This is a genomic window from Pseudomonas sp. LAIL14HWK12:I1, from assembly GCF_003202095.1.
GTDB lineage: Bacteria > Pseudomonadota > Gammaproteobacteria > Pseudomonadales > Pseudomonadaceae > Aquipseudomonas > Aquipseudomonas monteilii.
This window is the reverse complement of record NZ_QJKG01000014.1, coordinates 1-56375: the sequence shown is the minus strand read 5'-3', so window position 1 is coordinate 56375 and position 56375 is coordinate 1. Positions and strand designations below refer to the sequence as shown.

Sequence of the window (56375 nt, the reverse complement as noted above, 5' to 3'; positions counted from 1 at the left end):
CCTGAAACGCGAATTCGTGCTGATCGAGCAGGGCGGCCAACTGCTGGGCGTGTTCGCCGACCCCTTCGACCCCGCCCGCCTGGCCTGGATCGACGATGTGCTGCAAGGCGCGCCACTCTACCTGGCCCACGCCGCCGAACTGGCCACCTTTCTGGCCCGCCACGAAGAAAGCTTCCACGCCGTCGATGCCCTCGACCATGACGCCGAGGCCAGCAGCGAAGGCGACCCGCTGCAACGCCTGTCGCTGGCCAGCATCAGCGAAGACCAGAGCCGCGTGGTCAAGCTGGTCAACTCCACCCTGTACGACGCCCTGAAGCTGCACGCCAGCGACATCCACCTGAGCATGACCGGCCAGGGCCTGACCATCAAGTACCGCATCGACGGTGTGCTCAACGGCGCTGGCAAGGCCAGTGGCAGCGCGTTTGCCGACCAGGTGATCTCGCGCATCAAGGTCATGGCCGAACTGGACATCGGTGAAAAGCGCGTCCCCCAGGACGGCCGCTTCAAGGTCGCCGTGGGTGACCGGCAAATCGACTTCCGCGTATCGATCATGCCCAGCATCTTTGGCGAAGACGCCGTGCTGCGGGTGCTCGACAAGCAGGACTTGTCCGACCGGGTCAGTGGCGTGCAGTTGCAGGCCCTGGGCTTTGCCGACGAGACCCTGCGCGCCCTGCGCCGGCTGGCCGCCGAACCCTACGGCATGATCCTGGTCACCGGCCCCACCGGCAGCGGCAAGACCACCACCCTGTACGCCATGATCAGCGAGATCAACCACGGTGTGGACAAGATCATCACCATCGAAGACCCGGTCGAGTACCAGTTGCCCGGCGTGTTGCAGATTCCGGTGAACGAAAAGAAGGGCCTGACCTTCGCCCGTGGCCTGCGCTCGATCCTGCGCCACGACCCGGACAAGATACTGGTGGGTGAAATCCGCGACCCGGACACTGCCCAGATCGCTGTGCAGTCGGCACTCACCGGCCACCTGGTTTTCACCACCATCCACGCCAACAACGTGTTCGATGTGATTGGCCGCTTCAGCCAGATGCAGGTCGACCCCTACAGCTTCGTTTCCGCGCTGAACGCCGTGCTGGCCCAGCGCCTGATCCGCCTGGCCTGCCCGCACTGCGCCACGCCCTGCGAACACGATGACGATACCCTGTATGGCTCGGGCCTGACCCGCGAAGGCGTGGCCGGCTGGAAGTTCGTCCGCGTGCAGGGCTGTGGCCAGTGCCGTGGCAGTGGCTACCGCGGCCGCAGCGCCATCGCCGAACTGCTGCACCTGGACGACGACCTGCGCCAGATGATCGTCGAGCGCCGCCCCCTGTCGCAAATCAAGACACTCGCCTGCCAGCGCGGCCTGCGCCTGCTGCGCGCTTCGGCCCTGGACCTGGTCCGCGATGGCCGCACCACCCTCGAGGAGATCAACCGTGTCACATTCATCTGATCGTTTCTGCGCCGTGCTCGGCGCCGAGGGTGTCGGCTTGGGTTGCTGGCACAAACACCAACACCAGTGGCTGGGCAGCCGCGAGTTCAGCTGCGACGGCGCCCAACCGGCCTGGGAAGCTGCCGTCGACGCATTGGCCGCGCTGCTGGCCGAGCATGCTGTACGTGGCGCTCAACTGCGGGTGCTGCTGTCGGCCCGCTACAGCCGCTTCTGCTTAGTGCCCTGGAGTGACGCCATCGGCCATCCACGCGAGCTGGACGCCTATGCCCGGGCCTGCTTCGAAAACCTCTACGGGCAGCCGCTGGACGACTGGCGCATCGTGTTGTCGCCCGAGCCTGCCGGTGCCGCCCGCATCGCCACGGCGCTGCCTGATGCCCTGCTGCAACGGTTGCAGGGGCTGGGCCGGGAAAGTCGCCTGAGCCTGCGCTCGGTGCAACCGTACCTGATGGCCGCCTACAACCGCTGCTCGTCACAACTGGCGCAGGGTGACTTCCTGTTCGTGCTGGCCGAGCCGCGCCGCAGCGTGCTGCTGCTGGCTGCGGGTGGCGCCTGGCAGCAAGTGCTGGCGCAAGGTTGCGCTGACAGTGACCAAGCCCTGCAAGCGCTGATCGAGCGCACCTGCGAGCTGTATGGCGAGCACCTGCCCCGGGTGTACCTGCATGCCCCAGGCCGGGGCGACGTGCCGCAACTGGCGGCGGTGCAGCTGTGCCAGCCGGCCAGCGAAGCCGACCCGTTGTGCGCCATGTGGCGGGCGGTGGCCTGACATGCGCCGCCTCGAACTGGAATTCCAACCCCGGCGCAGCGGCCCGTTGGCCTGGTCGCTGCTGGCCTTGGGCAGTGCCCTGGTCGCAGGCCTGGTACTGCTTCAGTACACCTTGCAGAACGAGCAGGTCGAGCTGGAAGACAGCGTGCACAGTCTGGAGCTGCAACTGGGGCGCCGCCCGGCCACTGCCGCTGCGCAAAGCACGGCTGCCAGCCGTGAGCAGGCCGAGCGCCTGGCGCAGATGCGCAGTGTGTCGCAGCAATTGCAACGCCCGTGGCAGCAGTTGTTCGCCATGCTCGAAGCCATGCCGCAGGACGATGTCGCACTACTGGGCCTGACCCCGGACGCGCGCAAGGGCCAGGTCCGCATTGCCGCCGAGGCACGCAACCTTGAGGCGATGCTGCAGTACCACCAGCGCCTGGAAGCCAGCGACGAGCTCAGCGATGTGTCGCTGCTCAACCACGAGGTGTTGGCCGCGCAGCCTGAGCACCCGGTGCGCTTCACCCTCACCGCCACCTGGGAGACCGGCCATGCGCGCCCTTGAGCTGAACAGCCTGATCCTCCAGGAGCGTCTGCGTCGCGTTGGCCCGGTCGGCTTGGCGGCGGTGGCGGTAGGCCTGCTGGCCTTGGGCGTGGGGTGCGCCGGGGTGCTGCCGCAGTGGCAGAACGTGCGCGAGCTGCGTGCAACCGAGGCGGATGCCAGCGTACAGGTGGAGCGGGTCAAGCGTGGCGAGCTGAAAATCGCCGTCAAGCCCGAGCAGCAGGCGCTCGACAGCCTGCGCCAGCAGCTGCCGGGCCAGCCCCAGGCCAGCGAGCTGATCGAGCGCCTCTACCACCTGGCCAGTGCCGAGCACATCAGCCTGGCCCGTGGCGAGTATGCCTTGGGCATCGACCCCAAGACCCAGCTGGCGCGCTACCAGATCGTGCTGCCGGTGCGTGGTAGCTACCCGCAGATTCGTGGTTTTCTCAAGGGCCTGCTCAAGCAACTGCCGACCCTGGTGCTGGAAGACCTCGAGCTGCAACGCAAACGTATCGGCGATAGCGAGCTGAATGCCCGCCTGCGCATGACCCTTTATCTGTCGAGGTCGTGATGAACACACTACGTGCAGTCATCTGGGCCGGCTTCCTCGGGGTGAGCGCGGCGTTGGCCTGGGCACCGGGACACTGGTTTGGCCAGGACGACGGCGTCGCGGCCTTCTCGGGTAAACCCGTTCCCACAGGGACTGTGGGCGCCGCCGAACCTGTGGGCGCGGCTTTAGCCGCGAAAGGGCCGGAACAGGCCTCCAGAGACCTGTTCCCCAAGCAGCAGTGGACCAAACCCCAGGCCGTGGCCACCGTCACCGAACAACCTGTGGTCGCCGCGCCGGTCGTGGCGGCAGCCCCGACCGCCCCTGAGCTGCCGTTCCAGTTCATCGGCCGCATGGGGACCAACGACGACCTGCAAATCTTTTTGCAGAGCGGCGAAAAACTCTACGTCGTGCGCCAGGGCGACGTGATCGAAGACACCTACCGCCTCGATCGGGTATCGGCCGAAGAGCTGAGCCTGGTCTACCTGCCTTTGCATCAGTCGCAGACTTTGTCTGTAGGGAGCGTACCATGAAGTCGTCAAAGCTGTGCAAGCCTGCTCCGTTCCTGCTTTTGGCGTTGTGTGTGGCCATAGCCGGTTGCGGTTCCAGTGCGGTACGCAAGGGCAGCGACCAGTTGATGAAGGAGGGCCAGTACGAAGCCGGCATCGCCCGCCTGGAAGAGGCCTTGCGCGATGACCCGCGCGACACCGAGCTGAACATCGCCTTGGCCCATAGCCGGCAGGCCGCAGTCGAGGCGCTGATCACCCAGGCCGATGCCGACCGTATCCGCCATGACTTTGCCAATGCCCGCATGGGCTACGGTCGGGTGCTGACCCTGGAACCGAACAACCGCCGCGCCCTGGAAGGCATCCGCCAGCTGGAGCTGATCCGCACCCTCGACGAGCGCGTGGCCTTGGGCCAGGCGGCGTTGCGCCAGGGCGACCTGTTCGGCGCCGAGCGCTACATGCGTGAAGTGCTGCGCCTGGACCCGCAAAACCAGAAGGGCATTACCCTGCGCAGCGACATCGAGAACGTCCAGGCGCGCACCGCACAGCCCTACCCGCAGCTGCGCAGCAAGCTGGAGCGGCCGGTCACCCTGGAATTTCGCGATGCCAACCTGAAGACCATCTTCGAAGTGCTGTCCCAGGTCGCCGGCATCAACTTCATTTTCGACAAGGACATGCGCCCGGACATGAAGGCCACCATCTTCGTGCGTGAGGTGCGCATCGAGGATGCCGTGGCGCTGCTGCTGGAGCAGAACCAGCTGCGCCAGAAGATCGTCAACGACAACACCGTGATGGTGTACCCCGACTCGCCGCAAAAGACCAAGGACTACCAGGAACTGGTCATGCGCACCTTCTACCTGACCAGTATCGATGCCAACACCGCGCTGAACATGGTCAAGACCATGCTCAAGACCCGCGACGTGTTCGTTGACGAGCGCCTCAACACCCTGACCATGCGCGACACCCCGGACGCCGTGCGCATGGCCGAGAAGCTGCTGCAGTCGCAGGACCAGTCCAACCCCGAGGTTGTGCTGGAAGTGGAGGTGATGGAGGTGGCCACCTCGCGCATCCTCGACCTCGGCCTGCAATGGCCCAATACCTTCGGCGTGTTGAGCAACGATGGCAAGCCGGTGAGCGTGCTCGACCAGTTGCGTGGCATCGATTCCAGCCGCATCAGCATTTCGCCGGCGCCGCAGGCCAAGATCAACGCCCAGGACAAGGACATCAACACCCTGGCCAGCCCGGTGATCCGCGTCAGCAACCGCGAGCAGGCACGTATCCACATTGGCCAGCGCGTACCGATCATCAGCGCCACCTCGGTACCGTCCACTCAGGGCCCGGTGATCACCGAAAGCGTCACCTACCTGGACGTCGGCCTGAAGCTCGAAGTACAGCCCACCGTGCACCTGAACAACGAGGTGGCGATCAAGGTGGCGCTGGAAGTGAGCAACGCTACCCCGCTGGAGGCCACCCGCCAAGGCACCATCCCGGTCCAGGTCGACACCCGTAACGCCCAGACCAGCCTGCGCCTGCACGATGGCGAGACCCAGGTACTGGCCGGCCTGGTGCGCAACGACCACAACGCCAGCGGCAACAAGATCCCGGGGCTCGGCGATATCCCGGGCCTGGGCCGGCTGTTCGGCAGCAACAAGGACGACATGAGCAAAAGCGAGCTGGTGCTGGCCATTACCCCCCGCATCGTGCGCAACCTGCCCTACCAGAGCCCGTCGGACATGGAATTTTCCACCGGTACCGAGTCGGCCATGCAGGTACGCCAGATGGCACCGCTGCCACCCATGGACGTACCCGGCAATGCGCCGACCACCGACGCGCCAGTGGTGGACAGCCAGATGGCGGTCGTCCCGGCCAACGGGAGCCCACGCCCATGAAAGCGCAGCGCCGCATGCAGGGTTTCAGCCTGATCGAGGTGGTGCTGACCCTGGCACTGCTCGGGCTGCTGGCCAGCATGGCCGCGCCGCTGACCGAAACCGTGGTGCGCCGCGGCAAGGAGCAGCAACTGCGTGAAGCGCTGTACCAGATTCGCGATGCCATCGACGCGTACAAGCGGGCTTTTGACGCGGGCTACATCGAGAAGCGCCTGGACGCCAGTGGTTACCCGCCAAACCTGCAGGTGCTGGTTGACGGCGTGCGTGACGTGCGCAGTGCCAAGGGCGCGAAGTTCTACTTCCTGCGGCGCATCCCGCACGACCCGCTGGTGGCGGCCAAGGACAGGGACGAAGGCGCTTGGGGGCTGCGCGCATACGACAGCAGCCCCGACAACCCCCGCGAAGGCGAAGATGTGTTCGATGTGTACTCCAAGGCCCGCGGCAAAGGCCTCAACAACATCCCTTACGGGCAATGGTGACAGCCATGAAACGCAGCAAAGGCTTCACCCTGATCGAGCTGCTGGTGGTGATGGCAATCATCGCCACGCTGCTGACCATCGCCATGCCGCGCTACTTCAACAGCCTGGAAAGCTCCCGCGAGGCCACCCTGCGCCAGAGCCTGGCGGTGCTGCGCGAGGCGCTGGACCACTACTACGGCGACACCGGCCATTACCCGGATTCGCTGGAGCAGTTGGTAGAACAGCGCTACCTGCGCAACACCCCGGTCGACCCGATCACCGAGCGCAGCGACGCCTGGCAGCTGGTGCCACCGCCTGAAGGCGTGGCTGGCGGCGTGGGCGATATCAAGAGCGGTGCCACAGGGAGGGCGCGCGATGGCAGCCTCTTCGCTGAATGGTAAGGCCAACGGCGGCTTTACCTACCTGGGCGTGCTCTTGCTGATTGCAGTCAGCAGTGTGGCCTTGGCCGCCACCGGCACGCTCTGGGCCAGCGCCGCCCAGCGCGACCGTGAACGCCAACTGCTGTGGGTGGGCAGCCAGTACGCCCAGGCCCTGCGCAGCTACTACCGCGCCTCGCCGGGCCTGGCCCAGTACCCGCAAGACCTGGTCGACTTGCTGCAGGACAACCGCTTTCCGCAGGCCAAGCGGCACATTCGCAGGCTGTACCCCGACCCCATTACCAACAGCGACGAGTGGGGCCTGCTGCGCTCGATCGACGGCCGCATCACGGGAGTGCACAGCCGCTCGGACGCCACCCCGTTCAAGCGCAGTGGCTTCAGCGCCGAGTGGACCGGTTTCGAAGGGCTGGAACACTACAGCGACTGGCAGTTCGTCGCCGAGCAGGCCTTCAGCGAAGGCGCCGATGGTGTGCAAACCCACAGCGGCCCGGGAGACACGCCATGAATACCCTGGCCGCACTCTGCCTGAGCATGCTGCTGGTGTTGGCCACTTCGGCCAAGGCCTCGAGCGAGGACGAGATGCAGGGCTTCATCGTCGACAACACCATCTCGCACATCGGCCACGACTTTTACTACTACTTCGCCGACCGCCTGCGGGCCACCAGCCGCCTGGACTTCAACCTGGTGGTACGCGAACGCCCGGATGCGCGCTGGGGCAGCCTGGTCACCGTGGAGTTCGAACGTGAGGTCATGTACCGCCGCTTCCTGCCCCCGAACACCACCGAGCTCAAAGACGAGGCCGTTGCAGCCGCCGACCTGGTCAAGCAGCAGATCATTCAACGCAAGCTGCAACGCCTGCTACAGGACACCACCGACTTGGAGAGGGACGAGCTATGAACCACCGCATACCCCGCTGCATCGCCGCCTGCCTGCTGGCCAGCGCCTGTGCTGCCCAGGCCACCGAGCTGGTGTACACCCCGGTCAACCCGGCCTTTGGCGGCAACCCGCTCAACGGCACCTGGCTGCTGAACAACGCCCAGGCGCAGAACGACTACGACGACCCCGACCTCAAGGACCGTGCCTCGGCCTTTACCGGCACCACGGCCCTGGAGCGTTTCAGCAACCAGCTGGAGTCGCGGATGTTGTCGCAGTTGCTGGACAACATCAGCAATGGCAGCACCGGCAGCATGGCGACCGATGCGTTTCTCATCGACGTCATCGACGATTCCGGGGCCTTGAGTATCAAGGTCACCGATCGCGCCACAGGAGAAATTTCGATCATTGAGGTCAGCGGCCTGAACCCCTGAGAGGGAAGGGCTTTTATGTTGGGGAGAGAACACCATGAAACGTCTGCTGAGCACGCTGCTGATCCTCACCGCCCTGGGCCTGCAAAGTGGTTGCAGCCTGCGCGAACCCATGTCGGCTGAACAGGACTCGGAAACCCCGACCCTGACCCCGCGCGCCTCGACCTACTACGACCTGATCAACATGCCACGGCCCAAAGGCCGGCTGATGGCCGTGGTGTACGGCTTCCGCGACCAGACCGGCCAGTACAAGCCCACCCCGGCCAGCTCGTTCTCCACCAGTGTCACCCAGGGCGCAGCCAGCATGCTGATGGACGCCCTGAGCGCCAGCGGCTGGTTCGTGGTGCTGGAGCGTGAAGGGCTGCAGAACCTGCTGACCGAGCGCAAGATCATCCGTGCTTCGCAGAAAAAACCGGATGTACCGGAAAACATCATGGGCGAGCTGCCACCGCTGCAGGCCGCCAACCTGATGCTGGAGGGCGGCATCATCGCCTACGACACCAACGTGCGCAGCGGCGGCGAGGGCGCCCGCTACCTGGGGATAGACATCTCACGCGAATACCGGGTGGACCAGGTAACCGTCAACCTGCGTGCGGTGGACGTGCGCACCGGGCAGGTGCTGGCCAATGTGATGACCAGCAAGACCATCTACTCGGTTGGCCGCAGTGCCGGGGTGTTCAAGTTCATCGAGTTCAAGAAGCTGCTGGAGGCCGAGGTGGGGTACACCACCAACGAACCGGCGCAGCTGTGCGTGCTGTCGGCGATCGAGGCGGCGGTGGGGCATTTGCTGGCACAGGGGATCGAGCGGCGGTTGTGGCAGGTGGCGGGGGATGTGGGGGAGGGTAAGGCGACGGTGGACAAGTACCTGAGCCAGAATCAGCAGCCGTGATCGGGTTTGGAGGCCTCTTCGCGGGTAAACCCGCTCCTACTGAGCGGGTTTACCCGCGAAGAGGCCGGTGCAGGCAACGTAATAGCCCACGCGGCTTCATCCCTTTACGTAAACGTCACCATATGCCACCTTCTACCGCAGCCTGATGACGGCCAGGGATTTCTCCCGCACACTGCGGAAAATTCCCAAGCCCGTTCCCCGCCACCTTCGCGGGGTACAGCCGGAGTAGAAAATGGCGCGACAACTCATAACAAACGCCCAAGACCCGCTGCACGAATCCCGACAGGCACGCCTGAAGCTGGCCAGCGAGGGCGAGCTGCCGCTGGGCATGCTGCGCGACGAGATTGACGCGTCCTGGCGCCGCAGCCTGGGCCATGGCCTGGATTGCCTGCAAGGCGAGCAAGTCGGCCTGGGCCTGGAGCGGGGCCATGACCTGCGCATGCTGCTGGAGCGCAACCGGTTGCTGGTCGACGCCGTTACCCCCGAACTGGACTACCTGGTCGCACGCCAGGGCAAGTCTGGCATCGTCATCCTTGGCGATGCCAAGGCCAATGTGCTGGCCATCGAAGGCCAGACCCACGTGCTCGGCCGCGAGGGCCTGCGTGATCTGCACCCGGGCAGCTGCTGGAGCGAATCGCTGCGTGGCACCAATGCCATCGGAACGGCCGTGGTTGAAGGCCGGCCAACGCTGATCAACTGCGGCGAGCACTACCTTGACCGCCTGAGCCCGTTCTCCTGCACATCGGTGCCCCTGCGCGACCCGCGTGGCGAGGTGATCGGTGTGCTCGACATCACCCGCGAAGGGGTAATGGCGCAGCCACAGGACAGCCTGACAACGCTGATGCTGGCCGCCGGCAACATCGAAAGCCGCATGTTCGGTCTGTGCCACCCCGAGCAACTGGTGCTGGCCTTCCACAGTCGCCCGCAATACCTCAACAGCGCCTGGCACGGCCTGCTGGCACTGAGCCTGGACGGTGAAGTACTGGCAGCCAACGACAGTGCCTGCCAGCTGTTGCAGGTGCCACGCCATGAACTGATCGGGCGGCGCAGCACAGACCTGCTGGGCGAGCGTTCACCTGCGTTTATTGCACGCCTGTGGCAGGGCGGGGTGAGCAGTGTGCAGACGGCCAAGGGCGAGTTCTACTTCCGCGCCTTGCAGCTGCCACGGCATGGCCGGGTCAATGGCAGCGCGCCGGCAAGCAAACCGACGCTGGGCAAGCAGTCGCCCGCACTCGACGCATTGGCGGGTGGCGACCCGCGCCTGGCGCGCAACCTGCGCATGGCCCGACAGGGGCTGGGCAATGGCCTGCCAGTGCTGCTGCTGGGCGAGACCGGTACCGGCAAGGAAGTGGTCGCCCGGGCCTTGCACCAGGCCAGCCCGCGCGCCGACAAACCGTTTGTGGCCGTCAACTGCGCAGCCATCCCCGAAGGCTTGATCGAGTCAGAACTGTTCGGCTACCGCGAGGGCGCCTTCACCGGTTCCCGCCGGGGCGGCATGGTCGGGCGGTTGATGCAGGCCCATGGCGGCACGCTGTTCCTGGACGAAATCGGCGACATGCCGCTGGCCTTGCAAGCGCGCCTGTTACGGGTATTGCAGGAGCGCCGGGTGGCGCCGTTGGGGGCGGGCGACGAACAGGACATCGATGTAGCGCTGATCTGCGCCACTCACCGTGATCTCAAGCGCCTGGTACAAGAGCAACACTTCCGCGAAGACCTGTACTACCGGGTTAACGGCGTGTCGCTGCGCTTACCGGCCCTGCGCGAGCGGGATGACCTGGCCGCGATCATTCAGGGGTTGCTGGACAAGTCCGATGCCCGTGGCGTTACGCTGGACCCGGCATTGGCTGCCTTGCTGGAAGGCTTCGACTGGCCGGGCAACATCCGCCAGCTGGAGATGGTGGTGCGCACGGCGTTGGCCATGCGCGAGAACGGCGAGCAGGTACTGACCCTGGATCACCTTACCGATTGCCTGCTGGACGAACTGGCCAGCAGCACCGCGCCCTCTGGTAGCCTCAAGGACAACGAGCTGGAGCAGATCCGCAGCGCGCTGGCGCGCCACCAAGGCAACGTTTCGGCTGCGGCCGAGGCGCTGGGGATCAGCCGGGCGACGCTGTACCGCAAGCTCAAACAGTTGCGCGGCTGAACCATGGGCCCCCTGTTCGCAAGGCTGGTGGAGTCCAGCGACCCTGTACTCATGCGCCAGGCATTGGCCTGGCTGTATGGTTTCGTGCGCCCGCACCGGCGCGCCATCGGCCTGTTGCTGGGCCTGTCGCTGGGCGCCTCGCTGCTGGCGTTGGCGCAGCCCTGGCTGGTCAAGACGCTGATCGACGAGGGGCTGCTGGCCAAGAATTACCAGACCCTCTGGCACATGGCGGCGATCATGATCGGCGCAGGCCTGCTGGGCACGGTGCTGGCCGGGGTCAACCGCTACCTGCACACGCGCCTGTCGGGGCGCATTCTGTTCGCCCTGCGCGATGACCTTTACCGCCACCTGCAACAATTGTCGCCAACGTTCTACGGGCGGCGGCGCATGGGCGACATTCTTTCGCGGCTGGACGGCGACGTGGCGGAGATCCAGCGCTTTGCCGTGGACTCACTGTTCTCGGCGGTGTCGGCGGTAATCGGCCTGGTGGGCGCGGTGGCGCTGATGCTGATGCTGTCGTGGCAACTGTCGTTGCTGTTGGCGCTGTTGGTACCGATCGAAGTGCTGTGGCTGCGCTGGATGCGGCGCAAGGTGGAGCGCGAAGTGCGCAACCTGCGTGAGCGTTCGGCGGATGTGTCGTCGTTCCTGGTCGAGACCTTGCCGGCGATGAAGTTCATTCAGGCGTCCGGGCAGCAAGGCCGCGAGGCAGGGCGCCTGGACCAGCTTGGGCAAGGCTACATGCGCCAGTTGCTGAACGTGCAGGTGACCGAGTTCTTCACCCAGGCCATCCCCGGCACGCTCACCTCCTGGTGCCGCGCTTGTGCGTTCCTGGTCGGCGGCTGGTGGGTGATCCAGGGTACTTGGCAGTTGGGCGCGCTGATCGCTTTTTCCACCTACATGGGCATGGCAGTAGGGCCGGTGCAGAGCCTGCTGGGCCTGTACGTAGCGGTCCAGCGCATGGCCGTGAGCCTGGGGCGGGTGATGGAACTGAAGCAGGAGGTTGTGGCCGTGCGCCCGGCGAGCAACCCGAAACCGATGCCCGATGGCCCCGGTGAGCTGCGCCTTGAAGGCCTGAATTTTGCTCATGAAGGGCGCCAAGGTGCGGTATTGAAGAACGTGCAGGTGTGTGTGCCGGGCGGGCTGAAGGTGGCCATCAGCGGTGCCTCGGGGGTGGGGAAGTCGACCCTGATCGACCTGTTGCAGCGCTTCTACGACCCGGACGCCGGGCGTATCCTGCTGGATGGGACTGACCTGCGTGACCTGGACCTGGCCGCGCTGCGCCGGCGCATTGCGGTGGTCAGCCAGGACATCGTGCTGTTCCGTGGCACCTTGGCGCAGAACCTGGCCTACGGCGTACCTGAAGCCAGCCGTGCAGAGCTGGAACGGGTCGTGCGCCTGGCGCGGCTGGACAGCCTGGTCGAAAGCCTGCCACTGGGCTTGGACGGCCTGATGGGCGAACGTGGCCAGCAGTTGTCCGGCGGGCAGAAACAACGCATCGCCATCGCCCGCGCAGTGTTGCAGGCCCCGGCGATATTGGTACTGGACGAAGCAACGTCAGCAGTGGACGAAGCCACCGAGCGCGAAGTGATCGCGGCCATCGACCAGCTTTTCGCTGGCCGCACGCGCATCCTGATCAGCCACCGAGCTTCGACACTGGCCGATGCCGACCTGCACTTGCAACTGCATGATGGCCAGTTGCAGGTGCTGGCGCAGGAGGCAATCAAACATGGGCACTGACGTGCGTGTTGGCATCATCGACAGCGGCTGCTCCCCGGAGCAGGCCAACGGTTTGCTGGCTGCGCGCCGTTTCTGGCTGGAAGACGGCCAGTTGCGTGAAGGAGAGGTGCTGCCCGACCAGTTGGGGCATGGCAGCGCGGTGCTTGCCGGTGTGCAGCGTGAGGCTGGGCCGGTGCCGCTGTTGGTGGCCCAGGTGTTCAGTGCCCAGGCCAGTACCAGTGCCTTGCAGGTGGCGGCCGCGCTGCTGTGGCTGGTGGAGGCGGGGGCTACCTTGGTCAACCTTAGCCTTGGCCTGCAGCAGGACCGCCCTGTGCTGCACCAGGCTTGCGCCGAAGCGTTGGCAGCGGGTGTGCTGTTGTGCGCATCCAGCCCGGCGCAAGGCGGGGCGGTGTATCCGGCCAGCTACAGCGGGGTGATTCGGGTGACCGGCGATGCCCGCTGCGCTCCGGGCGAGTGGTCGTGGCTGGGTACCCGGCAGGCGGACTTTGGCGGTTACGTGGGCATGGGCGGCAGGGCGGGCGCGAGCCTGGGCTGCGCGGCCTTGAGCGGGAGGATTGCAGCGTTGTTGCGTGACGAACCGGGCATGGATCGCCAGCAGGTTTATGACAGGCTGCGCAGCAATGCGGCGTATACCGGCCCCGAGCGACGAGGTGTTGGCCATGCCTGAACCGCGGATTGTGGTGCTGGGTGCTGGCCCAGCGGGTGCTGCCACGGCCATCGGCCTGCGCCGGCTGGGCTACTCAGTGACGGTGGTGTCGGAGTGGCGCCGTTTCGCGGCAGTTGAAGGGGTTTCGCAGCGGGTGCTGGAGGGCTTGCGCCATGCAGGCCTTGGCGGGGCCTTGAGCCAGGCGGCCATGCCGGCTACCCGGCAGGTGCACTGGAATGGCCAGCACCTGCAAATGAACCAGGAGTTCTTGCTGGATCGACAGCGTTTTGACCGGGCGCTACGCGACGACCTTCAGCGTGCCGGCGTGAGTGTGGTCGAAGGGCGGGTGCGCGAGGTTGTGCACGAGGGCAGTCATCACGTACGCCTGGATGATGGGCAGGTGCTGATGGCTGACTTCCTCGTCGAAGCCCGAGGCCGTCAGGCACCACTGGCACCGGACCGGCTGCGTGGACCGGAAACGGTCAGCCTGCTCAATGTGTGGCAGGGTAGCCCGGGGGCGCCTGCGTCGGCGGTGGAAAGCCTGGAGGATGGCTGGGCGTGGATGGCGCGGTTGGAGGATGGCCGCTGTTACTGGCAAGTCACCCTTGACGCGGCCGGGCTGCCGGGCAAGGCTGCCTTGGGGGATTACTGCGTGGCGCGGCGAGCCTGCAGCGCGCTGGTTGCCGAGTTGTTCGATGCCCGGGCGCGGGTTCCGGCACAGGTGCATGCACGCAGCAGCACTGCAATTCTGGCCGGCGAATGTGTCGGGCAGGACTGGATTCGGGTCGGCGATGCGGCGATGGCCGTTGACCCGCTGTCGGGGAACGGGATTTTCCAGTCACTGTCTTCGGCGTTACAGGCGCCGGTCGTGATCAACACCTTGTTGCGCAAACCCGAGCGGGCTGCATTGGCGCGGCAGTTTCATCAGCAGCGGGTCGAGCAGCTGTTCTTGCGCTTTGCCCGGATCGGGCGGGATTTCTATGGGCAGGAGCAGGGGCGTGCAGGGCAGCCGTTCTGGGCTCGGCGGCAAGGTTGGCCGGATGCGCAGCCGTTGCATGCGCCTGCAGATTGGAGCGCAGTGCGGGTCGAGCGGCGGCCTGTATTGCGTGACGGGTGGGTGGATGAGGCTGAGGTGGTAGTGACGGCGGATCAGCCGTTGGGGGTTTGGCATTTGCAGGGAGTGGAGTTGGCGCCTATCGTGCAGAGGCTACATGGCGGGCAAGCACTTGAGGTAGTGTTGCCAGGTCTTCTGGATGAACAGCGAGTGATGGTGCGGCACTGGCTGCGAGAGCAAGGTTTTGCGTGAGATCGCCGGCCCTATTGCAGGCAAGTCAGCTCCCGGAGGCTGAGCAGGTCGACCAGGTTGGTGCCGTAGCGCTGCCAATCTTCTAGCCCGGATTGCTGGCCGCCCGGGGTATGGCAGTGGACGCAGTGTGCAAGGCCTTCGGCATCCAGGGCCAACATCAATCGCCAACCTTGAATGCTCACATCGACCAGGCTATCAGCGTGGCGTGCACACACTTCAAGTGTGTGCACGCCCAAGGCTGCGTTGCGCAGGCATTGATAAATGTCGCGCGTGTTCAGCGAGGCCCGTTGCGGCAAGGTCAGAAATTCGCCGGGGTGTTTGCGCTGATGATCTCGGCCTCGTCCGGGCCAATGTTCTTGAAACTGTGCGGCAGGGTAGTGGGAATGTAGTAGCCATCGCCCGAGTTGAGGACGCTGACCTGGCCATCGACCCACAGCTCCACGGTGCCGCGAGTGACCAGGCCACATTCTTCGCCCTCGGCATGCACGATCGGCTCGCCCGAGTCGGCGCCGGGGGCATACAGTTCGCGCAGCATGCGCATCTGTCGGCCTTCGACACTTGCACCGACCAGCAACATGCGCAGGCCGTTGCGGCCCAGGTCGGGCTGTTCGCCACCCCGGAACACGTAGCGCTCTTCACGCACCGGCTCGTCAAAGCTGAAAAACTCCGCCAGGCTCATGGGAATGCCTTCAAGCAGTTTTTTCAGGGAGCTGACCGAAGGGCTGACGCGATTCTGCTCGATCTGCGAGATCGTCGAATTGGTCAGCCCGCTGCGACGGGCCAGTTCCCGTTGGGAGAGGTTGTTGCGTTCACGCACCAGTTTGAGTCGCGTCCCCGTGTCCATAGCCGCCTTGTAATCAGAGGTGTCAATAATAATGAGCGATGCGCATTAAAACACACTCTGCTCGCTTGCGCGCTGTGCTTGTCAAAGCCGCTGTTCACGCGGCATCGGCCACAACCCGACCAGCAACAACAGCACGGCCACGGCCAGGAATGGCAAGCGCGGATCGAGCGCATACACCAAGGTACCGGCCAGCGGCCCGATCACGGCGCCCATGCCTTGTGCCGCGCCAATGGAGCCGGCTGTAGCACCTTGTTCAGACGCCTGCATGGCATTGGCCGCCAGCGCTGAGAACGACGGGAAGACAAAGCCCATGCCGGCTGCCGCGACGAAGTAGCACGCCCATAGCCAAGGTGCGGTAGCCGCGAGCGAGCCGCAGGCAAAGCCTATGGCCGAAACCGTGGCGCCTACCCGGATCATCTTCAGCGGCGGCCATTCCAGCTTGCGCAGCAGTATCTGCGACAGCATCAGCGCCACGCCTACGGTAGTCAGCGCGATGCCGGCGGCCTGGGCCGCTTCTGCCGGGGCCAGGTGCAGGCGGTCGAGGGCGAAGAAACCGACGACGATCTGCGACACGGTGACACTGAGCATGGCGCTGAACGCCACCAGCAAGGGCCGGCGCAGGCGCGGGTCGCCTAACCGCACCGGGCTGGGGGCGTGGTTGTGGGGCAGGGCCTGCGGCTTGAGGGCGAACAGCAGCACAAGGAAGGCGCTGGCCGGCAGCAGTGACATGATATGGAATGGCAGGCTAAGGCTATGCCGCGCCAGTAGCGCAGCCAGCGCTGGCCCCACCACCAGGCCGACGGCGTTGGCCGCCCCTAGCGAGGCCATGGCGCGCGCGCGCCGCTGCGGCTCGACATGGTCGGCGATCAGTGCGTTGCAGCCTACCGGGATGGCGGCATAGAAAGCGCCGATACAGCCGCGCGCGACCATCAGGCCGAAGAAGGCCAGGGTTGCCCCCGGCATGAAGCGCAGTGCGCCTTCGACGAACAGGCACAACAGCCAGTACGCCAGGGTGAACCCGGCAGTGCCCAGCAACAGAATGCGCCGGCGGCCCAGGCGGTCTGAAGCCCGGCCCCAGGGCCGGGCCAGCAGCACCCAGACCACGCCGGCCACCGTTACGGCGGCGCCGGCCTGCCAGGTGGCCATGCCGAGTTGGCGGGCGATCGGGCCGATCAGGGCGACGAAGGCCATCATCGACATGGTACAGGCCATGTTGGCCAGCAGCAGTGGACGCAAGTCCAGCGTGCTGGCAGGTAGAAAGGTTGCAGAATCCTTTGCGACGTTCATGGGTAGTCCAGGGTAGTGCGGCAAGTGAAGCCGATCTTATTAAGAACGGTTATCGTTTGTCGAACCCCTGGGCTGCTGCCGGTCAGTCGCTGCGACGCAGGGGGCCAGGCCACATGCTACGCAACACGCCGTCGCGGCGCACCCATGCGTGCATCAAAGCCGCCGCCACATGCACCAGCACCGTGGCGAACAGCAGGTAGCCAGCCCAGCCATGGGCCTGGCGCAGCACGGCATACAACTGCAGGTTGTGCGGGGCGATGGCGGGCAAGCCCAACGGGCGAGGGTAGTCGCCGGCCGACAGCATGGCCCAGCCCAGCAACGGCATGGCCAGCATCAGGGCATAGAGCAACAGGTGCGAGGCCCCGGCGGCCCGGCGCTGCAGTGTCGGCAGCGCCTGCGGCAGCGGCGGGTGAGGCACGGCCAGGCGTACAGCGATGCGCAGCACGACCAGTACCAGCAGGGCCAGGCCGGTGGCCTTGTGCAGGCTGATCAGTACGGGGTGGTGCGGTGACAGGTCGGCGACCATGCTTACGCCGATGAACAACATGGCCAGGATCAGCACGGCCATCAACCAGTGCAGCAAACGGGCGAACGGGTGGAAGGCTTTGGGTCTCATGGCTGGGCTCCGGTGCTGAGCGATTCACGGCTGCGGCGATTGAACGATTCCGAATAGGCGGCGGAGCGGGCGGCGAGAATCGGGTCGCCTGACGCCTCGATGCCGTGCGGCAAAATCAGCGGGTCGAAGTTGAGATCACGGCAGGCCCCTTGTTCCGGGGCATCGACGTGCTCCAGCACCAGGGTGCCGGCGTCTACGCTGCGCCGCTCGGTGGGCCAGGGGCGGGCAGGATCGTCCACTGCATCGCCCGGGTCGGCCAGCACCAGGCGCAGCGTCCAGCGCAGTGGGGCTTGGGCCAAGCGCTGCTGCAGGTCGTGTTGCAGGAACTGCTTGTCATCTACTTGGGCAGGCAACGCGGCAAACGCGGCTTGTGGCTCGAGCTGCCAGCGCACCGGGTGGGCCACCCCGGCCGAGTCGATCAGGCGGAAGGCATTGATGCTGTGGTATTGCGTGCTGGCGAAGCTGTCGCTGGGCTTGTAGCTGGCCGCCCATCGGCGAAACGCCGCGCTTTCCGGGTGGGCAGCGAAGAACGCCTGTAGCCTGGCGGGGTCCGGCTTGTGGGTGGTCGGGTCTGGTGCGCTTGCCAGCACTTGCTCGTAGAACGCTTGTGGGGTGCTGACCGCCAGCACTGGCGGGTTATTCATGCCGGTGCGCCAGACCTGGCCGTCGTCGGTGCTCAGCTGAATCGCCAGGCTACGTACCGGAATGCCGGTATCCGGGGCAAACGGATTGGCGCCGCCGATGGCGAAACGGCCGATCACCGGCACCCGGGACTGACTGAATGCTCGCGCCGTGGACAGCTTGGCGGCTTGCCCGCTGGCCTGGAAGTAGCCGCTGACGCACAGGCCTTTTGCGTGGTTCTTGCGGTAGCCTGGGTAATGCCCGGCCTGGGCTTCGAAGGTGTCGATGATGCGCTGCGGCGTCAGCCGGCTTTCGCCGAGCCAGCCGGCGGCATAGGCAAAGCCGGCGCCTGTGGCCAGCATCACGGCGCCGATGGCAGCCAGGCGCAACGCTTTGGCCGGGCCGTGCAAGGGTGAGTTCATGGTCATCGTCCGGTTGGGGGAATGTGCCGGTACGACGGCTCAGGGAAAAACTTATTCCATCGGCGGGAATAGAATTTGCTGCCAGGCGTCTGCCTTTTACACTGACAACTTCAAAGGCCGGGACTTTGCCATGCACGATCTGGACGACCACCAGTGGCGCGAGCTGCTGGCCCGCCTGCGCCGCTTTGCCGTGTGGCTGACCCGCGAGCCGGGCAGCGCCGACGACCTGGTGCAGGCCACGGTCGAGCGGGCCTTGAGCCGGCGTGACCAGCAACGCGATGCTGATGCGCTGCGCGCCTGGCTGTTCACCATTCTTTATCGGCAGTTTCTCGACGGTAAGCGCCGCGAGCGCCTGCATGCGCGCTGGTTGTCCTGGTTCGGCCGCGCCGAGCGTGACGACGAGCCGGTTGGCGACAACCTCGAAGCCATCGTCCTGGCCCAGGCCGACCTGCAGGCGTTTGCCCGGCTGTCGGCAGAGCAGCGCGCCCTGTTGTTGCTGGTCAGCATCGAAGGTTTGAGTTACAAGGAGGCCGCCCAGGCCTTGGGCATCCCCATCGGCACTGTGATGTCGCGCCTGTCGCGCGCGCGCAATGCCTTGCGCGAACTGACCGAGGGCAACCCGCAGCCCCCGGCCTTGCGGAGACTGAAATGACGCGCCTGATCCCCAGCGAAGACGAATTGCACGCTTACGTCGATGAGCGCCTTGGGCCTGTGCGCCGGGCCGAGGTGCACGCCTGGCTGGCGGCCAACCCACAGGCTGCGGAGCGGGTGGAGGGCTGGCGTGCCGATGCCCGTCGGTTGCGTACCGCGTTGGCCGGGTTTGGCGAAATGCCCGGGGCCGCGCAACTGGACGTTGGGCAGTTGCGGCGGCAATTGCGCCAGCGTCGTCATCGGCGTTGGGCGACGGCGGCGGTGGTGATGCTGGCATTGGGTGTGGGAGGGCTGGGCGGCTGGCAAGTGCGCGATGCCACCCTGGCGCGGGTCGACCTGCCCATGGCCGATGCCGTCCAGGCACACCGCTTGTTTGCCGGCAGCCAGGCGCTGGATATCCAGGCCAGCGACCCGGGGCAGTTGCGCGACTGGCTGGGTCGGCACTTCAGCCGCGTGGGTCAATTGCCGGATCTGGCGGGCTATGGCTTCAAACCGGTAGGCGCTCGCTTGCTCAGCAACGAGCAAGGGCCGGCGGCACTGCTGGTGTTTGAAGATGGCAAAGGCCAGCGCATCAGCCTGTTCCTGCGTTCACCGGGCGAGCTTTATCGGCGCATGCCGGACGGGCAGCGGGTCGATGGGCAGCTGGAGGCGAGGTATTGGTCGCATGGGGCTTACAACTTTGCCCTGGTCAGCGCGGCGGACGATGTGCGCGGGGCGGGGGTGGGGGAGGTGTTGCGGCTGGGGTTGTGAGTGGTGAGAACTGGGTCTTGTAGTGTTTGTGAGATCGAGCGCCGCCCGCGCGGCGCTCGATATCGCAAGCACCGCGAACCTCAAGGCAAGCTCACAATAGTCCCGACGATCAGCCCAGCTCCAGCCAGATCGGCGCATGGTCCGACGGCTTTTCCATCCCGCGCAGTTCATAGTCCACGCCCGCTGCCTTGATTCGTGGCACCAGCTGCTGCGAGGCCATGATCAGGTCGATGCGCAGCCCACGCTTGGGATCGTCCTCGAAACCACGGCTGCGGTAGTCGAACCAGCTGAAGCGGTCGGTGACATCCGGGTAAAGGTGACGGAAGCTGTCGACCAGCCCCCAGCCTTTCAACCGCTCCATCCACTCACGCTCTTCCGGCAGGAAGCTGCACTTGCCGGTCTTCAGCCAGCGCTTGGCGTTGTCCGGGCCGATGCCGATATCGCAGTCCTGCGGCGAAATGTTCATGTCGCCCATCACCAGCAGCGGCTGGTCGTTGCGGAACTGGCCCTCCAGCAGTGCCTGCAGGTCGCTGTAGAAGCGCTGCTTGGCCGGGAACTTGGTGGGGTGGTCGCGGCTTTCGCCCTGGGGGAAATAGCCATTCATGATGGTGATCGGGTTGCCATCGGCATCGGTGAAGGTGCCCCAGATAAAGCGGCGCTGGGCGTCTTCTTCATCGGTTGAAAAGCCTTTGTGCACGCTAAGCGGTGCCTGGCGCGACAGCAGGGCCACGCCGTAGTGGCCTTTCTGGCCATGGTAGTGCACGTGGTAACCCAGTGCCTGCACGTCGGCCAGCGGGAACTGATCGTCGCTGACCTTGGTTTCCTGCAGGCCGATCACGTCCGGCTGGTGCTTTTCGATCAGCGCCGCCAGCTGGTGCGGGCGGGCCCGCAGGCCGTTGATGTTGAAACAGACGATCTTCATGGAAAGATAATCCCGGTAAAAGGCGCGATGCTAGCCGACATCGCCCGTCATCACCAGCGTGGCGGCCAGGCGAACCTGCTGCTAACGTGCTGGTGGGGGTGAACGAAGCGCGCAGGGGCACCTCCAAGGCACAGTATGCCCATTCCAGGAGGTCTGCCCGCAATGCCCGATACCAACGCCGCCCCGGCCCGTGTCTGCCTGCTCGATGATGGTTACAGCCGCGAGGCGCGTTCGCTGCTGTACAACGCCTACCGCCATGAACCCACCTTTGCCTATATTTTCGAGGCCCAGCGCCCAGGGTATGAGCGGCGTCTTCGGGTGATGGTGCGCGAATGGGTGCGCCAGCATTTCTACCTGCAACTGCCTGCCATCGGCCTGCTGGTGGAGGACCGCCTGATCGCCCTGGCACTGATCGTGCCGCCGCTGCGCCGGCTGGGCGTGGCCGACAGCTGGGCCTGGCGCCTGCGCATGATCCTGGGTACGGGCCCGCGCTGCACCCGGCGCTACATGGACTATCAGGCCGCGCTGGCTACCTGCCTGCCCACTGACCAGGTGCATGTACTGCCGTTGTTGGGCGTACACCCGCAGTTCCAGGGCAAGCACTACGGTGAGCAATTATTACAAGCTGTGCACGACTGGTGCGCGGACGACCCTGGCACCCAGGGTGTGGTGCTGGACACCGGCAACGAGCATTACCTGGCGTTTTACCAGCGTCAGGGTTATGAGGAAATTGGCGAGGTGGCTGTAGGCCCCATCCGGGAAAGGGTGTTCTTCCATCCGAATCCGGTCTCTTCAAATTCCGCTTTTGCCTGAACAGGCTGCCAGGCGGCTCACTTGAGCGCCTGGCTCTGGTAGCATTCGCCGCATGACGTATTCAGGAAGATTGACCTGGGGCCTGGTTTTCTGGGCCGCCAGTTTCGCAGCATGGGGCCAGAGCGAGTTGCTGGTGAAGGTAAAACCGGCCAACAAGGCGCTCAAGGCCAATGTCGAAGGCTATATAGGCACTTTGGGTGACCGCGATGAAGAAGCGCTTTTACGCTTCAGTCGCGGGGCAGAGGAGCAGGCGCGCAAAGCGGCGCAGGCACTTGGCTACTATCAGGCGCAGATCGATACCGAGGTCAAGCCCGCCAGTGACGCTGACCATTCCCCACAACTGATCATCCGCATTAGCCCCGGCGAGCCGATTCGCCTGCGTAACGTGACCGTGCGCATCGACGGCCCGGCCAGCGAAATGAAGGCCTTCCGCGCTCCCGACAGCAAGGCGTTGCGTGCCGGGGAACAACTCAACCATGGCCACTACGAGGATGCCAAGCGCCTGATCCAGAACCAGGCATCACGCTACGGCTTCTTCAGCGGCCGCTTTACCCGCCAGCGCCTGGCGGTCGACCCGCAGGCCGGCGTGGCCGATATCGAACTGGTCTACCAAAGTGGCCCGCGTTATCGCCTGGGGGCCGTCACCTTCGGTGGCGACACGCCACTGGACGACGACCTGCTGCACCGCATGGTGTCGTTCAAACCGGGGACTCCCTACGATTCTGAGCTGATCGCCGAACTGAACAATGACTTGCAGTCGAGCGGCTATTTTGAAGGTGTGCGCGTGGATGCAGCACCCACCGCCGCGGTGGGCGAAGAAGTCCCTGTGGATGTGCGCCTGGAAACCCGCAAACCCCGCACCATGGGCCTGGGTTTGGGCTTCTCGACCGACGTCGGGCCACGCGGCAAGGCCAACTGGACTCGCCACTGGGTTAACCCACAGGGCCACAGCTACGGCTGGGAAACCGAGCTGTCGGCGCCGCGGCAGAACGTCGGCCTGTGGTACGACATTCCCCTCGACCCGCCCCTGACCGACAAGCTGCGCTTCGCGGGTGGCTACCAGAACGAGGAAATTGCCGGTACCGACACCCTCAGCAAACTGTTGACGGTCGGCCCCGAGTGGCACAGCAAGCTGCCCAGTGGCTGGCAGCGGGTGATATCGCTCAAGTACCAGCGCGAGGAGTATCGGCTGGGTGACGACTCCGGGCTGAGCAACTTGCTGATGCCGGGCGTCAGCTATTCCTTCCTGCGCAGTGACAACCGTATCGACCCGCATAACGGCTACCGCCTGCAGTTCGATGTACAGGCGGCCAAGGAAGGGCTGGTTTCCGATACCAACCTGTTGCACGGCAACGTGCTGCTCAAGGGCCTGACCACGCTCGGCCACAACCACCGCTTGCTCGGTCGCGTACAGTTCGGCGGCAGTGCGACCAATGGCTTCAAGAACAACATCCCGCCATCGTTGCGCTTCTTCGCCGGTGGTGACCAGAGCGTGCGTGGCTACGACTACCAGACCCTGTCGCCCAAGAACAGCGACGGTGACCGTATTGGCGGGCGCTACCTGGTGGCCGGCAGTGTCGAGTACCAGTATTCGCTGACCGAGAAGTGGCGGCTTGCAACGTTCGTTGACCAAGGCAACTCGTTCAACAACCTGGAGTTGCCCAGCCTCAAGACCGGGGTGGGCTTTGGTGTGCGCTGGGTGTCGCCGGTCGGGCCGCTGCGCCTGGACCTGGCCAAGGCGCTGGATGACGAAGGGGGCATTCGCCTGCACTTTTCCATGGGGCCTGAGCTTTGAAACGTGTGACCAAATACATTCTGCTGGGCCTGTTCGGGGTTGTCGCGAGCCTGGGCCTGGCACTGGGTCTGCTGGTGGGCACCGAGGCTGGCAGCCGCTGGGTGCTGGGCAAGGTGCCCGGGCTTGAAGTGACCGATTTTCAGGGGCGCCTGGCGGGCAGTTGGCAGGCCAGCAGGCTGCGCTGGGCCGATGGTGGCAGCACAGTAGAGGTACAGGCACCGCTGCTGGCCTGGTCGCCTGCGTGCCTGATGCGTTCCACCTTGTGCATTGACCAGTTGCAGGCGCAGCGTATCGACATGACCTTTGCACCCAGTGCCGAGCCGGCCAACAGCGGCCCGCTGCAGCTGCCTGCGCTGCGCTTGCCGTTGGCCATCGAACTGGGTGAGGTCAAGGTCGGCCAACTGCGGCTGGACGGCAGTGACCTGCTGGGCGACTTGCAACTGGCGGCGCACTGGACCAGCACCGGCATGCGCATCGACAGCCTGCACCTGCAGCGCGATGACCTGAAACTGACCGTGCAGGGTGACCTGCAGCCCGAGGGTGACTGGCCGCTGCAACTGCAGGCTCAACTGCAATTACCGGCCGTAGAGGGCAAACCCTGGCAGCTGGCGCTGACCGCCACGGGTGATTTGCAGAAGACCCTGAAGCTGGCAGGCACCAGCAGCGGTTACCTCGACGCCACGTTGAACGGGCAGTTGCAGGCGTTGGCCGAGCACCTGCCAGCGACCTTGCAGATCCGTTCCGAGGCATTCAAACCAGCGGGCGCGTTGCCTGACACTTTGCAGTTGAACCAGCTCAAGCTCGATGCAAAAGGCGACTTGCTCAAGGGGTATCTGCTGTCGGGTACGGCCAGCCTGCCGGCTGAACAGTCGCCGATCGCCTTGGCCTTGTCCGGCCTGGTCGACAGTAAAGGTGCCAGGGTCGATGCCCTGGATCTGACCGCCAGCGACACCCAACGGCTCAAGCTGCAAGCCACGGCCGACTGGCAGCAAGGTTTGAGCGCCGATGCGCAACTGGACTGGCAGGACTTCCCGTGGTTGCGCCTGTATCCATTGGAGACGCCGCCCCAGGTTACGCTCAAGGCCTTCAATACCCAAGTGCATTATCGCGATGGCAACTATAAGGGTAGCTTCAAGGGCGACCTTGACGGCCCTGCGGGTGCATTCAGCGTGGCCAGCCCGTTCGAAGGCGACCTGAGCCAGGTGAAGTTGCCGCAGCTGGCGCTGACCGCCGGGCAGGGCAAGGCTGCCGGGCGTGTCGCCGTGCGTTTTGCCGACACACTGGCCTGGGATGTCGACTTGCAGCTTTCGGCGCTCGACCCTGCCTACTGGCTGGCCGAACTGCCGGGCACGCTGGCAGGGCCCCTACGCAGCAAAGGCGAGCTGAAAGGCGAGGCGCTCACCCTTGACGCGCAACTTGACCTGAAAGGCCGTCTGCGTGGCCAGCCGGCAGTGCTCAAGGCCGAGGCGCAGGGGGCAGGGCAGAGCTGGACGCTCGGTGTACTGGCTATCCAGCTGGGTGACAACCGTATCAACGGCAGTGGCAGCCTGCAGCAGCGCCTGGCCGGGCGAATCGACCTCGATTTGCCGCGCCTGGGCCAGTTGTGGCCAAGGCTGCAAGGCCAGGTCAAGGGCCGGCTTGATGTCGCCGGCACCTTGCAGGCCCCGCAAGGTACGCTGACTCTGCAGGGCCAACGGTTGGCCCAGGCCGAAAACCGCCTGCAGCAGCTGGGCCTGGAGGCCCGGCTGGACAACGCCCAGCGCGGTGTAATCGAACTCAAGGCCACAGGCATCCAGCTGGGCGACACCGCCTTGGGCACGCTGCAGGCCAACGGCAAAGGTGACATTCGCCAGCAAGCCTTGACCCTGGCGCTGGACGGCCCGCAACTCAAGCTCGACCTTGGGCTGGATGGCCAGTTGAGCAAGGGTGACTGGCGAGGGCGCCTGGCCAGTGGGCGTATTCAGGCCGGTGGCCAGGACTGGCAGTTGCAGGCGCCGGCACGGCTTCAGCGCCTGGCCAGTGGGCAGCTGGATTTCGGTGCCCATTGCTGGCGCTCCGGCCAGGCCAGCCTGTGTGGTGATGACCAGCGCCTGGCCCCCGAGCCGCGTCTGCGCTACCACCTCAAGCAGTTCCCGCTGGACAGCCTGGCCCAATGGCTGCCGAAGGACTTCGCCTGGCAAGGCCTGCTCAATGCTGATGTCAACCTGGACATCCCGGCCAGTGGCCCCAAGGGTACGGTCGTGGTCGATGCCAGTGGCGGCACTCTGCGTGTGAAGGATAAAGATCGCTGGATCGACTTCCCTTATCAGGCCCTGCGCCTGGACAGCACACTGGCACCACGGCGTATCGATACGCGCCTGGCGTTTCGCGGCGAGCGCCTGGGTGAGTTGAACGTCACGGCCCGGCTCGACCCGCTGGGCAAGAACAAGCCGTTGTCGGGTGATTTCCGCCTGGCCGGGCTGGACCTGTCGGTAGCCCGGCCGTTCGTGCCGATGGTCGAGCGGCTGGCCGGGCAGCTCAATGGCAGTGGCCGGCTTTCCGGTACGTTGCTGGCGCCGCAGGTCAACGGCAACCTGATGCTCAGTGGTGGCGAAGTCAGCGGCGCCGAACTTCCGGCCAGCCTTCAGGACCTGTCATTGCAGGCGCTGATTGCCGGCGAGCGCGTGCAGCTTGACGGCAACTGGCGCAGTGGCGAGGCAGGGCGTGGCCAGTTGAGCGGCAACCTCACCTGGGGCCAGGCACTGGGCATGGACGTGCGCTTGCAAGGCCAGCAACTGCCGGTCACGGTCGAGCCTTATGCCACGCTGGAAGTTGCCCCGGACCTGACCCTGCGCCTGATCGACGACAAGCTGGCGGTTACCGGCAAGGTACAGGTGCCCAAGGGCAAGATCACTGTTCGCGAGTTACCCCCGTCTACCGTCAAAGTGTCGGATGACACAGTCATCGTCGGCCACCAGACAGAAGAGGGCAAACCGCCCTTGGCGATGGCCATGGACATTGACGTCGAAGTGGGCCGCGACAAGCTGTCGTTCAGCGGCTTTGGCCTCACCGCCAACCTGCTTGGCCATGTACACATCGGCGATAACCTCGATACCCGTGGTGAGCTGAGCCTGGCAGATGGACGCTACCGTGCCTACGGCCAGCGCTTGACCATCCGCCGGGCGCGGCTGTTGTTCGCCGGCCCGATTGACCAGCCGTATCTGGATATCGAAGCCATCCGCAAGGTTGACGATGTCATTGCCGGTATCCGCCTGAGCGGCAGTGCCGAGCAGCCGACCACCAAAGTGTTCTCGGAACCGGCCATGAGCCAGGAGCAAGCGCTTTCATACCTGGTGTTGGGCCGACCGTTGGGCACGTCCGGCGAAGACAACAACATGCTCGCCGAAGCGGCCTTGGGCTTGGGCCTGGCCGGTAGCGCCGGCATTACCGGCAGCCTGGCTTCGAGCCTTGGGATTGACGATTTCCAGCTGGATACCGAGGGTTCTGGCAACACAACCAGCGTGGTTGCCAGCGGCAATCTGACCGAGAAGTTGAGCCTGCGTTACGGCGTGGGCGTGTTCGAGCCTGCAAACACCATTGCGTTGCGCTACAAACTGAGCAAAAAGGTGTACCTGGAAGCCGCCAGCGGGTTGGCCAGCTCTTTGGACATCTTCTACAAACGCGACTTCTGAAGGGGGACGGGGCGGTCGTCAGCGGACGGTGGCTGCCTCGATGAACTCATTGGTGTCGGACGAGGGTGGGGCAGCGGGAGCACGTACCGGGACAATCAGGCTGGTGTATTCCTCGATCAGCCGGTTCAGGGCTTCGGGTGGTTCGCTGGCCTGGAACTGCATGCGTATCTGCACTTCGTCAGGGTCACGGCTGTCACCCTGACGGCCCTGGCCGCCGATGGTGACCTTGAAGCTGGCGGCCTTGTTCTCGCCTGCCGTCAGCAGGGCCTGCTGCGCTTCAGTACCTTTGACCCGCACCGACAAGTCGACCTGCATACGCTCCAGGGCCAGGCCTTTGGGCGACACCAACGCAAACAGGGGAACGCGCATGATGTGCTGGCCGTCCATTGCCACTTCGACCATCTTGGCCTTCATGGGAGCGCCCAACGCCTCGGTGTCGCACTCGAAAAACTGGTCGAACAGGTTGATGTATTGCTGTGCAATCAAGCTGTTGGTGGCGCTGGCGGCTTCTTGCAGGCCACGGGTGATTTCGCGCAGGTCGATGGAGGTCATGGGGGCGGGGGGCTTTTGCAACGATTCGACTCCTCAAGCCAGGTGGTGCCCCTCCCGATGCGGGCAGGAGGGGTGGATGGGGCACTCAAACGTCTCACGGCACCGGTGGGCCTTCCGGTTTTGGCCCTTTCAGGGTATCTGCCTGGGAAATCTCGTCCGGGCTTTCCAGTGCGGCGGTTCTGACAACGGTTGGCTTTGTCGCCGCGTCAGTCAGGAACTCGATCACCCTCATCATCGCTTCGGGCGGCTCCTGGCGCTTCAGGGTGGTGTTGAAGGCATAGCGGGCGCGTGTATCCGTCTTGCGGGTTTGCGTGGACTTGTGGCTGACGCTGCCTTTCACGTTCAGCTTGAACGGCCCCCAGCCCAGTGAGCCGGTCGCTTCTGCGTTCATGTCCTTGCTGGATGTATCCTCCGACATCTGGTTGATCACCAGTTCGAACTCTACGTTGCCCTCTTCAATCGAAATGTTCGGGTGCGTAATGGCAGCCAGCAGCGGCACTTTCATGGTCTTGCTGACCACGCCTTTGTATTCGCCCTGTTCATCGACGATGGTTTCGTCGTAGTCGAACTGGATGGCGACCGCCTTGCCATCCTGGACGCACACCTGCATCAGGAAGTCGGCGTACGATTTGCTGGCGGTTACCTGCGCCTGGACCATGGCCTGCAGAGGGCCGGCGATCATGCGGTCCATCGGCAGGGCGTTGATGACCGAGCCAATAAGGCTGTTGTCTATCGACATATCGGGATGCTCTTTCTAGTGGGGTAAGGAAGCCGCCAATGGCGGCCACGGTGCAGTGGCATCAGCGAGCGCAAGGCTCCTGGCGCCGAATGTTGCCGATCTGGCGCAGGCTCAGGCCGTACTTGTTGGCCAACAGGCTGCGGGACAAGCCGTTGGCGCTCTCCTTCTGGATTTGCTGGTTGCGCAGCTGGCGCAGGAAGTGGTCAGCCTTGGGGATCTCCAGGGCGACCCCGGCAAAGCGCTTGATCAGCGCATCGAGCGCATCGGCCGGCAGCACGTCGGCAAGCTTGGTACGCTCGCGGTGCTTGGGGATGTACTTGGGCCTGCCGCCAAAGGCGCAGGTCAGCTGGTAGGCGTTTTCGATGCCGATGCAGTCGATCAGGGCCTGTAGCGAGTGGGGCAGTTGGCTGATATCGATCTGGCTCAAGTCTGGCGTTTGCATATGGCGCTCCTTCGGGATGGGTGGGATGTGCGACCCGATCACCCGCGGCGGTATGTCGAAGGTGTGAGCAAATTCTGTGCGACTGCCAAGGCGCGTCGCTAGGCGGCATATGGGTTGGGAGTTGTAGCTTCGGTGAACAGGTTTTGCAGGCAGCGATATCCGGTGCTGTAGGAAATGGCATCGACATTTGGCGGGGACTGGTGATTTCTCATCTGATCATGGCAACGGTTGTGGGATGGGGCCGGTAACCTTCACTCGCACGGATAGCTGCTCAGCAAGCTGGCGCTACCCAGGTAGGCTTGAGGGGTGGCGCGCATGCCCTGGGGCAATGTGCGCCAGTCAACCAGCAGGCACAGCGCATGCAGGGGCTGGCCGTTGCGCTGGCCGATGACCTGGCCCGCAAAGTGGCGGCGGTACAGGGCCTGGGTCTGGCGCTGAGCCTGGACCTGATCGGCCTGGGCCAGGGTTTGCCGGGCCAGGTCGGGTAGCCGGGCCGCAGGCACGCTGAAATGGACCGGCGCCGCATTGGCCTGCAGGTACCCGGCCTGGCGCACGCGTTGCCACAGTTGTTGCCATTGGCTGCTGCCGGCATGGGCAGCCAGCTCGCGCCCCAGTTCGAGCAGGTGCTCGGCGGGTGTTTGCCGGGTGTCCAGCGCATGAAGGGAAAAGGGGGTCAGAAACAGCGAAGTGAACAGCAGTGGTTTGTACATGGTGACTCCGGCCTGGGTGCTTGGGAGCCTCATGCTTTCAGGCTGACCCCGCCCCACCCAGCAGGAAATGCAGCGCCGGGGGCGGTGGCCGTTGTATCATTGCCGCGGCTCGTTGCGAGCCTTTTGCCCCTGATGTTGCAAGGAACCTTCGATGACACACGTGCAGCGCCTGAAATATTCCCTTTTGATCATCCTGGTTGTACTGGGCCTGATGCTGGGCCTGTCCCACCTGCAGAAGCAGGGCACGATCAGTGAGCAGACCTTCCAGATGCTGGCCATTGCCATTGCGGTGGTGGTCGTGGTGATCAATGGCATCCTGCGGCGCAAGGTAAAGCCCTGACCTGTGCGGGCCGGCCAGGTCTGGCCGGCCATACGCTCAGCGCAGCGGTGTTTGCTCCAGCACGGCGCGGGCCTGAGGGTTCAGGCTATAGCACTTGTCGCTGCCCAGCTGAATGACGCCTTCGGCGCACAGGCGCTTGAGTACTTCGCGCACGCTGAGGAACGACAGCGGGATATCCAACTGTTCCAGTTGGGCGTGCACACCGCGCACGCCAATGCTGCGGCCATTGCGGTCGGCGGCGTGCAAGGCGTCGATCACCTTGAGGCGAATCAGGCTGGTACGCAGGCCAAAGGTGCGCAGCAGTTCGCGGATCTGTTCGTTGCCGGTGCGTTCCTCAGCAAAAATGCCCTGTCCCTTGGGCGCTTTGCCTGGGACGCGCCCAGCCTGGATCGAGGGTTGCGGGTTGTACATGTGAATGCTCCTTTTCGTGGACGAACCCGAAATGTGGTTGCCTCACTTACTAGGACGAATGAGAACGCAAAAACTGCAACCCACTCGTGAAAAAAATGCCGCTTTCTCATCAAGACGTTCCATCGCCTTGTAATACGTAAAATTTTCATCTGGCCATTCGTCTGATCGGGATGACCCCCGAACCCGAGGAGTGCCCGTGTTTCCACTTTCCCGCCCCATGACTTGCGCTGGCCTGGCCGCCGCGCTGGTGGCCTTCAGCGTTACCGTTCAGGCGCAGCCCGACCTTGATACCAGTGCGCAGATCCGACGTACCAGTTACGGGGTGCCGCATATCGTGGCCAAGGATGAGCGTGGTCTGGGCTATGGTGTCGGCTACGCCTACGCGCAGGACAACTTGTGCCTGCTGGCCAACGAGGTACTGACCGTAAGCGGCGAGCGGTCACGCCATTTCGGTGCCGAAGGCAAGACCCTGGAAGAGCGTGACAACCTGGCCAGTGACCTGTTCTTCACCTGGCTCAACAGCTCGGCGGCGGTCCGCGCGTACTTGCAGGCGCAGCCCGCGCCGGTGAAAGCACTGCTGGAGGGCTATGCCACCGGCTACAACCGGGCGTTGGCTGAGCGCCGCAGGCAAGGCTTGCCTGCCGAGTGCGGCAATGGCGAGTGGGTGAGGCCCATCAGTAGCGAGGACCTGGTCAAGTTGACCCGCCGGCTGCTGGCCGAAGGCGGTGTCGGGCAGTTCGTCGAGGCGCTGGCGGGGGCGCAACCTCCAGCACAGACCAGCCAGCAGGCACCGGCTGGCTTCGGCGCCGCACTGGCGAGGCAAGAGCGCTTTGCCACGGAGCGCGGCAGCAACGCGGTGGCTGTAGGCGCGCAGCGTTCGGCCAATGGCCGTGGCTTGCTGTTGGCCAACCCGCACTTCCCTTGGATGGGCGGCATGCGCTTTTACCAGATGCAACTGACCATCCCCGGCCAGCTTGATGTCATGGGGGCCGCATTGCCTGGCCTGCCGGTAGTCAACATCGGGTTCAACCGGCACCTGGCCTGGACGCACACCGTCGATACGTCGAATCACTTCACCTTGTACCGTTTGCAGCTCGATCCCAAGGACCCGACCCGGTACCTGCTGGATGGCAAATCGCTGCCACTGGCGAGACAAACCATCAGCGTTGCGGTCAAGGCCGAGGATGGCAGCCTGAGCCAGGTAGAGCGGCAGGTCTACAGCTCGCAATTCGGCCCGGTGGTGCAGTGGCCTGGGCGCCTGGATTGGGATGCACAGGCGGCCTACAGCTTGCGTGATGCCAATCTGGACAACACCCGGGTGCTGCAGCAGTGGTACCAGATCAACCGTGCCGACAGCCTGGCCGCGTTGAAAGGCTCGGTCGAGCAACTGCAGGGCATCCCATGGGTCAATACCCTGGCGGTGGACCAAGGCGGCCGTGCGTTGTACCTGAACCAGTCGGTGGTGCCATACGTGGATCAGCCACTGCTGGACGCCTGCAGTAACCCGAAAGGGCAGGGACGCCTGGTGGTGCTGGATGGTTCGCGCAGCGCATGCCAGTGGAAGGTCGATGCGCAGGCCGCGCAACCGGGTATTTTCCCGGCGCGACTGCTGCCGAGCCTTGAGCGCGAGGACTTCGTGCAGAACTCCAACGACCCGGCCTGGATGGCCAACCCGGCCCAGCCGTTGACCGGTTATTCACCGTTGGTCAGCCGCAATGACCAGCCGTTGGGCATGCGCGGGCGCTTTGCCCTGCAACGCCTGCAGGGCACGGCAAAGCTGGGCGTGAATGACCTGCAGCGCATGGTGACCGACGACGAGGTTTACCTGGCCAGCCTGGTGCTGCCAGACCTGCTGCAGTGGTGCAAGGGCGCAGCCGTGGATGTGCAAGCCGTCTGCAGCAGCCTGGCGGCCTGGAATGGGAAGGCTGACCTGGACAGCGGCATTGGCCTGGTGCACTTCCAGAACCTGTTCAATGCCTTGGCCGAACACCCGGAAAGCTGGCGGGTGGCCTTCAACCCGGCCGATCCGCAGCACACCCCGCGAGGCTTGGCAGTAGAGCAAGCGGCCGTGAGCAGGCTGGTGCACGAGGCTGCGCTGGCTTCGCTCAAGGAGGTGAATGAAAGCGGCGTGGCGGGTGAGGCGCGCTGGGGGCAATTACAGCAGGCGCTCGATGGCACGCCGGTGCCGGGTGGCCCGCAGGCGCTGGGCGTGTACAACGCGATGTACAGTGTGCCGCACGGGCAGGGCAAGCGGCTGGTGGTGAGTGGTACCAGCTACCTGCAACTGGTCAGCTTTACCGACAAAGGGCCAGAGGCCCGTGGAATATTGGCATTTTCGCAGTCGAGCGAAGCGGCTTCAGCGCATGCCAGCGACCAGACCAAGGCGTTTGCGGTCAAGCAGCTGGCGGTGATTCCGTTTACCGAGGCGCAGATCACGGCTGATCCGGAATATCGGGAAGTGGTGATCAGTGAAAGGGACAATGGGGACGTGGTTCTGCAGTAAGGCATGCCGCCTCTTCGCGGGTAAACCCGCTCCTACAGGATTTACGCGTCCGTTGTAGGAGCGGGTTTACCCGCGAAAGGGCCGGCCCGGGCAACCCTGCAATCTCAGGAAAACTCGAAAGGCGCCAGCTGAAACCCTTGCTCGTCCACCTGCAAGGCCCAGCCCCGGCGGTCCCAGTCCCCCAGCACGATACGCCGTGCCGGCTCCCCATCGACCACCAGCTTGTGTATCGCCGGCCGGTGGGTATGGCCATGCACCAGCGTGCGCACGCCATGTTCCGCCATCACCTTGGGCACTTCCTCCGGCGTGACGTCGACAATCTCGGTAGACTTCATCCGCGTTTGCGTGCGGCTTTCGCTGCGCAGCTTGCGCGCCAGCTTGTAGCGGGCCGACAGCGGCAGGTGACGCAAGATCCACAAACTCAACGGATTGCGCAGTAACCGGCGCATCTTCATGTAGCCCAGGTCGCGGGTGCACAGGGTGTCGCCATGCATCAGCAGCACCTGTTCGCCGCCCAGTTCGATCACGCTGGGGTCACTCAACAGCGTGCAGCCAGCAGCGTCGCAAAAGGCCTGGCCAATCAGGAAGTCACGATTGCCGTGCATCAGGTAGATGGCCGTGCCGCTGTCGCTCAGCCGGCGCATGGCCTGGCAGATCGACTGCTGGAAGGGCGTCATGGCATCGTCGCCAATCCACGCTTCGAAAAAATCACCCAGGATGTACAGCGCCTTGGCGTGGCGGGCGCGGCCATCGAGCAGATCAAGAAACGCCCGGGAAATATCCGGGCGTTCTTCTTGCAAATGCAGATCGGAGATCAGCAGGATCACTCAATGATCTCGGCTTTCTCGATAATCACGTCGTCTTTCGGAACGTCCTGGTGGCCAGCTTTGGAGCCGGTGGCGACCTTTTCGATGGCGTCGACGATTTCACGGCCTTCGATCACTTCGCCGAACACGGCGTAGCCCCAGCCCTGCACGTTCTTGCCGCTGTGGTTGAGGAAGTCGTTGTCGGACGAGTTGATGAAGAACTGCGCCGAGGCGGAGTGCGGCTCCATGGTACGGGCCATGGCGATGCTGTACTTCTTGTTCTTCAGGCCGTTGTCGGCTTCGTTCTGGATGGTGGCGCGGGTTTTTTTCTGGCTCATGTTGGTGTCGAAGCCGCCACCCTGGATCATGAAGCCCTTGATCACGCGGTGGAACACGGTGCCATTGTAGTGGCCGTCCTTGACGTACTGAACGAAGTTTTCGGTGGTCTGCGGCGCTTTCTCGGCGTCCAGTTGCAGGACGATGTCGCCGTGGTTGGTGCTCAGTTTGACTTTGGACATGCTGAAACTCGCTTTTTCAAGGCAATCAGAAATTAGGGTGCGCAGGGCGCGGGTTATTACCTGACGCAGGATCAGGTGATCGCGACACATGGCGCGCACTGGCCATTTTGCCAGGCTGCGGCAAAAAGCCGTGATAAATCACGCCAGTTTGTCCGGGCCCGACTGTCAGCAGCTTGACTGCTTCGGCTATGATAGGCCCTTTGATTCAATCGGCCTACCCAGGCCGGACACGTGCATTCAAGGATCCTATGAGCAAGCCCACTGCCGACAACGCGCCCAACGCCGCTGCCAAAGGCGCCCCCGCTGTCCCTGCGAACTTCCTGCGGCCGATCATCCAGGCCGACCTGGACTCGGGCAAGCACAGCAGCATCGTCACCCGTTTCCCGCCGGAGCCTAACGGCTACCTGCACATCGGCCACGCCAAGTCGATTTGTGTCAACTTCGGCCTGGCCAAGGAATTCGGCGGTGTCTGCCACTTGCGCTTCGACGACACCAACCCGGCCAAGGAAGACCAGGAGTACATCGACGCCATCCAGAGTGATGTGAAGTGGCTGGGCTTCGATTGGGCGGGCGACGTGCGCTACGCCTCCGACTACTTCGACCAGTTGCACGACTGGGCAGTCGAGCTGATCAAGCAGGGCAAGGCTTACGTTTGCGACCTTACCCCCGAGCAAGCCAAGGAGTACCGTGGCAACCTCAAGGAGCCGGGCAAGAACAGCCCGTTCCGCGAGCGCAGCGTGGAAGACAACCTCGACCTGTTCGCCCGCATGAAGGCTGGCGAGTTCAAGGACGGTGAGCGCGTGTTGCGGGCCAAGATCGACATGGCCTCGCCAAACATGAACCTGCGCGACCCGATCCTGTACCGCATTCGCCATGCCCACCACCACCAGACCGGTGACAAGTGGTGCATCTACCCCAACTACGACTTTACCCACGGCCAGTCGGATGCCATCGAGGGCATTACCCACTCGATCTGCACCCTGGAGTTCGAAGGGCATCGTCCGCTGTACGACTGGTTCCTCGACAACCTGCCGGTGCCGGCGCACCCGCGTCAGTACGAATTCAGCCGCCTGAACCTGAACTACACCATCACGTCCAAGCGCAAGCTGAAGCAGCTGGTTGACGAGAAGCACGTCGACGCCTGGGACGACCCGCGCATGTCGACCCTGTCCGGCTTCCGTCGCCGTGGCTACACCCCGGCTTCGATCCGCAACTTCTGCGAAATGATCGGCACCAACCGTTCCGACGGCGTGGTCGACATGTCGATGCTCGAATTCAGCATCCGTGACGACCTCGACCGCACCGCGCCGCGCGCCATGTGCGTGCTGCGCCCACTGAAAGTGGTCATCACCAACTACCCGGAAGGCCAGGTCGAGCAGCTTGAACTGCCGCGCCACCCGAAAGAAGACATGGGCATGCGCGTACTGCCGTTCTCCCGTGAGCTGTACATCGATCGCGACGACTTCATGGAAGAGCCGCCGAAGGGCTACAAGCGCCTGGAGCCGGCCGGCGAAGTGCGCCTGCGTGGCAGCTACGTGATCCGCGCCGACGAGGCCATCAAGGACGCCGACGGCAACATCGTCGAGCTGCGCTGCTCGTACGACCCCGACACCCTGGGCAAGAACCCTGAAGGCCGCAAGGTCAAGGGCGTGATCCACTGGGTGCCGGCCGAAGGCAGCGTCGAGTGCGAAGTGCGCCTCTACGACCGTCTGTTCCGCTCGCCGAACCCGGAAAAGACCGAGGAGGGCGGCAGCTTCCTGGACAACATCAACCCGGATTCGCTGCAAGTGCTCAGCGGCTGCCGTGCCGAGCCTTCGCTGGCCAAGGCCCAGCCCGAGGACCGCTTCCAGTTCGAGCGCGAAGGCTACTTCTGCGCCGACCTGAAAGACAGCCAGCCGGGCCGCCCGGTGTTCAACCGCACTGTCACCCTGCGTGACTCCTGGGGCAGCTGAGGAAACGCCGTGCTTACCATCTACAACACCCTGAGCAAAGCGAAGGAAACCTTCAAGCCGCTGGATGGCAACAAGGTGCGCATGTACGTGTGCGGCATGACCGTGTACGACTACTGCCACCTGGGCCATGGCCGCAGCATGGTGGCCTTCGACCTGGTCACCCGCTGGCTGCGCAAGAGCGGTTACGACCTGACCTACGTGCGCAACATCACCGACATCGATGACAAGATCATCAACCGGGCCAACGAGAACGGCGAAACCTTCGACGCCTTGACCGCCCGCATGATCGATGCGATGCACGAAGACGAGCGTCGCCTGAACATCCTGCCGCCAGACCAGGAACCGCGTGCCACCGACCACATCGCCGGCATGCACGCGATGATCCAGACCCTGATCGACAAGGGTTACGCCTACGCCCCGGGCAATGGCGACGTGTACTACCGCGTCGGCAAGTTCGTCGGTTACGGCAAGCTGTCGCGCAAGAAAATCGAAGACCTGCGCATCGGCGCGCGCATCGAGGTCGACGAAGCCAAGCAAGACCCGCTGGACTTCGTGCTGTGGAAGGGCGTGAAGCCGGGCGAGCCGAGCTGGGAGTCGCCATGGGGCCCGGGCCGTCCGGGCTGGCACATCGAGTGCTCGGTGATGTCCACGTGCTGCCTGGGCGAGAGCTTCGACATTCACGGCGGTGGCAGCGACCTGGAGTTCCCGCACCACGAGAACGAGATTGCCCAGAGCGAAGCGGCCACTGGCAAGCAGTACGCCAACGCCTGGATGCACTGCGGCATGATCCGTATCAATGGCGAGAAGATGTCCAAGTCGTTGAACAACTTCTTCACCATCCGTGACGTGCTGGAAAAGTACCACCCGGAAGTGGTGCGTTACCTGCTGGTGGCCAGCCACTACCGCAGCGCGATCAACTACTCCGAAGACAGCCTACGTGACGCCAAGGGCGCGTTGGAGCGCTTCTATCACGCCCTTCGCGGCTTGCCACGCGTGGCAGCCAAGGGTGGCGAAGCGTTCGTCGAGCGCTTCAGCATGGCGATGAACGACGACTTCGGTACCCCTGAAGCGTGCGCCGTGCTGTTCGACCTGGTGCGTGAGATCAACCGCCTGCGCGACAGCGACCCGCAGGCCGCTGCCGGCCTGGCGGGTCGCCTGCGCGAGCTGGGTGATGTGCTGGGTGTGCTGCAGCTGGAAGCCGATGACTTCCTGCGAGCGGGCGCCGAAGGCAAGGTCGATGCGGCCGAGGTTGAAAGCCTGATTCAGGCGCGCCTACAAGCGCGTGCGGACAAGAACTGGGCCGAATCGGACCGTATTCGCGACCAGCTTACCGCGATGGGTGTGGTGCTGGAGGACAGAAAGGGCACCACTACCTGGCGTCTGGCTGACTGATCGGCGTACTGGGGCCGCAAAGCGGCCCCGGCTTTCACTTGCCAAGCCCCGCAAGCGGGCAGTGCAATACCAATTTCGCCCCACCCAGCTCACTTTCCCCAATCTCCAGCCCGAACCCATGCAGGTCGAGGATCGCCGCAACGATCGACAACCCCAGTCCGAACCCGGCATGGCGATGGCCTTCATCGCTGCGATAGAACCGCTTCAACACCGCAGTACGCTCTTGCTCGGGAATACCCGGCCCGCTGTCCTCGATGGCTAGGTGCACGCCGTTATCGTCCTGTGTCGCGCAAATCCGCACTTGCCCACTTTCGGGCGTGAACTTGATAGCATTGCCCACCAGGTTGGCCAGTGCCTCGAACAGCAGTTCGCGGTCACCGTGCAGAGCCGGCAGCTGCGCGGGCTGGTGCAATTCCAGATGGATACCACCATCTTCGGCCAACGGCAGGTAAAAGTCGTGCAGTTCGACCAGCAAGTCATGCGGGTCCAGCTGAACGAACCCGGCGCGGCGCTGGCGGTCTTCCAGTTCGCTGATGCGTAACAACCCGCGAAAACGTGCCATCAGGGTGTCGGTTTCGCCAATGGCCTGGTCCAGCGCCTCGGCTTGAGCAGAGTCCACATCGCTCTGCTGGCGAATGCGGTACAGCTGGGCGCGCAGGCGAGTCAGAGGGGTGCGCAGGTCATGGGCAATGTTGTCGCACACACCCTTCACCTCATGCATCAACCGCTCGATACGGTCGAGCATGGCGTTGACGATGGCGGCCAGCATGTCCAGTTCGTCGCGCCTGGCCGACAAGGGCAGGCGGTGAGTCAGGTCACCCGCGACGATAAGCTCGGCCTGGGCCTGGATCGCGCGGATACGCTTTAGCGGCCGACGGCGCAACAAATACCAGCCTGCAAAGCCTGGAATCAGCGTCAAGGAGATACCCCAGAGCAGGGCATCGAGAATGATCCGGGTCACCACGAACAGTGAGCCGTTATCGCGGAACAGTACGAGCCAGCGGCCATCTTGCACTTTGATCGCCACTGCATCGCAGCTGTCGCGGGGCAGGTGTGGGTCGTCGGCATCCAGGCAGCGTTTCAACTCATGGATCTTGCCGTCCAGCCTGAGCTCGGGGGGCAGGGTACGCACACTGCCGCCCATCGGGTTGAGCTGGGCGTCAAACAGGCCGTAGGCGTCGAAGCTGCGCTCTTCGAAGGCCTGGCTGGCGATCAGGGCGTCATCCAGCTGCTTGCCGCTCATGTGCGCGAACAGGTGTTGGCGTTGCAGCATGGAGTGGCGGGTAAGTTTGTTCAGGTAGCTGGATACCTCGAAATACAGCACCCCCATGAGGATGCTGCTCCAGGCCACGAACAAAAAGCTGTACAGCGCCAGCAGGCGGCTGGTCGAAGAACTCCAGCCTTTAGACGGGTTCAGCAATGGCATAGCCGGAGCCCCGCACCGTACGGATCAGCGGCGACTGGCCGGGGGAGTCGATTTTCTTGCGCAGGCGGCCGATGTGCACGTCGATCAGGTTGGTGCCTGGGTCGAAGTGGTAGCCCCAGACTTCCTCGAAAATCATCATCCGCGTGATCACCTGGCCGCTGTGGCGCATCAGGTACTCCAGCAGCTTGTACTCGGTGGGCAGCAGGTTAAGGGTGTTGTCTCCGCGGCGCGCCTCGTGGCTGATCAGGTCCAGCTGCAGGTCGGCGACCTGCAGGCGGGTCTGGGTCATGGGCACGCTGTTGCGGCGCAGCAATACCTCGACCCGCGCTGCCATCTCGTCGGAGGCAAACGGCTTGGTCAGGTAGTCGTCACCGCCGGCACGCAGGCCGCGCACCCGCTCATCGACGTCGGAGAGGGCGCTGATCATCAGGATCGGCGTGGCGATCTTGAGGCTGCGCAGGGTGGTAACGATGGTCAGGCCGTCGACCTCGGGCAGCATGCGATCGAGGGTGATCAGGTCGTAGCCGCCGGCGATGGCTTTGGCCAGGCCTTCACGGCCATTGTCGGCCCAATCCACGTCCAGGCCGTGGCTGGTAAGTTCGGCGACGATTTCCTGGCCGGTGACGGCGTCGTCTTCGATGGTCAGTACGCGAGGCATGCTGGTTCCTGGGCATCTAGTAGAGATTTGATTGTGCCAAAGAATAGACAACCGGCGATTTAAGAAAAATTCATCTAGCGTGCGCCGATACCCTCGGCATGCATGATCTGCGCAATGATCGGCACCGGAGTCATCAGGTGCGAGCGCATCATGGCGCTGGCGCGCTTGGCGTCGCGGGCGAGAATCACCTCCACCAGTGCTGCATGCTCCTGGCGCTTGAGCTCCAGCGCCTGTTCGGAAAACACCGTCTGCGTCAGCCACAGGTGGCGATAACGCTCGGCCTGGTCGAACAGGTAGGTGCGCGCCTGCAGCAGGTGCTTGGAACCGCAGCCCGAGGCAATGGCGGTGTGAAACGCCTTGTGCCGTTCGTCCCACACATCCAGGCGCTGTTCGCGGGTTTTTACTTCCACGACCTTGGCCAGTGTATGCGAATGGGCCAGCACTGACGCCTCCCAGGCGTCATCACCGCGCTCGATGGCCAAGGCAATGATCATCGCCTCCAGGTTGGCGCGGGCATCGTAGATGTCGTTCATCTCGTCCAGCGACATGGGCGCCACCCGGTAGCCTTTCTGGCTGATGGCGTTGACCAGGTGTTCGGCCACCAGTTGCGAAAGCGCTTCGCGCAGCGGGCCCACGCCCAGGTCGTAGCGTTCCTTCAGGGCGCTCATCAACAGTTTTTCACCGGGCTTGAATACACCACGGATGATGTCCTTCTTGAGCCTCTCATACCCGCTGAATGCTGAGTTTTGTCGGGGGGCGAGCGCTTCCAAGATCCTGTTCCTCAAAACGTTTTGGCGATCATACCGAAACCGTCTGCGGACGAAAAACAATGGACAATAACGATTAATAGCTATGAAAAATAAAAATGTAGACATTTTGATTGAGTGGCGATATTTTTAGCTCGCCCGCACTGATCCAGGTCATCACTGGATAGCGCCAACCACCTTTTTGCCAGGACACTGCCATGAACGCCTTTACGCAGATCGACGAACTTGTGATGCCGCTGCCGCTCGAACCGCGTGGTTACACCATCGCCCCCTCGAAACAGTCGCCGCGCCTGCTGGAACTGACCTTTGCCCGCGAAACCGTCGAAGCGTTCGTCCAGGCCGTCGCCCAATGGCCAGTGCAGGCGCTGGAGTACAAGTCGTTCCTGCGCTTCCGGGTAGGTGAAATTCTTGATGAGCTGTGTCAGGGCACTTTGCGTCCGGTGCTGCTCAACACCATCCTCGACCGCACGACCGGCGGCATGCTGATCACCCCGATCGGCCTGGATGACGTGAGCCAGGCCGAGGACATGGTCAAGTTCACCACCGCCTGTGCACACCTGATCGGCCGTTCCAACTACGACGCCATGAGTGGGCAGTTCTATGCGCGCTTCGTGGTGGTCAACAGCGACAACTCCGACAGCTACCTGCGCCAGCCGCACCGGGTCATGGAGCTGCACAACGACGGCACCTTCGTGAACCAGATCACCGACTACGTGCTGATGCTGAAGATCGACGAAAAGAACATGGAAGGTGGCAACTCGCTGCTGCTGCACCTGGACGACTGGGAGCAGTGCGAGGAATTCTTCCGCCACCCCATGGCACGCCGCGAAATGCGCTGGACCGCGCCACCCAGCAAAAAGGTTGCCGAGGATGTGTTCCACTCGGTGTTCGACACCGATGGCGAAGGCCGCCCGACCATGCGCTACATTGATCAGTTCGTGCAGCCGGAAAACTACGAGGAAGGTATCTGGCTGAACGCCTTGTCCGACTCGCTGGAAGGCAGCGAGAAGAAGGTGTCGGTACCGGTAGGTGTAGGGAGCTTCCTGCTGATCAACAACCTGTTCTGGCTGCATGGCCGCGACCGCTTCACCCCGCACGAGGGCCTGCGCCGTGAACTGATGCGTCAGCGTGGTTACGTCGCCTTCCCAAAACCGCTGTACCAGCGCGGGCAATAATCAAGGGTGCCGGGCGGGCGCCCGCCCATGCGCTTTTGCAAAAAAACGATGCCACCAAGGCCCGCGCGGGCCTTGGTGAGCCAGCCAGGCAATGCCTGCGTGTGAGGTAAGGCTGTGTACGATTTCATCATTATTGGCGGTGGCATTGTGGGTATGTCCACGGCCATGCACCTGATCAAGGTCTACCCGGACGCGAAGATTCTCCTGCTGGAGAAGGAGTCCGGCCCGGCCCGCCATCAGACCGGCCACAACAGCGGTGTGATTCATGCCGGCGTGTATTACACCCCCGGCAGCCTCAAGGCGCGTTTCTGCCTGGAAGGCAACAAGGCCACCAAGGCCTTCTGCACCCAGCACGGCATCCGCTTCGATGAGTGTGGCAAATTGCTGGTGGCCACCAACGACCTGGAAATGCAGCGCATGAAGGCGCTGTGGGAGCGCACTGCGGCCAATGGCCTGGAGCGCTATTGGCTGTCGGCGGACGAACTGCGCGAGCGCGAGCCCAATATCGTCGGCATGGGTGGCATCTTCGTGCCGTCCAGTGGCATCGTCAATTACGCGCAAGTGACAGCTGCCATGGGGGCTGAGTTTCAGCGTGCCGGTGGTGAAATCCGCTATGGCGCCGAGGTGGTCGGCTTGCAGGAGCAGGCCAGCGAAGTGATCGTACGCACGCAGCGCGACGAGTTCCGCAGCCGTTTCCTGGTAACGTGCTCGGGCCTGATGGCCGACCGCGTGGTGAGCATGCTGGGCCTGCGCACCGAGTTTGTGATTTGCCCGTTCCGTGGCGAGTACTACTTGCTGCCCAAGCAGCATAACCAGATCGTCAACCACCTGATCTACCCGATTCCTGATCCTTCGATGCCGTTCCTGGGCGTGCACCTGACCCGCATGATCGATGGCACCGTCACCGTCGGCCCCAACGCCGTACTGGCGATGAAGCGCGAGGGCTACCGCAAGACGGACGTCAGCCCTGGTGACCTGTTCCAGACCCTGACGACCCCCGGCATTCTCAAGGTACTGGCGAAGAACTTCCGCCCGGGCCTGATCGAGATGAAAAACTCGCTGTTCAAGGGCGGCTACCTCAAGCAGGTGCAGAAGTACTGCCCGAGCATCACCAAAGCCGACCTCACGCCGTACCCGGCCGGCGTACGCGCCCAGGCGGTGTCGCGCGACGGCAAGCTGATCGACGACTTCCTGTTCGTCAACACCGCGCGCAGCGTCAACGTGTGCAATGCGCCGTCGCCGGCCGCCACCTCGGCCATTCCGATCGGCGCCTACATTGTCGAAAAGGTGTGCGAGCAGGTCAGCCTGCAAGGGGGGCACTTCCCCAAGGCTGATCGTGCAGCCAGCCAGCGGGCTGCCAGCTGACACACCCGTAATACGTTTTGCGGTCTCCTCTTACTCAACCCGAACTGCCCTACTCACCATTTGGGGCAGGGCGGGCTTTTTCGCGCCTGCGTCGGTGATCGTGCCAGCCGACGGCCCCTTCGCGGGCATGACAAAAACAACAAGGTAGCGCCATGCAAACCCACAAGAACAATTTGAGTCATGGATTGAAATCACGGCATGTCACCATGCTGTCCATTGCCGGCGTGATCGGTGCAGGCCTGTTTGTCGGCTCTGGCCGTGCCATTGCTGAAGCCGGGCCGGCCACCATCCTGGCCTATATTCTGGCCGGTGGCCTGGTCGTGCTGGTGATGCGCATGCTGGCCGAAATGGCGGTTGCCTCGCCGGATACCGGGTCGTTTTCCACCTATGCCGACCTCGCCATCGGCAAATGGGCCGGCTACACCATCGGTTGGCTGTATTGGTGGTTCTGGGTGCTGATCATCCCGATCGAAGCCAACATCGCCGCCACCATCATCAATTCCTGGGTCCCGCAAATGGAGATCTGGGTATTGTCGCTGGTCATCACGTTGCTGCTGACCGCTACCAACCTGTTCAGCGTGAAGAACTACGGTGAGTTCGAGTTCTGGCTGGCACTGGTCAAGGTGGTGGCTATCGTCAGCTTCATTGCGCTTGGCGTATGCGCTATTTTCGGTTTGTTGCCGGGTTCCGGCGTCAGCGGCGTCTCGCGCCTGTGGGATACCGGCGGTTTCATGCCAAATGGCTTCGGCGCAGTGCTCAGCGCCATGCTGATCACCATGTTCTCGTTCCTCGGCGCCGAGGTGGTGACGATTGCGGCAGCCGAGTCTGACGAGGCGGGCAAGCACATTTCCAAGGCCACCAATTCGGTGATCTGGCGGATCACGCTGTTCTACATCCTGTCGATCTTCATCGTGATTGCACTGGTACCGTGGACCGACCCGCGCCTGGCCACCGAAGGCTCATACGTTACGGTGCTGGATACCCTGGGTGTGCCAAATGCCAAGGCCATCATCGACTTCGTGGTACTGACATCGGTGACCAGCTGCCTTAACTCGTCGTTGTACACCGCCTCACGCATGGTCTATTCGCTGAGCCGTCGCGGTGATGCACCGGCTTGCGCCCAGGTGACCAGCCGCAGCGGCACACCGGTGGTAGCGGTGCTGCTGTCTACCGGCGCTGCGTTCCTGGCGGTGATTGCCAATTACCTGGTGCCGGCCAAGGTGTTCGGCTTCCTCATGGCAAGCTCTGGCGCCATTGCCCTGCTGGTGTACCTGGTGATCGCCGTTTCCCAGCTGCGCCTGCGCCAACGCTTGACTGCACAGGGCAAGACGTTGGGTTACCGCATGTGGCTGTTCCCGTGGCTGACCTGGGGCGTGATCCTGTTCATCAGCGGCGTACTGGTGCTGATGCTGTTCCGGCCGGATCACCGCCTTGAAGTGGTGTCGACCATGGTGCTGGCGGTGCTTGTGGTGTGTTCCGGCCTGCTGGTCACGCGGCGCCGGGCACGCGCAGTGCCGGTGAACAGCGTAGGGCAGGGCGCCTGACACGTCTGGTCTGAAGACAGACGAGCAAGTCGCATCAGGCTGTGAGAGGATGTCCGCCATTGCAGCCAGGACCCCGAACACAGCCTGATGAAGACACCCAAAAGAATCGAACCCCTGATCGAAGACGGCCTGGTCGACGAAGTACTGCGGCCGTTGATGAGTGGCAAGGAGGCCGCCGTGTACGTGGTGCGCTGTGGCAGCCAGGTACGTTGCGCCAAAGTCTATAAAGAAGCCAACAAGCGCAGCTTCCGCCAGGCCGCCGAGTACCAGGAAGGCCGCAAAGTGCGCAACAGCCGTCAGGCCCGGGCCATGGCCAAGGGCAGCAAGTACGGCCGCAAGGAAGCCGAAGACGCTTGGCAGAACGCCGAAGTGGCGGCGTTGTTCCGCCTTGCCAGCGCGGGCGTGAGGGTGCCCAAGCCCTACGACTTCCAGGACGGCGTGCTGTTGATGGAGTTGGTAACCGATGCCGATGGCGACGCCGCACCAAGGTTGAACGACGTGCACCTTGAAGCCGAGGATGCCCGCACGTTCCATGCCTTTGTCATTCGTCAGATCGTGTTGATGCTGTGTGCCGGGCTGGTGCATGGCGACCTGTCGGAGTTCAACGTGTTGCTGGGCCCGGACGGGCCGGTGATTATCGACTTGCCGCAGGCGGTGGATGCGGCGGCCAACAACCATGCCTTCAACATGCTGCAGCGCGATGTTGACAACATGGCCCACTATTTCGGGCGTTTTGCGCCGGAGCTGAAAAGCACCCGGTATGCGCAGGAAATGTGGGCGCTGTACGAGGCCGGTGACTTGCTTCCCGACAGCCCTTTGTCTGGGGTGTTCGAGGATGACGAACATGAAGCTGACGTGACGGGGGTCATGCGCGAGATCGATTCAGCCCGCATGGATGACGCCCGCCGCCGTGCCGCGCGCGCTGAGGCCGAGCATGGGCCGGCCAAGGCAGAAGAGCCGACGCCGCCCTGGCTTCAGTAATAGGTTGCCTGTACCGGCCTCTTCGCGGGCGTGCCCGCGAAGAGGCCGGTACAGGATAACCAGGGCGCAAAACAGCCATTGCTTTTGACGCAAGACAATATCTCGTCATTTGTCCTTTTCACTGGCGCGCCACAGGCATAAGGTATACGCCGTTCAAAATGCCCTGGAGCTGTCATGTCCAACCAATTCCCGTCCGTTCGTCCCCGCCGCCTGCGCCAGAACGAGTCCCTGCGCACGATCTTCCAGGAAACCGAATTCCGCCTGGAAGACCTGATCCTGCCGATCTTTGTCGAAGAGGGCATCGATGACTTCGTGCCGATCACCAGCATGCCCGGTGTCAATCGCATCCCCGAAAAGCTGCTGGCCCAGGAAATCGAGCGCTACGCCCGTGCCGGCATCAAGTCGGTGATGACCTTTGGCGTATCGCACAACCTGGACGCTGTTGGCAGCGACACCTGGAACGAAAACGGCCTGGTTGCGCGCATGTCGCGCATCTGCAAAGACACCGTGCCGGAAATGGTGGTGATGTCCGACACCTGCTTCTGCGAATACACCAGTCACGGCCACTGCGGCGTGCTGCACGACCACGGTGTGGACAACGACGCCACCCTGGCCAATCTGGGCAAGCAGGCGGTCATCGCTGCCGCTGCCGGTGCCGACTTCATCGCCCCGTCGGCGGCAATGGACGGCCAGGTACAGGCTATCCGCAGCGCGCTGGATGGCGCCGGTTTCCATGACACGGCGATCATGGCCTATTCGACCAAGTTCGCCTCGTCGCTGTATGGCCCGTTCCGTGAAGCCGGTGGTACCGCGCTGAAGGGCGACCGCAAGAGCTACCAGATGAACCCGATGAACCGCCGCGAAGCGGTGCGCGAGTCGCTGCTGGATGAGCAGGAAGGGGCAGACGTGCTGATGGTCAAGCCGGCTGGCGCCTACCTGGACGTGATCGCCGACATCCGCGCCGCGTCGCGCCTGCCGCTGGCGGCGTATCAGGTGAGCGGCGAGTACGCGATGATCAAGTTCGGCGGCCTGGCCGGTGCCATCGATGAAGGCCGGGTGGTGCGTGAAAGCATTGGCGCCATCAAGCGTGCCGGTGCCGACCTGATCCTGACCTACTTCGCCATGGACCTGGCCCGCGAAGGTATCTGATTGATAGGGCGCCGCTTTGCGGCGCCTCTGTTCACCTGTGCCCTGAAGCTGTGTAATACCCCTGGGGGAGCGGCTTCAGCCGCGAAGAGGCCAGCAAGCCGATTCACAAAAAATCGGTAAGCGCTGAATTATTTAGTGTCCCGTTGTATCTGAACCCTTAGAGCATTCATCGACAGGGATACGGGCATGAAACCTCGCAAGAAAAGCGTCCAGCCAATCGGCCTCAAGGACATCACCATCGTCGACGACGCCAAGATGAAAAAGGCGATCACTGCGGCGGCACTGGGCAATGCCATGGAGTGGTTCGACTTCGGCGTTTATGGCTTCGTCGCCTACGCATTGGGCAAGGTGTTTTTCCCCAACGCCGACCCCGGCGTGCAGATGATCGCGGCGCTGGCCACCTTCTCGGTGCCGTTCCTGATCCGGCCACTGGGCGGGCTTTTTTTCGGCGCCTTGGGCGACCGCTTCGGCCGGCAGAAAATCCTCGCCGCGACCATCGTGATCATGTCGCTCAGCACCTTCGCTATCGGCCTGATACCGTCCTATGCCAGCATCGGCATCTGGGCGCCGATTCTGTTGCTGCTGGCCAAGATGGCCCAAGGGTTCTCGGTGGGCGGCGAGTACACGGGGGCGTCGATTTTCGTCGCCGAATACGCTCCCGACCGCAAGCGGGGCTTTCTCGGTAGCTGGCTGGACTTCGGCTCCATTGCCGGTTTTGTGCTAGGTGCAGGCGTGGTGGTGCTGATTTCTACCGTTCTCGGCGAGGAAAAGTTTCTGGAGTGGGGCTGGCGCCTGCCGTTCTTCCTGGCCCTGCCGTTGGGAATCATCGGCCTGTACCTGCGCCATGCGCTGGAAGAAACACCCGCGTTCCAGCAGCATGTCGACAAGCTGGAGCAGGGCGACCGCGAAGGGCTGGCCTCCGGGCCCAAGGTGTCGTTCAAGGAAGTGGCCACCCAGCATTGGCGCAGCCTGGTGACGTGCATTGGTGTGGTGATTGCCACCAACGTCACCTACTACATGCTGCTCACCTACATGCCCAGCTACCTGTCGCACAACCTGCATTACAGCGAAGACCACGGCGTGCTGATCATCATCGCGATCATGGTCGGCATGCTGTTCGTGCAACCGATGATCGGCCTGCTCAGCGACAAGTTTGGCCGCCGGCCATTCATCATCGTCGGCAGCGTCGGCCTGTTCGCTTTGGCCATTCCGGCGTTCATGCTGATCAACAGCGGTGAGCTGGCGGTGATTTTCGCCGGGTTGCTGATCATCGCCGTCATGCTCAACTTCTTCATCGGCGTAATGGCCTCGACGCTGCCGGCGATGTTCCCCACGCACATCCGCTACAGCGCTCTGGCCAGTGCCTTCAACATATCGGTACTGATCGCCGGCCTTACCCCGACGCTCACTGCCTGGCTGGTAGAGAGCACCGGCAACCTGTACATGCCGGCTTATTACCTGATGGCGATTGCCGCCGTGGGCCTTGTCACTGGCCTGACCATGAAGGAAACCGCCAACAAGCCGCTGCGCGGTGCGGCACCGGCGGCATCGGACATCGAGGAAGCGCGTGAATTGCTGCAGGAGCACCACGACAACATCGAGCAGAAAATCGAAGACATCGACGCGCAGATCGCCGAGCTGGAAGCGAAACGCAAGGTGCTGGCTCAGCAGCACCCGCGCATCGACTGATCAGCGTGGCATGTAGCCGCGCTGCCAGGCGCGCGGGATGAACCGCGATACCAGGGCCAGCACACACGCCAGCGCGCAGCTGCCGGCCAGTGCCTGCAGGCCCAGGTGTTGTTGCAACCAAGCGCCGAGCGCGGCCCCCGACAGCATGCCGGCCCAAGGCACCAGTTGCACCCGCCAGCCGTTACGCCGCTCGCCCAGCAGCCAGCGCCCCAGGCCACGGCCGAAACGGGACAGGGCGCCAGTAACGTAGGTCAGGCCGATGGGCAGGCCGTTCACCTGTTCGACCACGGCATTGATCATGCCCATCGCCAGTGTGGCGGCCAGTAATGCCGGGAAGGTGGCTGCCAACGGCCACACGGCCGCGAACGCCAGCAGTGCGGCGACCACCAGCAACACGGGCCAGGCCCGGCGGTGAAAGCCGCGCGCCAGCAGTACGCCCAGCGCGTTGCCGGCGACAAAGCCCAATACCGCGCCACTCAGGCGCAGCACCAGGGCCAGGTCGGCTTCACTGATGGCCACCGCCAGGCGCGTGGTGTTGCCGCTCATGAACGACACGAAGTCACCCAGCGCCAGCAGGCCAATGGCATCGGTCATGCCAGCCAGCACCGACAGGGCGGCGACCAGGCCGAGGCCGACACGACCACGCAGGGTTTGCAGCCGCAGCCGCCTGGCCGTGCGCGCGGGAAGGGTATTGGGCAGCATGCGCAGACCTCAGGGCAGCAGTTTTTCGCGGGCCAGGGTGCCTTTGATGGTGCGCTCCACCACGTCGACCAGCACCATGGTCTGGTGATCGACCTCGATATTGAGCAGCTCGCCGGCCTTGTAGCGGGCGAAGGTGGTCTGGCGCAGGGTTTCCGGGATCAGGTTGATGGTGATGACATTGTCGTCGACATCGGCAACGGTCAGGCTGCAGCCGTTGACCCCGATGAAGCCACGCGGGAACACATACTTGCCCCATTCCGGCGGCATGCGAAACGTGATGAATGCACCGGTTTCCTTGATGGACAGCTCGACGATTTCCGCAGTGGTGGCGATGTGGCCGGCCATCAGGTGGCCGCCGACTTCGGCGTTCATTTTTGCCGAGCGTTCGATGTTGACGCCTTGGCCGGCCTTGAAATTGCGTAGGTTGGTACGTTCCAGGGTGGCGTTCATGGCGTCGAACCTGACCTGCGTACCGTGAATTTCGGTGACCGACAGGCAAGTGCCCTCGACACTGACGCTGGCGCCGATCTTCAGTTCGTCGAGCAGTTCCGGGGTGAGGTCGATGGTGAACTGGTTGTGGCCCGGGTAGGTGGTCACATCAAGCAGAGGGCGGACGGCCTGGACGATGCCGGTGTACATGGAGTTGCTCCTGGGCACAAAAAGAAATCACCCGAACGCTATGCCTCTGGTGCTGCAAAATCAAGGTCGGCCTCTGCGCGGGTTTACAAATGCCCGCTGCTGTTGACGATCCGCAGGCACAGTGCCTCGTACGGGTCCAGGTTCACCATCAGGCGCCCATCCTCGGTCAGGTCGCCTTCAACCGTCTCGTTGATCATGTCCACCACCGGCCCCGGCGTGAACCCGGTCAGTTGCAGTTCTTCCGTAATCACGTCCTGGCAGAAGTTCAACGCGCTGATCTGGATACCCCGCCCGGCCGGCAGTTCGTGCACCATCACCAGCAACCCCGGGCTGCTGACTTCAGGCACCAGCACCTGGCGGCTGGTGGCGATGCCATAGGCCTGGCGTACGGCCAGCAGTTTCTTCACCTTGCAGGCAAACGAGTCGCTGTTTTCCAGCTGGCTGTCCAGGCTTCCGTACAGGGCGCGTGCACGGGGCATGCCGCGCACCGATTGCTCGGCCTGCGTGTCCAGCCCGGCCAGGTCGTAACCGCCCCGGTGAATCCAGCGGGTGTCGCCATCGAGCATGCGCTCGGCCACCGCGTCGGCAGGCAAGGGCAGGGCACCGACCAGGTCCCAGCCAGACAACGCGACCACCCCCGGCTGCATGGCGTTGTACATGACCAGTAGCAGGTGCACCTTCTGGATCTGTTCGATTTCTGCCGTGCCGATCTGCTCCAGGTCGCGCAGGCCCAGTGCTGCGGCGATCAGGCTGGCCGTGGTGCAGGCGATGCCGTTGGTGACGAAGCGCAGGTTGTACGGCGCGTGCTCGCCCGATAGTCGTTCGTAAATCTCTTCACGGATGTGTTCGCGCAGGATGCTGCCGGGCAGCGTCTGGCCCTTGTACAGGTACATGTCATGGGCGTGCAGGGTCCAGAAATGCACCAGTTCCACGGTCAGCTCGTCATGGTTTTGCAGGGCATGGATCAGCGAAGCCGGGTCGATGCCGAAGGCGTGCATTTCCTTGAGCATCAGGCGCAGGAATGCAGTGTCGCCGGTCAGCAGTGCATGCTGGTAGGCCGGCCGGGTAATGAAATCGTAGGACAGGTCGGCGCCGCCCTTGGACATCTGTGCGATGTCGTCCAGGGTGAGGTTAAGCTCCTGGAAGCTGAAACCGCCGGCTTTGCGGATCATACCGCCGATCAGCTGATTGCCGACAATCGACAGGGGGTGGCTTTCCGACCAGGCGGTGTCGCTGGCCCGTGTTTCCACGCCGAGAAAGCCGTTGGCGTCCAGGCGCAGGCCACGGGCGCCCAGGCAGTCCAGGGCGTGCAGGGCATCGCCAATGATCATTTGCTGGGCGGCGAAGGTCGGGTCCAGCCAGTTCAGAGACGGCTGGCCTTCCTTGAAATAGTGCAGGTATACCCAGCGCCGCGTCTTGCCGTCCACGCCGGTAACCGGTGGTGTAGCGCTCCAGTCGGTTTCCTTCACTCCTGGCTCGAAGAAGATGACACGTTGCAGTTGGCCGACGATGTAATGGCGGGCCTTGAGCTCATCGCACTGGGCCGGCAGCAGGTTGACCGCGTCACGGCCGGCGGGCACTTGCGGCAACAGCGGCCAGTCTTCCTCGCGTATTTCGACCATGTGGTACAGCCCCGGGTACGGCCCATGTGCCAGTTCTGCCAAGCGGAAGTCAGCACCCTTGCCGGTGTGTGAGGGGATCAGGTCGTCGATGGTCACTGCGTTGTGCGCCGCGGCCATGCGGCTCATCTGGATCAGTTCCTGCTCACTGCCGTACAGAGGGTCGATGTCGAAGCTGATGCGGTCGAAGTTGCCGTCCACGCTGGGGGTGAGTTCGCGACCGCGAATACCGCCGGACAACTTGATCGGACCGGTGTGCAGGCCCTGGATGCCGATATCCGACAAGCGCTTCCACAACGCTTCGTGGGCCAGGGCGCCGAGCACCGAGCAGCCTGGCGGGGCGATGATGGCGTCGGGGTATACCGTCAGCCACACCGAGGCGATTTCGGTGGCGCGGCGGGGCTGGGCTTCGGCGTACGGCTGCTGCCACAACCGGGACTGGCCTGAATACAGGCTGGCGCGCGCTTGGGAGGCCTTGAGCATGGCGCGGTCTTCGAGCCATTTGACGTATGACGGGTCGGGCTGGGTCATTTCGCGTCCTCTTTGCGTGTCGGCACCGGCTCAGGTTATGACGGCATCGTTGCCTGATCGTTCGGCTGGGAGCTGTTTCAGGTGCCGCTGCAGCTGACGATCAACGCCGCGCCGACAACTGCTGCGGCGCCAGAAAAGCATCATGAAAGTAGTTACGCACGGCCTGCATCGCCGGGCTGAACGCTCGCTCCCGGTGCCAGGCCAACCCCACGCTCATCAGCGTAACCGGGTCGCTGATGGTCACTGTCTCGATGCGTTTGCCCTCCAGCGACCAGGGCCGGTGTACCAGGTCTGACAGGATCGCCACGCCACTGCCATTGGCAACCATGCTGCGCACAGCTTCCACCGAACTGGTCCGCACCCGCACGCTTGGGCGCTGCCCGGCGTGTTCCCAGTAGCGCATGGCGCTTTGCTCGGCTTCGTCCACGGTCAGCAGAATGAACGGCTCACAGGCCACGTCGGCCAGGCTTACCGACGAGCGCTCGCACAGCGGATGGTGGCCGGGCAGCCATAGCCGGCGCTCGGAGTTGAACAGCGTCTCGGAGACGATATCGGGGTGGGTGAGGTTGGCGGTGAGCACTACCGCCATGTCGAAACGCCCCTCCAGCAAGCCTTGCTCGATGGCACTGCGCTCTTGCTCGTACAGCTCCAGGGTAACGTCCGGGTGCCAGTGTTCAAGGCGCTGCAGGTGGTGAGGCAGGAAGTATCCAATCACGGTGTAGCTTGCCGCCAGGCGCAGCAGGCCGCTTGCACGCACGTTCGGCAGCGGGCTGTTCAACGCGTCATCGACACTGCGCAGAATCACATAGGCGCGGTTTAGAAAGTGCCGACCAGCCTCGGTCAGGTTCATGCCCTGAGCCGAGCGCTGGAACAGCAGCACGCCAAGCATGGCTTCCAGTTCCTTGATGGCCGTGGTTACCGCCGACTGGGAGATATTCAGGTGGATCGCTGCCTGGGAAATCTGGCCGATTTCGGCGGTTGCGACAAAATAGCGGACCTGGCGCAGGGTCAGTGACACGGTTGGCTCCTGTGGTATCTGATTTTCAGAAGACACCCTATCTGTTTATAGATCTTCCCAAGGGGGTGTGGAGAATCTAACGTGGCTTGCATGCAGTCACAAGCGCCAGGAGAAACAGTCATGCAGGTGGTGGATTTCAACTCGGACATGGGAGAGGGGTTTGGCCCGTGGACCATTGGCGATGGCGTCGACAACGAGCTGATGGGCCATATCAGCACGGCGAACATCGCCACGGGTTTCCATGCCGGCGACCCTGGCACCATGCGCCGCACCGTAGAGCGGGCCAAGGCGTTGGGCGTTGCAGTGGGCGCCCACCCGGGTTTCCGAGACCTGGTGGGCTTTGGCCGCCGGCATATCAATGCCCCGGCCCAGGAGCTGGTCGACGACATGCTTTACCAACTGGGTGCACTGCGAGAAATTGCCCGTGCACAAGGTGTGCGCCTGCAGCACATAAAGCCGCACGGTGCGCTGTACATGCACCTGGCGCGCGACGAAGAAGCCGCGCGCCTGCTGGTGGAAAACCTGCGGGTGATCGAGCCAGAGCTGTTGCTGTACTGCATGCCGGGCTCGGTGATCTGCCGTATTGCCCAGGACCTTGGCCAACCGGTGGTCCGCGAGTTCTACGCCGACCGCGAGTACGACCTGAGCGGCTCTATCGTCTTTACCCGCAATGTGCGTGGCTACGACCCCACGGCGGTTGCAGAGCGGGTACTGCGTGCTTGCCAGCAAGGCGTGGTACGTACGGTAGAAGGCCAGGACCTGGCCATCGCGTTCGACTCCATCTGCCTGCACAGCGATACCCCCGGCGCGCTCGACCTGGTAGAAGCCACGCGCAAGGCGCTGGACGCAGCCGGTATCGTGGTGCGTGCGCCACGTTGAGCCCATGAGGCATCCGGCAGGCACAAGCCGGAGCCCGTATAGGTTGTTTTCGCCTGCCTTTCTATAAAGATTCCAAAAAAGGAACAGTCATGGCCGAATCGCTTGCTACAACCCCGATCCGCTACAGTTTCGGCGCCGACGAGCACCTGTTTGCCGAAGTCAGCGACAGCATGTCGCTGGAAGCCTTCTTCAAGGGCATGGCCGTCACCCGCGCCGTAGAGCGCCTGGCCCTGGAGGGCGTGCTGGACGTGTGCCTGGCCAACGCCTCGTTCCAGATCCGCTTCGACCCGGACCGTATCGCCCCCGATGCACTGCTTGAAGCCGTGCGCGGTGCCGAAGCGCAGGCCGTGGCCGAGCGTTCGTTGCAGACGCGAATCATCGAGATCCCGGTGCTGTACAACGACCCCTGGACCCACGAAACCCTGATGCGCTTTCGTGACCGTCATCAAGACCCGGCCAGCACCGACCTGGAGTACGCGGCACGTATCAATGGCCTGGCCGATGTCGAGGCATTCATCGCCGCGCACAGCGGCGCGCCGTGGTTCGTGTCGATGGTCGGCTTCGTTGCCGGCTTGCCTTTCATGTTCCAGATGGTCGAGCGCGACCGGCAGTTGCAGGTGCCCAAGTACCTGCGCCCGCGTACCGACACACCCAAGCTCACCCTGGGCCATGGCGGCTGTTTCGGCTGCATCTACTCGGTGCGCGGAGCAGGGGGCTACCAGATGTTCGGCGTTACCCCGGCACCGATCTACGACCCGCAGCAGACCTTGAACTACCTGAAAGCGCACATGGTGTTCTTCCGTCCGGGTGACATCGTGCAATTCAAACCCATCGACCGCCGTGCCTATGACCAGGCCGTGGCGGATGTTGAAGAAGGCCGCTTCGACCTGCGCATTCGCCCTGTGGCGTTTTCCCTGGACGCCTTCCTCGCCGACCCGGTCGGCTACCCCAAATCGCTGCAGGAGGTATTGGCATGATCAAGGTCCTCAAACCGGGCTTGGCGACGTCTGTGCAGGACTTGGGGCGCGAAGGCTACTACCACTTGGGTATCCCGCCGTCAGGCGCCCTCGACCAGTACGCCCTGAGTGCGGCCAACCACCTGGTGGGCAACCCGGCCGGCGCCGCAGGCCTGGAGTGCGCGCTGGTGGGGCCGGAACTGGCGTTCCAGCAGGACGCACTGGTGGCCGTATGCGGTGCGCAGATGCCAGCGTTGCTCGATGGCCGCGAGCAGCGCCCGGACACGGCGTTTGCCGTACGTGCCGGGCAAGTGTTGCGTTTCGGCTTTCCCACCGCAGGCGCGCGGGCTTACCTGGCGGTGGCCGGTGGCATCGATGTGCCCGAGGTACTGGGTAGCCGTTCCACCTACGCGTTGGGAGCGTTGGGCGGCTTCCAGGGGCGCAAACTGATGGCGGGCGACCTGCTGCCGGTCGGCATGCCCAGCGGCAAGACCCGCGCGGGTGCAAGCCTGCCCATGGCCCTGCGCCAGGCCTTGGGCGGCGAAGTGGTGTTGCGTGTGGTGCCGGGGCTGTACTTTCACCGCCTTACCGAAGCAGCAGCGCAGAGCTTCTTCACTGAAGCCTGGACCGTCGGCTCCGAAGCGGACCGTATCGGCTATCGCTACAAAGGCGGCAGTGCCTTGAGCTTTCAGCCACGGGAACAACCGTTCGGTGCGGGGTCGGATCCGTCGAACATCGTCGACAGCTGCTACCCGATCGGCTCGATCCAGGTGCCGGCAGGGTTGGAACCGATCATCCTGCACCGCGATGCCGTGTCGGGTGGCGGCTACGCCATGATCGGAACAGTGATCAGCGCCGACCTGGACCTGATCGGCCAGATGCAGCCCAACCAGCAGGCACGGTTCTTGGCGGTGACCTTGGACCAGGCGCTGGAGGCGCGGCGTTCGTACAAGAAGAAGCTGGCTTGCCTGGCCAGGCTCTTCGGAAATGTTTAGAAACTAGACGAAGAGAAGGATCCTACAACCGTTTAGGAAGCCCCAGACTCCTTGAAGAATTGATTCCCCGATAGTGTGCCTGTCTTCAGCCTGCTGGAAGACAAGGACCACTTCATGCCCGGCCCACTCGATATTCCTCCGGTACAACCTGGGGGCGCTGCCGATGCCCGTGATGTAACCGAAAACACCCTGCACGGGATGCTCGATGGCCCGCAGGAAAGCGGTTCGCCTTACCCGGCCGACGAGGGAAGGCGAGCCGATCACCCGGATTACGAAGGTTACCCCGCCGACCCGCAGTTCCAGCTACGTGGCGGCTTCAAAAACCTGATGCTCGATGCGGCAACCCCGCTGTTCGGCCTGGTCATTCGCCTGCGTACGCTGGATGACCTGCCCAACATCGCCTACGTGCACAAGGCCGTGCAAAACCAGGTCAGTAACATCCGCGAAGAAATCCGGCAGCACGGCTACCCCGTTGCCCAGCAGGAAGCCTACTCCTACGCCCTGTGCCTGTTCCTGGACGAGGCCGTCATGAGCCGCCCGTGGGGCAACAATTCGTGCTGGAGCCACGAACCGCTGCTCAGCATCTTCCATGACGAATCCCAGGGCGGTGAAAAAATCTTCGTGCTGCTCGAGCGCGTCATGCAGTCGCCCAAGGAATTCCAGGATGTACTGGAGTTCCTGTACTTCAGCATTTGCCTGGGCCTGCGCGGCAAGCACGCCCTCGACCCCAGGTGCGACGACATCATCAAGGCCCTGATCTCGCGCATGCACAAGGTCATCCGCGAACTGCGCGGCCCCATCCCCGAAGACGTCTGCGACCCCTACGCCAACGTCGTCCATCGCCCCTACCGCGGGCGGCGTTGGGAGTGGCCCTGGTGGAGCCCACTGGTGCTCTCGGCCATCGCCATGGTCTGCGCCTACAGCTACTACAGCTACCGCCTCGACCTGATCACCGCCGAAGTCCTGCAATCGCTCGAC

General features: G+C 63.7%; 55 protein-coding genes (1 of these 55 running past the window's edge). 35 read left to right on the top strand and 20 right to left on the bottom strand.

Features of this window, described 5'->3' with window-relative positions; translation table 11 throughout:
• From D906_RS25690 to D906_RS25615, 16 genes are all read left to right on the top strand, one after another.
• On the top strand, positions 1 to 1444 hold the 3' portion of the coding sequence (locus tag D906_RS25690; RefSeq protein WP_025754868.1) for a GspE/PulE family protein. Its footprint begins 230 nt before the window's first position; the window shows 1444 of its 1674 coding nt (coding positions 231-1674); its start codon lies beyond the left edge, outside the window; the stop codon is at positions 1442 to 1444.
• Complete coding sequence (locus D906_RS25685; RefSeq protein WP_019097069.1) at positions 1428 to 2207, top strand: hypothetical protein; 780 nt, start codon at positions 1428 to 1430, stop codon at positions 2205 to 2207. Before D906_RS25690 ends, D906_RS25685 begins: the two co-directional genes overlap by 17 nt.
• Position 2208: 1 nt before the next feature.
• On the top strand, positions 2209 to 2751 hold the full coding sequence (locus tag D906_RS25680) for a pilus protein (protein WP_019097068.1): 543 nt from the start codon (positions 2209 to 2211) through the stop codon (positions 2749 to 2751).
• Positions 2738 to 3298: a type 4a pilus biogenesis protein PilO gene (gene pilO / locus D906_RS25675; RefSeq protein ID WP_019097067.1), complete on the top strand. Its 561-nt coding sequence runs from the start codon at positions 2738 to 2740 to the stop codon at positions 3296 to 3298. Before D906_RS25680 ends, pilO begins: the two co-directional genes overlap by 14 nt.
• Complete coding sequence (locus D906_RS25670; RefSeq protein ID WP_027615827.1) at positions 3298 to 3807, top strand: hypothetical protein; 510 nt, start codon at positions 3298 to 3300, stop codon at positions 3805 to 3807. The genes pilO and D906_RS25670 overlap by 1 nt, the downstream gene beginning before the upstream one ends.
• Positions 3804 to 5669, top strand: a complete 1866-nt coding sequence (locus tag D906_RS25665) for a secretin N-terminal domain-containing protein (protein ID WP_027615826.1) — start codon at positions 3804 to 3806, stop codon at positions 5667 to 5669. Before D906_RS25670 ends, D906_RS25665 begins: the two co-directional genes overlap by 4 nt.
• The gene (locus D906_RS25660) at positions 5666 to 6145 is read left to right on the top strand and encodes a type II secretion system protein (protein ID WP_016713966.1); all 480 of its coding nucleotides are present in this window, start codon (positions 5666 to 5668) and stop codon (positions 6143 to 6145) included. Before D906_RS25665 ends, D906_RS25660 begins: the two co-directional genes overlap by 4 nt.
• A gap of 5 nt (positions 6146 to 6150) precedes the next feature.
• On the top strand, positions 6151 to 6525 hold the full coding sequence (locus D906_RS25655; RefSeq protein WP_019097064.1) for a type II secretion system protein: 375 nt from the start codon (positions 6151 to 6153) through the stop codon (positions 6523 to 6525).
• Positions 6500 to 7027 carry a type II secretion system protein gene (locus tag D906_RS25650; protein WP_019097063.1) on the top strand — a complete coding sequence of 176 codons (528 nt, stop codon included), beginning with the start codon at positions 6500 to 6502 and terminating at the stop codon, positions 7025 to 7027. Before D906_RS25655 ends, D906_RS25650 begins: the two co-directional genes overlap by 26 nt.
• Positions 7024 to 7419, top strand: a complete 396-nt coding sequence (gene csgE, locus D906_RS25645) for a curli production assembly/transport protein CsgE (RefSeq protein WP_019097062.1) — start codon at positions 7024 to 7026, stop codon at positions 7417 to 7419. The genes D906_RS25650 and csgE overlap by 4 nt, the downstream gene beginning before the upstream one ends.
• Positions 7416 to 7829 carry a curli assembly protein CsgF gene (locus D906_RS25640; RefSeq protein ID WP_016487339.1) on the top strand — a complete coding sequence of 138 codons (414 nt, stop codon included), beginning with the start codon at positions 7416 to 7418 and terminating at the stop codon, positions 7827 to 7829. Before csgE ends, D906_RS25640 begins: the two co-directional genes overlap by 4 nt.
• Positions 7830 to 7863: 34 nt before the next feature.
• Positions 7864 to 8715 (top strand): CsgG/HfaB family protein, encoded by an 852-nt coding sequence (locus tag D906_RS25635; protein ID WP_025754865.1) that lies wholly within the window; start codon positions 7864 to 7866, stop codon positions 8713 to 8715.
• 232 nt (positions 8716 to 8947) lie between these two features.
• Entirely contained in the window at positions 8948 to 10858 is a 1911-nt protein-coding gene (locus D906_RS25630; protein ID WP_027615825.1) for a sigma-54-dependent Fis family transcriptional regulator, read from the top strand.
• Positions 10859 to 10861: 3 nt separating this feature from the next.
• Positions 10862 to 12595: an ABC transporter ATP-binding protein gene (locus D906_RS25625; RefSeq protein ID WP_027615824.1), complete on the top strand. Its 1734-nt coding sequence runs from the start codon at positions 10862 to 10864 to the stop codon at positions 12593 to 12595.
• A complete protein-coding gene (locus D906_RS25620) occupies positions 12585 to 13262 on the top strand; it encodes a peptidase S8 (protein WP_019097059.1) in 678 nt (225 codons plus the stop codon). The genes D906_RS25625 and D906_RS25620 overlap by 11 nt, the downstream gene beginning before the upstream one ends.
• Positions 13255 to 14547, top strand: a complete 1293-nt coding sequence (locus D906_RS25615; RefSeq protein WP_027615823.1) for an NAD(P)/FAD-dependent oxidoreductase — start codon at positions 13255 to 13257, stop codon at positions 14545 to 14547. Before D906_RS25620 ends, D906_RS25615 begins: the two co-directional genes overlap by 8 nt.
• An 11-nt stretch (positions 14548 to 14558) precedes the next feature.
• Here the strand turns inward: D906_RS25615 and D906_RS25610 are convergent, their stop codons facing one another.
• From D906_RS25610 to D906_RS25590, 5 genes are all read right to left on the bottom strand, one after another.
• The gene (locus tag D906_RS25610; protein WP_088537556.1) at positions 14559 to 14843 is read right to left on the bottom strand and encodes a hypothetical protein; all 285 of its coding nucleotides are present in this window, start codon (positions 14841 to 14843) and stop codon (positions 14559 to 14561) included.
• A 2-nt stretch (positions 14844 to 14845) separates the two neighbouring features.
• Entirely contained in the window at positions 14846 to 15391 is a 546-nt protein-coding gene (locus tag D906_RS25605) for a cupin domain-containing protein (protein ID WP_003248033.1), read from the bottom strand.
• Positions 15392 to 15472: 81 nt separating this feature from the next.
• Complete coding sequence (locus tag D906_RS25600; protein WP_025754860.1) at positions 15473 to 16678, bottom strand: MFS transporter; 1206 nt, start codon at positions 16676 to 16678, stop codon at positions 15473 to 15475.
• 82 nt (positions 16679 to 16760) lie between these two features.
• Positions 16761 to 17294 carry a cytochrome b gene (locus tag D906_RS25595; RefSeq protein WP_019097055.1) on the bottom strand — a complete coding sequence of 178 codons (534 nt, stop codon included), beginning with the start codon at positions 17292 to 17294 and terminating at the stop codon, positions 16761 to 16763.
• On the bottom strand, positions 17291 to 18343 hold the full coding sequence (locus D906_RS25590) for a catalase family peroxidase (protein ID WP_019097054.1): 1053 nt from the start codon (positions 18341 to 18343) through the stop codon (positions 17291 to 17293). Before D906_RS25590 ends, D906_RS25595 begins: the two co-directional genes overlap by 4 nt.
• Positions 18344 to 18467: 124 nt before the next feature.
• Here D906_RS25590 and D906_RS25585 point away from each other — a divergent pair, with 124 nt between their 5' ends.
• Complete coding sequence (locus tag D906_RS25585) at positions 18468 to 18989, top strand: sigma-70 family RNA polymerase sigma factor (RefSeq protein WP_025754858.1); 522 nt, start codon at positions 18468 to 18470, stop codon at positions 18987 to 18989.
• Entirely contained in the window at positions 18986 to 19738 is a 753-nt protein-coding gene (locus D906_RS25580; RefSeq protein ID WP_025754857.1) for an anti-sigma factor, read from the top strand. Before D906_RS25585 ends, D906_RS25580 begins: the two co-directional genes overlap by 4 nt.
• A 109-nt stretch (positions 19739 to 19847) precedes the next feature.
• Here D906_RS25580 and xthA read toward each other — a convergent pair whose 3' ends face one another.
• Positions 19848 to 20660: an exodeoxyribonuclease III gene (xthA, locus tag D906_RS25575; RefSeq protein ID WP_019097052.1), complete on the bottom strand. Its 813-nt coding sequence runs from the start codon at positions 20658 to 20660 to the stop codon at positions 19848 to 19850.
• A gap of 162 nt (positions 20661 to 20822) precedes the next feature.
• On the opposite strand from xthA, the gene D906_RS25570 reads away from it, so the two are divergent.
• Genes D906_RS25570 through D906_RS25560 form a run of 3 tightly spaced genes read left to right on the top strand, consistent with a single transcriptional unit; the run spans position 20823 to position 26939 of the window.
• A complete protein-coding gene (locus D906_RS25570; protein ID WP_019097051.1) occupies positions 20823 to 21473 on the top strand; it encodes an N-acetyltransferase in 651 nt (216 codons plus the stop codon).
• 52 nt (positions 21474 to 21525) lie between these two features.
• The gene (locus tag D906_RS25565; RefSeq protein ID WP_027615822.1) at positions 21526 to 23268 is read left to right on the top strand and encodes an autotransporter assembly complex family protein; all 1743 of its coding nucleotides are present in this window, start codon (positions 21526 to 21528) and stop codon (positions 23266 to 23268) included.
• On the top strand, positions 23265 to 26939 hold the full coding sequence (locus D906_RS25560; RefSeq protein ID WP_027615821.1) for a translocation/assembly module TamB domain-containing protein: 3675 nt from the start codon (positions 23265 to 23267) through the stop codon (positions 26937 to 26939). Before D906_RS25565 ends, D906_RS25560 begins: the two co-directional genes overlap by 4 nt.
• 18 nt (positions 26940 to 26957) lie before the next feature.
• Here D906_RS25560 and D906_RS25555 read toward each other — a convergent pair whose 3' ends face one another.
• The 4 genes from D906_RS25555 to D906_RS25540 all read right to left on the bottom strand — a co-directional run bounded on the left by D906_RS25555 (position 26958) and on the right by D906_RS25540 (position 29382).
• Positions 26958 to 27512 carry a DUF2589 domain-containing protein gene (locus tag D906_RS25555; protein WP_025754854.1) on the bottom strand — a complete coding sequence of 185 codons (555 nt, stop codon included), beginning with the start codon at positions 27510 to 27512 and terminating at the stop codon, positions 26958 to 26960.
• A 73-nt stretch (positions 27513 to 27585) separates the two neighbouring features.
• Positions 27586 to 28230 carry a DUF2589 domain-containing protein gene (locus tag D906_RS25550; protein ID WP_019097047.1) on the bottom strand — a complete coding sequence of 215 codons (645 nt, stop codon included), beginning with the start codon at positions 28228 to 28230 and terminating at the stop codon, positions 27586 to 27588.
• A 61-nt stretch (positions 28231 to 28291) separates the two neighbouring features.
• The gene (locus D906_RS25545; protein ID WP_019097046.1) at positions 28292 to 28672 is read right to left on the bottom strand and encodes a Mor transcription activator family protein; all 381 of its coding nucleotides are present in this window, start codon (positions 28670 to 28672) and stop codon (positions 28292 to 28294) included.
• Between the two features lie 251 nt (positions 28673 to 28923).
• Complete coding sequence (locus D906_RS25540) at positions 28924 to 29382, bottom strand: hypothetical protein (protein ID WP_027615820.1); 459 nt, start codon at positions 29380 to 29382, stop codon at positions 28924 to 28926.
• Between the two features lie 151 nt (positions 29383 to 29533).
• Between D906_RS25540 and D906_RS25535 the strand changes: the two genes are divergently transcribed.
• Complete coding sequence (locus D906_RS25535; RefSeq protein WP_003248064.1) at positions 29534 to 29722, top strand: hypothetical protein; 189 nt, start codon at positions 29534 to 29536, stop codon at positions 29720 to 29722.
• Between the two features lie 36 nt (positions 29723 to 29758).
• On the opposite strand, the gene D906_RS25530 is transcribed toward D906_RS25535, so the two are convergent.
• Positions 29759 to 30133 (bottom strand): fe2+ zn2+ uptake regulation protein, encoded by a 375-nt coding sequence (locus D906_RS25530; protein WP_016714110.1) that lies wholly within the window; start codon positions 30131 to 30133, stop codon positions 29759 to 29761.
• Positions 30134 to 30329: 196 nt separating this feature from the next.
• Here D906_RS25530 and D906_RS25525 point away from each other — a divergent pair, with 196 nt between their 5' ends.
• The gene (locus tag D906_RS25525; RefSeq protein WP_027615819.1) at positions 30330 to 32636 is read left to right on the top strand and encodes an acylase; all 2307 of its coding nucleotides are present in this window, start codon (positions 30330 to 30332) and stop codon (positions 32634 to 32636) included.
• 104 nt (positions 32637 to 32740) lie between these two features.
• Here D906_RS25525 and D906_RS25515 read toward each other — a convergent pair whose 3' ends face one another.
• Both D906_RS25515 and D906_RS25510 read right to left on the bottom strand, forming a co-directional pair.
• Complete coding sequence (locus D906_RS25515; protein ID WP_016714108.1) at positions 32741 to 33463, bottom strand: UDP-2,3-diacylglucosamine diphosphatase; 723 nt, start codon at positions 33461 to 33463, stop codon at positions 32741 to 32743.
• On the bottom strand, positions 33460 to 33960 hold the full coding sequence (locus D906_RS25510; protein ID WP_016714107.1) for a peptidylprolyl isomerase: 501 nt from the start codon (positions 33958 to 33960) through the stop codon (positions 33460 to 33462). The genes D906_RS25515 and D906_RS25510 overlap by 4 nt, the downstream gene beginning before the upstream one ends.
• Positions 33961 to 34208: 248 nt before the next feature.
• Between D906_RS25510 and D906_RS25505 the strand changes: the two genes are divergently transcribed.
• Positions 34209 to 35912: a glutamine--tRNA ligase/YqeY domain fusion protein gene (locus D906_RS25505; protein ID WP_016714106.1), complete on the top strand. Its 1704-nt coding sequence runs from the start codon at positions 34209 to 34211 to the stop codon at positions 35910 to 35912.
• A 9-nt stretch (positions 35913 to 35921) separates the two neighbouring features.
• Positions 35922 to 37304, top strand: a complete 1383-nt coding sequence (cysS, locus tag D906_RS25500) for a cysteine--tRNA ligase (RefSeq protein ID WP_027615818.1) — start codon at positions 35922 to 35924, stop codon at positions 37302 to 37304.
• 34 nt (positions 37305 to 37338) lie between these two features.
• On the opposite strand, the gene D906_RS25495 is transcribed toward cysS, so the two are convergent.
• From D906_RS25495 to csiR, 3 genes are all read right to left on the bottom strand, one after another.
• Entirely contained in the window at positions 37339 to 38730 is a 1392-nt protein-coding gene (locus tag D906_RS25495; RefSeq protein WP_019097042.1) for a HAMP domain-containing sensor histidine kinase, read from the bottom strand.
• Positions 38708 to 39388, bottom strand: a complete 681-nt coding sequence (locus D906_RS25490; protein ID WP_016714103.1) for a response regulator transcription factor — start codon at positions 39386 to 39388, stop codon at positions 38708 to 38710. The genes D906_RS25495 and D906_RS25490 overlap by 23 nt, the downstream gene beginning before the upstream one ends.
• Before the next feature lie 74 nt (positions 39389 to 39462).
• Positions 39463 to 40158, bottom strand: a complete 696-nt coding sequence (csiR, locus tag D906_RS25485) for a DNA-binding transcriptional regulator CsiR (RefSeq protein ID WP_012272506.1) — start codon at positions 40156 to 40158, stop codon at positions 39463 to 39465.
• Between the two features lie 194 nt (positions 40159 to 40352).
• Here csiR and glaH point away from each other — a divergent pair, with 194 nt between their 5' ends.
• The 6 genes from glaH to proP all read left to right on the top strand — a co-directional run bounded on the left by glaH (position 40353) and on the right by proP (position 48058).
• Entirely contained in the window at positions 40353 to 41330 is a 978-nt protein-coding gene (gene glaH, locus D906_RS25480) for a glutarate dioxygenase GlaH (RefSeq protein WP_016714102.1), read from the top strand.
• A gap of 114 nt (positions 41331 to 41444) precedes the next feature.
• Positions 41445 to 42695 (top strand): L-2-hydroxyglutarate oxidase, encoded by a 1251-nt coding sequence (lhgO, locus tag D906_RS25475; RefSeq protein ID WP_016714101.1) that lies wholly within the window; start codon positions 41445 to 41447, stop codon positions 42693 to 42695.
• Between the two features lie 152 nt (positions 42696 to 42847).
• The gene (gene gabP, locus D906_RS25470) at positions 42848 to 44239 is read left to right on the top strand and encodes a GABA permease (RefSeq protein ID WP_019097041.1); all 1392 of its coding nucleotides are present in this window, start codon (positions 42848 to 42850) and stop codon (positions 44237 to 44239) included.
• 87 nt (positions 44240 to 44326) lie between these two features.
• Positions 44327 to 45220, top strand: a complete 894-nt coding sequence (locus D906_RS25465) for a PA4780 family RIO1-like protein kinase (protein ID WP_025754847.1) — start codon at positions 44327 to 44329, stop codon at positions 45218 to 45220.
• Between the two features lie 174 nt (positions 45221 to 45394).
• Positions 45395 to 46369, top strand: a complete 975-nt coding sequence (gene hemB, locus D906_RS25460) for a porphobilinogen synthase (protein WP_013972900.1) — start codon at positions 45395 to 45397, stop codon at positions 46367 to 46369.
• Between the two features lie 186 nt (positions 46370 to 46555).
• Positions 46556 to 48058 (top strand): glycine betaine/L-proline transporter ProP, encoded by a 1503-nt coding sequence (gene proP, locus D906_RS25455; RefSeq protein WP_019097039.1) that lies wholly within the window; start codon positions 46556 to 46558, stop codon positions 48056 to 48058.
• Here proP and D906_RS25450 read toward each other — a convergent pair whose 3' ends face one another.
• The 4 genes from D906_RS25450 to D906_RS25435 form a co-directional block, all read right to left on the bottom strand.
• Positions 48059 to 48760, bottom strand: coding sequence for a YoaK family protein (locus tag D906_RS25450; RefSeq protein WP_016714097.1), 702 nt, complete (start codon positions 48758 to 48760; stop codon positions 48059 to 48061).
• 9 nt (positions 48761 to 48769) lie between these two features.
• Positions 48770 to 49399: a riboflavin synthase gene (locus D906_RS25445; RefSeq protein WP_019097130.1), complete on the bottom strand. Its 630-nt coding sequence runs from the start codon at positions 49397 to 49399 to the stop codon at positions 48770 to 48772.
• A gap of 83 nt (positions 49400 to 49482) precedes the next feature.
• Positions 49483 to 51549, bottom strand: coding sequence for a maltose alpha-D-glucosyltransferase (treS, locus tag D906_RS25440; protein WP_027615817.1), 2067 nt, complete (start codon positions 51547 to 51549; stop codon positions 49483 to 49485).
• Between the two features lie 100 nt (positions 51550 to 51649).
• A complete protein-coding gene (locus tag D906_RS25435) occupies positions 51650 to 52567 on the bottom strand; it encodes a LysR family transcriptional regulator (RefSeq protein WP_027615816.1) in 918 nt (305 codons plus the stop codon).
• 120 nt (positions 52568 to 52687) lie between these two features.
• On the opposite strand from D906_RS25435, the gene D906_RS25430 reads away from it, so the two are divergent.
• From D906_RS25430 to icmH, 4 genes are all read left to right on the top strand, one after another.
• Positions 52688 to 53446 carry a 5-oxoprolinase subunit PxpA gene (locus D906_RS25430; RefSeq protein WP_019097133.1) on the top strand — a complete coding sequence of 253 codons (759 nt, stop codon included), beginning with the start codon at positions 52688 to 52690 and terminating at the stop codon, positions 53444 to 53446.
• Between the two features lie 89 nt (positions 53447 to 53535).
• The gene (locus D906_RS25425; protein WP_019097134.1) at positions 53536 to 54423 is read left to right on the top strand and encodes an allophanate hydrolase subunit 1; all 888 of its coding nucleotides are present in this window, start codon (positions 53536 to 53538) and stop codon (positions 54421 to 54423) included.
• Complete coding sequence (locus tag D906_RS25420; RefSeq protein ID WP_019097135.1) at positions 54420 to 55397, top strand: biotin-dependent carboxyltransferase family protein; 978 nt, start codon at positions 54420 to 54422, stop codon at positions 55395 to 55397. The genes D906_RS25425 and D906_RS25420 overlap by 4 nt, the downstream gene beginning before the upstream one ends.
• A gap of 114 nt (positions 55398 to 55511) precedes the next feature.
• A partial coding sequence (icmH, locus tag D906_RS25415) for a type IVB secretion system protein IcmH/DotU (protein ID WP_033694760.1) occupies positions 55512 to 56375 on the top strand: 864 nt, incomplete at its 3' end.

Excerpts from the sequence above, each read along its gene's own strand:
- D906_RS25680 (WP_019097068.1), top strand. The coding sequence starts at position 2,209 with ATGCGCCGCCTCGAACTGGAATTCCAACCCCGGCGCAGCGGCCCGTTG.
- pilO (WP_019097067.1), top strand. The coding sequence starts at position 2,738 with ATGCGCGCCCTTGAGCTGAACAGCCTGATCCTCCAGGAGCGTCTGCGT.
- D906_RS25670 (WP_027615827.1), top strand. The coding sequence starts at position 3,298 with ATGAACACACTACGTGCAGTCATCTGGGCCGGCTTCCTCGGGGTGAGC.
- D906_RS25665 (WP_027615826.1), top strand. The coding sequence starts at position 3,804 with ATGAAGTCGTCAAAGCTGTGCAAGCCTGCTCCGTTCCTGCTTTTGGCG.
- D906_RS25660 (WP_016713966.1), top strand. The coding sequence starts at position 5,666 with ATGAAAGCGCAGCGCCGCATGCAGGGTTTCAGCCTGATCGAGGTGGTG.
- D906_RS25655 (WP_019097064.1), top strand. The coding sequence starts at position 6,151 with ATGAAACGCAGCAAAGGCTTCACCCTGATCGAGCTGCTGGTGGTGATG.
- D906_RS25650 (WP_019097063.1), top strand. The coding sequence starts at position 6,500 with ATGGCAGCCTCTTCGCTGAATGGTAAGGCCAACGGCGGCTTTACCTAC.
- csgE (WP_019097062.1), top strand. The coding sequence starts at position 7,024 with ATGAATACCCTGGCCGCACTCTGCCTGAGCATGCTGCTGGTGTTGGCC.
- D906_RS25640 (WP_016487339.1), top strand. The coding sequence starts at position 7,416 with ATGAACCACCGCATACCCCGCTGCATCGCCGCCTGCCTGCTGGCCAGC.
- D906_RS25635 (WP_025754865.1), top strand. The coding sequence starts at position 7,864 with ATGAAACGTCTGCTGAGCACGCTGCTGATCCTCACCGCCCTGGGCCTG.
- D906_RS25630 (WP_027615825.1), top strand. The coding sequence starts at position 8,948 with ATGGCGCGACAACTCATAACAAACGCCCAAGACCCGCTGCACGAATCC.
- D906_RS25625 (WP_027615824.1), top strand. The coding sequence starts at position 10,862 with ATGGGCCCCCTGTTCGCAAGGCTGGTGGAGTCCAGCGACCCTGTACTC.
- D906_RS25620 (WP_019097059.1), top strand. The coding sequence starts at position 12,585 with ATGGGCACTGACGTGCGTGTTGGCATCATCGACAGCGGCTGCTCCCCG.
- D906_RS25615 (WP_027615823.1), top strand. The coding sequence starts at position 13,255 with ATGCCTGAACCGCGGATTGTGGTGCTGGGTGCTGGCCCAGCGGGTGCT.
- D906_RS25605 (WP_003248033.1), bottom strand. The coding sequence starts at position 15,391 with ATGGACACGGGGACGCGACTCAAACTGGTGCGTGAACGCAACAACCTC.
- D906_RS25600 (WP_025754860.1), bottom strand. The coding sequence starts at position 16,678 with ATGAACGTCGCAAAGGATTCTGCAACCTTTCTACCTGCCAGCACGCTG.
- D906_RS25595 (WP_019097055.1), bottom strand. The coding sequence starts at position 17,294 with ATGAGACCCAAAGCCTTCCACCCGTTCGCCCGTTTGCTGCACTGGTTG.
- D906_RS25590 (WP_019097054.1), bottom strand. The coding sequence starts at position 18,343 with ATGACCATGAACTCACCCTTGCACGGCCCGGCCAAAGCGTTGCGCCTG.
- D906_RS25585 (WP_025754858.1), top strand. The coding sequence starts at position 18,468 with ATGCACGATCTGGACGACCACCAGTGGCGCGAGCTGCTGGCCCGCCTG.
- D906_RS25580 (WP_025754857.1), top strand. The coding sequence starts at position 18,986 with ATGACGCGCCTGATCCCCAGCGAAGACGAATTGCACGCTTACGTCGAT.
- xthA (WP_019097052.1), bottom strand. The coding sequence starts at position 20,660 with ATGAAGATCGTCTGTTTCAACATCAACGGCCTGCGGGCCCGCCCGCAC.
- D906_RS25570 (WP_019097051.1), top strand. The coding sequence starts at position 20,823 with ATGCCCGATACCAACGCCGCCCCGGCCCGTGTCTGCCTGCTCGATGAT.
- D906_RS25565 (WP_027615822.1), top strand. The coding sequence starts at position 21,526 with ATGACGTATTCAGGAAGATTGACCTGGGGCCTGGTTTTCTGGGCCGCC.
- D906_RS25550 (WP_019097047.1), bottom strand. The coding sequence starts at position 28,230 with ATGTCGATAGACAACAGCCTTATTGGCTCGGTCATCAACGCCCTGCCG.
- D906_RS25545 (WP_019097046.1), bottom strand. The coding sequence starts at position 28,672 with ATGCAAACGCCAGACTTGAGCCAGATCGATATCAGCCAACTGCCCCAC.
- D906_RS25540 (WP_027615820.1), bottom strand. The coding sequence starts at position 29,382 with ATGTACAAACCACTGCTGTTCACTTCGCTGTTTCTGACCCCCTTTTCC.
- D906_RS25535 (WP_003248064.1), top strand. The coding sequence starts at position 29,534 with ATGACACACGTGCAGCGCCTGAAATATTCCCTTTTGATCATCCTGGTT.
- D906_RS25530 (WP_016714110.1), bottom strand. The coding sequence starts at position 30,133 with ATGTACAACCCGCAACCCTCGATCCAGGCTGGGCGCGTCCCAGGCAAA.
- D906_RS25510 (WP_016714107.1), bottom strand. The coding sequence starts at position 33,960 with ATGTCCAAAGTCAAACTGAGCACCAACCACGGCGACATCGTCCTGCAA.
- D906_RS25505 (WP_016714106.1), top strand. The coding sequence starts at position 34,209 with ATGAGCAAGCCCACTGCCGACAACGCGCCCAACGCCGCTGCCAAAGGC.
- D906_RS25495 (WP_019097042.1), bottom strand. The coding sequence starts at position 38,730 with ATGCCATTGCTGAACCCGTCTAAAGGCTGGAGTTCTTCGACCAGCCGC.
- D906_RS25490 (WP_016714103.1), bottom strand. The coding sequence starts at position 39,388 with ATGCCTCGCGTACTGACCATCGAAGACGACGCCGTCACCGGCCAGGAA.
- glaH (WP_016714102.1), top strand. The coding sequence starts at position 40,353 with ATGAACGCCTTTACGCAGATCGACGAACTTGTGATGCCGCTGCCGCTC.
- gabP (WP_019097041.1), top strand. The coding sequence starts at position 42,848 with ATGCAAACCCACAAGAACAATTTGAGTCATGGATTGAAATCACGGCAT.
- D906_RS25465 (WP_025754847.1), top strand. The coding sequence starts at position 44,327 with ATGAAGACACCCAAAAGAATCGAACCCCTGATCGAAGACGGCCTGGTC.
- hemB (WP_013972900.1), top strand. The coding sequence starts at position 45,395 with ATGTCCAACCAATTCCCGTCCGTTCGTCCCCGCCGCCTGCGCCAGAAC.
- proP (WP_019097039.1), top strand. The coding sequence starts at position 46,556 with ATGAAACCTCGCAAGAAAAGCGTCCAGCCAATCGGCCTCAAGGACATC.
- D906_RS25450 (WP_016714097.1), bottom strand. The coding sequence starts at position 48,760 with ATGCTGCCCAATACCCTTCCCGCGCGCACGGCCAGGCGGCTGCGGCTG.
- D906_RS25445 (WP_019097130.1), bottom strand. The coding sequence starts at position 49,399 with ATGTACACCGGCATCGTCCAGGCCGTCCGCCCTCTGCTTGATGTGACC.
- treS (WP_027615817.1), bottom strand. The coding sequence starts at position 51,549 with ATGACCCAGCCCGACCCGTCATACGTCAAATGGCTCGAAGACCGCGCC.
- D906_RS25430 (WP_019097133.1), top strand. The coding sequence starts at position 52,688 with ATGCAGGTGGTGGATTTCAACTCGGACATGGGAGAGGGGTTTGGCCCG.
- D906_RS25425 (WP_019097134.1), top strand. The coding sequence starts at position 53,536 with ATGGCCGAATCGCTTGCTACAACCCCGATCCGCTACAGTTTCGGCGCC.
- D906_RS25420 (WP_019097135.1), top strand. The coding sequence starts at position 54,420 with ATGATCAAGGTCCTCAAACCGGGCTTGGCGACGTCTGTGCAGGACTTG.